Annotated in this window: 45 protein-coding genes; 20 read left to right on the forward strand and 25 right to left on the reverse strand. The window is 42.1% G+C overall.

All coding sequences use genetic code 11. The features are described from left to right. From WN50_RS04420 to WN50_RS04435, 3 genes are all read left to right on the forward strand, one after another. Positions 1-315: hypothetical protein (locus WN50_RS04420; RefSeq protein WP_049558054.1), on the forward strand; the 315-nt coding region annotated here is incomplete at its 5' end. A gap of 942 nt (positions 316-1,257) precedes the next feature. Continuing rightward, the gene (locus WN50_RS04430; protein ID WP_049558059.1) at positions 1,258-4,182 is read left to right on the forward strand and encodes a phage/plasmid primase, P4 family; all 2,925 of its coding nucleotides are present in this window, start codon (positions 1,258-1,260) and stop codon (positions 4,180-4,182) included. Next, the gene (locus WN50_RS04435; protein ID WP_046281885.1) at positions 4,179-5,411 is read left to right on the forward strand and encodes a site-specific integrase; all 1,233 of its coding nucleotides are present in this window, start codon (positions 4,179-4,181) and stop codon (positions 5,409-5,411) included. Before WN50_RS04430 ends, WN50_RS04435 begins: the two co-directional genes overlap by 4 nt. 100 nt (positions 5,412-5,511) lie before the next feature. Here WN50_RS04435 and WN50_RS04440 read toward each other — a convergent pair whose 3' ends face one another. Continuing rightward, positions 5,512-6,021, reverse strand: a complete 510-nt coding sequence (locus tag WN50_RS04440; protein WP_046281884.1) for a DUF2808 domain-containing protein — start codon at positions 6,019-6,021, stop codon at positions 5,512-5,514. 465 nt (positions 6,022-6,486) lie between these two features. Here WN50_RS04440 and WN50_RS04445 point away from each other — a divergent pair, with 465 nt between their 5' ends. The 6 genes from WN50_RS04445 to WN50_RS04470 all read left to right on the forward strand — a co-directional run bounded on the left by WN50_RS04445 (position 6,487) and on the right by WN50_RS04470 (position 13,164). Further along, positions 6,487-7,632: a Re/Si-specific NAD(P)(+) transhydrogenase subunit alpha gene (locus WN50_RS04445; protein ID WP_046281883.1), complete on the forward strand. Its 1,146-nt coding sequence runs from the start codon at positions 6,487-6,489 to the stop codon at positions 7,630-7,632. Positions 7,633-7,771: 139 nt separating this feature from the next. Further along, complete coding sequence (locus WN50_RS04450) at positions 7,772-8,068, forward strand: NAD(P) transhydrogenase subunit alpha part 2 (RefSeq protein WP_046281882.1); 297 nt, start codon at positions 7,772-7,774, stop codon at positions 8,066-8,068. Next, positions 8,065-9,474: an NAD(P)(+) transhydrogenase (Re/Si-specific) subunit beta gene (locus tag WN50_RS04455; RefSeq protein WP_046281881.1), complete on the forward strand. Its 1,410-nt coding sequence runs from the start codon at positions 8,065-8,067 to the stop codon at positions 9,472-9,474. Before WN50_RS04450 ends, WN50_RS04455 begins: the two co-directional genes overlap by 4 nt. 247 nt (positions 9,475-9,721) lie before the next feature. Next, positions 9,722-11,248, forward strand: a complete 1,527-nt coding sequence (locus WN50_RS04460) for a mCpol domain-containing protein (protein ID WP_046281880.1) — start codon at positions 9,722-9,724, stop codon at positions 11,246-11,248. A gap of 503 nt (positions 11,249-11,751) precedes the next feature. Beyond that, positions 11,752-12,711: an orange carotenoid-binding protein gene (locus WN50_RS04465; RefSeq protein WP_046281879.1), complete on the forward strand. Its 960-nt coding sequence runs from the start codon at positions 11,752-11,754 to the stop codon at positions 12,709-12,711. Between the two features lie 99 nt (positions 12,712-12,810). Beyond that, positions 12,811-13,164 (forward strand): hypothetical protein, encoded by a 354-nt coding sequence (locus WN50_RS04470; RefSeq protein ID WP_235440830.1) that lies wholly within the window; start codon positions 12,811-12,813, stop codon positions 13,162-13,164. Positions 13,165-13,306: 142 nt separating this feature from the next. On the opposite strand, the gene WN50_RS04475 is transcribed toward WN50_RS04470, so the two are convergent. Then, the gene (locus tag WN50_RS04475) at positions 13,307-13,522 is read right to left on the reverse strand and encodes a KGG domain-containing protein (RefSeq protein ID WP_046281878.1); all 216 of its coding nucleotides are present in this window, start codon (positions 13,520-13,522) and stop codon (positions 13,307-13,309) included. 436 nt (positions 13,523-13,958) lie between these two features. Between WN50_RS04475 and WN50_RS31305 the strand changes: the two genes are divergently transcribed. Next, the gene (locus WN50_RS31305; protein WP_046281887.1) at positions 13,959-14,354 is read left to right on the forward strand and encodes an SH3 domain-containing protein; all 396 of its coding nucleotides are present in this window, start codon (positions 13,959-13,961) and stop codon (positions 14,352-14,354) included. A 138-nt stretch (positions 14,355-14,492) separates the two neighbouring features. On the opposite strand, the gene WN50_RS04485 is transcribed toward WN50_RS31305, so the two are convergent. Together WN50_RS04485 and WN50_RS04490 are read right to left on the reverse strand one after the other, a co-directional pair. After that, positions 14,493-14,936 (reverse strand): type II toxin-antitoxin system VapC family toxin, encoded by a 444-nt coding sequence (locus WN50_RS04485; RefSeq protein ID WP_046281877.1) that lies wholly within the window; start codon positions 14,934-14,936, stop codon positions 14,493-14,495. Further along, a complete protein-coding gene (locus WN50_RS04490) occupies positions 14,936-15,178 on the reverse strand; it encodes a hypothetical protein (protein WP_046281876.1) in 243 nt (80 codons plus the stop codon). Before WN50_RS04490 ends, WN50_RS04485 begins: the two co-directional genes overlap by 1 nt. A gap of 288 nt (positions 15,179-15,466) precedes the next feature. Between WN50_RS04490 and WN50_RS04495 the strand changes: the two genes are divergently transcribed. Together WN50_RS04495 and WN50_RS04500 are read left to right on the forward strand one after the other, a co-directional pair. Next, positions 15,467-18,196 (forward strand): DNA methyltransferase, encoded by a 2,730-nt coding sequence (locus WN50_RS04495; RefSeq protein WP_046281875.1) that lies wholly within the window; start codon positions 15,467-15,469, stop codon positions 18,194-18,196. A 112-nt stretch (positions 18,197-18,308) separates the two neighbouring features. Further along, positions 18,309-18,545 carry a DUF2281 domain-containing protein gene (locus WN50_RS04500; RefSeq protein WP_046281874.1) on the forward strand — a complete coding sequence of 79 codons (237 nt, stop codon included), beginning with the start codon at positions 18,309-18,311 and terminating at the stop codon, positions 18,543-18,545. Between the two features lie 68 nt (positions 18,546-18,613). On the opposite strand, the gene WN50_RS04505 is transcribed toward WN50_RS04500, so the two are convergent. Continuing rightward, complete coding sequence (locus tag WN50_RS04505; RefSeq protein ID WP_046281873.1) at positions 18,614-19,225, reverse strand: Uma2 family endonuclease; 612 nt, start codon at positions 19,223-19,225, stop codon at positions 18,614-18,616. Between the two features lie 262 nt (positions 19,226-19,487). Here WN50_RS04505 and lpdA point away from each other — a divergent pair, with 262 nt between their 5' ends. The 4 genes from lpdA to WN50_RS04525 all read left to right on the forward strand — a co-directional run bounded on the left by lpdA (position 19,488) and on the right by WN50_RS04525 (position 23,668). Next, on the forward strand, positions 19,488-20,921 hold the full coding sequence (lpdA, locus tag WN50_RS04510) for a dihydrolipoyl dehydrogenase (RefSeq protein WP_046281872.1): 1,434 nt from the start codon (positions 19,488-19,490) through the stop codon (positions 20,919-20,921). 325 nt (positions 20,922-21,246) lie between these two features. Next, complete coding sequence (gene trpC / locus WN50_RS04515) at positions 21,247-22,134, forward strand: indole-3-glycerol phosphate synthase TrpC (RefSeq protein ID WP_046281871.1); 888 nt, start codon at positions 21,247-21,249, stop codon at positions 22,132-22,134. Positions 22,135-22,220: 86 nt separating this feature from the next. After that, positions 22,221-22,466: a DUF5340 domain-containing protein gene (locus tag WN50_RS04520; RefSeq protein ID WP_046281870.1), complete on the forward strand. Its 246-nt coding sequence runs from the start codon at positions 22,221-22,223 to the stop codon at positions 22,464-22,466. A 44-nt stretch (positions 22,467-22,510) separates the two neighbouring features. Beyond that, positions 22,511-23,668 (forward strand): pyridoxal-phosphate-dependent aminotransferase family protein, encoded by a 1,158-nt coding sequence (locus WN50_RS04525; RefSeq protein ID WP_046281869.1) that lies wholly within the window; start codon positions 22,511-22,513, stop codon positions 23,666-23,668. Between the two features lie 112 nt (positions 23,669-23,780). Here the strand turns inward: WN50_RS04525 and WN50_RS04530 are convergent, their stop codons facing one another. The 15 genes from WN50_RS04530 to gor form a co-directional block, all read right to left on the reverse strand. Continuing rightward, positions 23,781-23,999 (reverse strand): DUF2949 domain-containing protein, encoded by a 219-nt coding sequence (locus WN50_RS04530; protein WP_046281886.1) that lies wholly within the window; start codon positions 23,997-23,999, stop codon positions 23,781-23,783. A gap of 292 nt (positions 24,000-24,291) precedes the next feature. After that, positions 24,292-25,428, reverse strand: coding sequence for an RNA-guided endonuclease InsQ/TnpB family protein (locus WN50_RS04535; protein ID WP_049558064.1), 1,137 nt, complete (start codon positions 25,426-25,428; stop codon positions 24,292-24,294). A 470-nt stretch (positions 25,429-25,898) separates the two neighbouring features. Continuing rightward, positions 25,899-26,408 carry a DUF192 domain-containing protein gene (locus tag WN50_RS04540; RefSeq protein ID WP_046282239.1) on the reverse strand — a complete coding sequence of 170 codons (510 nt, stop codon included), beginning with the start codon at positions 26,406-26,408 and terminating at the stop codon, positions 25,899-25,901. A gap of 89 nt (positions 26,409-26,497) precedes the next feature. Beyond that, positions 26,498-27,193 (reverse strand): response regulator transcription factor NblR, encoded by a 696-nt coding sequence (gene nblR / locus WN50_RS04545; protein ID WP_046282242.1) that lies wholly within the window; start codon positions 27,191-27,193, stop codon positions 26,498-26,500. A gap of 79 nt (positions 27,194-27,272) precedes the next feature. Beyond that, complete coding sequence (locus WN50_RS04550; protein WP_046282240.1) at positions 27,273-28,190, reverse strand: NAD(+) kinase; 918 nt, start codon at positions 28,188-28,190, stop codon at positions 27,273-27,275. A 186-nt stretch (positions 28,191-28,376) separates the two neighbouring features. Continuing rightward, on the reverse strand, positions 28,377-29,357 hold the full coding sequence (locus WN50_RS04555; protein ID WP_046282241.1) for an NmrA family NAD(P)-binding protein: 981 nt from the start codon (positions 29,355-29,357) through the stop codon (positions 28,377-28,379). Positions 29,358-29,509: 152 nt separating this feature from the next. Next, complete coding sequence (locus WN50_RS04560) at positions 29,510-29,971, reverse strand: Spy/CpxP family protein refolding chaperone (protein WP_053221431.1); 462 nt, start codon at positions 29,969-29,971, stop codon at positions 29,510-29,512. Positions 29,972-30,175: 204 nt separating this feature from the next. Next, a complete protein-coding gene (locus tag WN50_RS04565) occupies positions 30,176-31,255 on the reverse strand; it encodes an RNA-guided endonuclease InsQ/TnpB family protein (protein ID WP_049558067.1) in 1,080 nt (359 codons plus the stop codon). Positions 31,256-31,324: 69 nt separating this feature from the next. After that, on the reverse strand, positions 31,325-31,693 hold the full coding sequence (locus tag WN50_RS04570) for a hypothetical protein (RefSeq protein WP_046276716.1): 369 nt from the start codon (positions 31,691-31,693) through the stop codon (positions 31,325-31,327). Next, on the reverse strand, positions 31,690-32,265 hold the full coding sequence (locus tag WN50_RS04575) for a sigma-70 family RNA polymerase sigma factor (protein ID WP_046276717.1): 576 nt from the start codon (positions 32,263-32,265) through the stop codon (positions 31,690-31,692). The genes WN50_RS04570 and WN50_RS04575 overlap by 4 nt, the downstream gene beginning before the upstream one ends. Positions 32,266-32,379: 114 nt before the next feature. Beyond that, positions 32,380-32,733, reverse strand: coding sequence for an RNA-guided endonuclease InsQ/TnpB family protein (locus WN50_RS37065; protein ID WP_323218370.1), 354 nt, complete (start codon positions 32,731-32,733; stop codon positions 32,380-32,382). A gap of 73 nt (positions 32,734-32,806) precedes the next feature. Beyond that, positions 32,807-33,592 (reverse strand): RNA-guided endonuclease InsQ/TnpB family protein, encoded by a 786-nt coding sequence (locus WN50_RS37070; RefSeq protein ID WP_342586734.1) that lies wholly within the window; start codon positions 33,590-33,592, stop codon positions 32,807-32,809. Between the two features lie 238 nt (positions 33,593-33,830). Next, positions 33,831-35,513 carry a sensor domain-containing diguanylate cyclase gene (locus WN50_RS04585; RefSeq protein ID WP_046276718.1) on the reverse strand — a complete coding sequence of 561 codons (1,683 nt, stop codon included), beginning with the start codon at positions 35,511-35,513 and terminating at the stop codon, positions 33,831-33,833. Between the two features lie 322 nt (positions 35,514-35,835). Further along, a complete protein-coding gene (locus WN50_RS04590; protein WP_053221432.1) occupies positions 35,836-37,191 on the reverse strand; it encodes a GH39 family glycosyl hydrolase in 1,356 nt (451 codons plus the stop codon). A 310-nt stretch (positions 37,192-37,501) separates the two neighbouring features. After that, a complete protein-coding gene (gene gor, locus WN50_RS04595) occupies positions 37,502-38,848 on the reverse strand; it encodes a glutathione-disulfide reductase (protein ID WP_046277123.1) in 1,347 nt (448 codons plus the stop codon). Positions 38,849-39,052: 204 nt separating this feature from the next. Here gor and WN50_RS04600 point away from each other — a divergent pair, with 204 nt between their 5' ends. After that, positions 39,053-39,436, forward strand: a complete 384-nt coding sequence (locus WN50_RS04600; protein ID WP_049558075.1) for a calcium-binding protein — start codon at positions 39,053-39,055, stop codon at positions 39,434-39,436. A 112-nt stretch (positions 39,437-39,548) separates the two neighbouring features. Further along, entirely contained in the window at positions 39,549-40,154 is a 606-nt protein-coding gene (locus WN50_RS04605; RefSeq protein ID WP_046277122.1) for a macro domain-containing protein, read from the forward strand. 3 nt (positions 40,155-40,157) lie between these two features. Here the strand turns inward: WN50_RS04605 and WN50_RS04610 are convergent, their stop codons facing one another. From WN50_RS04610 to WN50_RS04620, 3 genes are all read right to left on the reverse strand, one after another. Then, a complete protein-coding gene (locus WN50_RS04610; protein ID WP_046277121.1) occupies positions 40,158-40,721 on the reverse strand; it encodes a Uma2 family endonuclease in 564 nt (187 codons plus the stop codon). A 42-nt stretch (positions 40,722-40,763) separates the two neighbouring features. Continuing rightward, entirely contained in the window at positions 40,764-42,557 is a 1,794-nt protein-coding gene (locus WN50_RS04615) for an ABC transporter ATP-binding protein (RefSeq protein ID WP_046277120.1), read from the reverse strand. A gap of 156 nt (positions 42,558-42,713) precedes the next feature. Then, positions 42,714-43,322, reverse strand: a complete 609-nt coding sequence (locus WN50_RS04620; protein ID WP_049558079.1) for a hypothetical protein — start codon at positions 43,320-43,322, stop codon at positions 42,714-42,716. Between the two features lie 327 nt (positions 43,323-43,649). Between WN50_RS04620 and WN50_RS04625 the strand changes: the two genes are divergently transcribed. Both WN50_RS04625 and WN50_RS04630 read left to right on the forward strand, forming a co-directional pair. Further along, positions 43,650-44,606 (forward strand): DUF1517 domain-containing protein, encoded by a 957-nt coding sequence (locus WN50_RS04625; protein ID WP_046277119.1) that lies wholly within the window; start codon positions 43,650-43,652, stop codon positions 44,604-44,606. A 151-nt stretch (positions 44,607-44,757) separates the two neighbouring features. Continuing rightward, entirely contained in the window at positions 44,758-46,197 is a 1,440-nt protein-coding gene (locus WN50_RS04630; protein ID WP_046277118.1) for a mechanosensitive ion channel domain-containing protein, read from the forward strand. A 112-nt stretch (positions 46,198-46,309) separates the two neighbouring features. On the opposite strand, the gene glmU is transcribed toward WN50_RS04630, so the two are convergent. Both glmU and WN50_RS04640 read right to left on the reverse strand, forming a co-directional pair. Further along, positions 46,310-47,713, reverse strand: a complete 1,404-nt coding sequence (glmU, locus tag WN50_RS04635; protein ID WP_046277117.1) for a bifunctional UDP-N-acetylglucosamine diphosphorylase/glucosamine-1-phosphate N-acetyltransferase GlmU — start codon at positions 47,711-47,713, stop codon at positions 46,310-46,312. A gap of 353 nt (positions 47,714-48,066) precedes the next feature. Further along, the gene (locus WN50_RS04640; RefSeq protein WP_046277116.1) at positions 48,067-48,948 is read right to left on the reverse strand and encodes a tRNA (5-methylaminomethyl-2-thiouridine)(34)-methyltransferase MnmD; all 882 of its coding nucleotides are present in this window, start codon (positions 48,946-48,948) and stop codon (positions 48,067-48,069) included. Positions 48,949-49,467 lie beyond the last annotated feature (519 nt).

A 49,467-nucleotide genomic window follows, 5' to 3' on the forward strand; every position in this document is an offset into this window, starting at 1 on the left:
AAATTTGGGGAAACTGTTACTCACACGAAGAACTGCTCAAGCTCAACCCGATCGCAAACAATCTACCCCGCTCTAGGATGTACTATGACCGCCAAAATCCGACTAACTGCAACGGAACAAGAGATTGAGAACTGGAAGGCCTTCTTTGACCTCCTAGCCCGTGCCAATGTCATCCAATTGTTACAGGTCTCTGACAATTACAACGACTACAGAGGTCACAGCCAATATCAACGGGTTTACTTGGAAGCTGAGTTACTGGGTAATGTCAGTTCTGCTGAGGGGGTGATGCCGTTAGAGGGGAGAGAGGATGCTTAAGTCGTCAGTTGTCCAGAAGCTTTTCTTGAACTCATCAGCAGGTTAAACCAATGTTAATAATAGGTGTGTAACTTTTGTCCAATCTTGATCGAGATTGGTTGTGTACGTGAGAGTGTCGTGACAAGCCTGTGATGATCAGTTGTATAGAAGCTTTTCTTGAACTCCAACAGCAAGTTAGACCAATGCTCGTAACAGGTATGTAACTTGCGACGAAACCTGATTCGGATTTTGGCGAAAGCTGATTAACTCCCATGTGAATTTGATGAGAATGCTTTAAATTAGTTGCGTTGTTTGTTGACTTAAGACAATAGCTTTTGATATTGTATTTTGTTAACCAGCCTATTTTAGGCTCGACAACACGGGAAATATACCTAGAGAAAGGCAGTTGCAGACTGAGGCAAAAGCTGACCCCTACAACCCTAGATTCCATGCAAAGGTTGGTGGGGCGACAGATACCCGGAAGGAAACCATAAAAGGTTTTGATATGGCACCTTACAACTGTTTGCTTGTGTGAGTGGCAGAGTGTGGTCACGCAGGCGGAAGCTCTCTAAATCAAGTTTATCTGGGGCTTGACGACACATATCGGAGAGTGTGCTGAGTTGCCGTGCCTAAAACTGGCTGGTTTTACTTTGCAATGTCCACAAAATCAAATGGGTTCGGTCACAAAAAACAAACCGAACCCAAGAAATTCAAATGAAACATAACCAGAATTCAGATGAATTATAATTCAAAATCATTCCAAAGTAAAGACCTTTCTGACAAACACTGCCAATACAGACAGAGACTAGACCAACTGCTAGCGTCACCGTTGACGGGTTGGGATAGAATCTTCATCCGTGACTTAGACCGTCAGTGGAAAATCTGCAACAGAGACGGCAAAGTATTCAAGCTGTCTGCTAAACAATCTGTAAACTTACAACGCATAGAAAAGGAGGTATGCTAATGGTTGCCTCCTTGACAAGGCATTTAGAGGTCAATCAATTAGCTGAACTCAATCCCAAACATTACCGGGAGTTAGTTCAGAAACGAGGTTTGAACCCCGACTGGGTAGCCGTCAACTGTAAGAGCATTGATGCCAGAACAGCTACAGAGCATCTGGGATATAAAGCCTACTCAGATGGTATTCTGCTCAGTGGGAATGGTTATCAGGAACAGTTCAGACCTGATACAGCTTGGGCTTCTCAGGACAATAAGAAACCCAAATATAGAAGCAGTAAGGATGATGACGGGTATGACGCCATGTTACCCAAACATCCCGACAAAAAACGCTTCTGGGATGACTTAAAAGCGTTAAAGGTTGAATGCTATAAAATTGATGGCTATCCTTGCGTAGTGGTCACAGAAGGCTTTTTTAAAGCGATATCCTTGACCTCTCATGGTATCCCAACCATCGCCCTACTGGGTGTTGAGATGGGACTCACATCAGGCAAGAAAGACCGCGAGGGCAAGCGATGCCTAGTCCCTGAATTAAGATGCTTGGCAGACGCAGACTTTGGGTTTATCATTGCGTTTGATGCCGATTGCGCTAGGAAAAAAGCCGTAATTGACGCACAAATCAAACTCGCTCATCAACTCTCCCTATTTGGCGTTCCCGTCTACAGCATCACCGGATTGTGGAATGAGGCTGAGGGGAAAGGGATTGATGATTACATCCAAATGAACGGCTTTGAAGACTTCCAAAACAAAGTATTAAGAAACACTGAAACTATTGAGCAGTGGAAAGAGAAACATCTTGGTAGTTTAGAAAGACAACTTTCTAAAGACAGTAAAACCCCCACTCAAGTAAGCATTGCTAAAGAGATTGCAGAAGAGTATGAGAATAAATTAGCTTTCAACTGTGAAACCAAAATATGGATGAGATATGAAGCTCAAGATAAAGGCGTTTGGAGTCCTGAAGACGACCTCTATATCGAGTCAATTATCTCTCAACTATTGACCGGGAAAGGAGTTAAATTCAGAACTCATACCTACGTTAAGCAGGTAGTAGAAGCTCTAAGGGTTGACCCCAGAATCATCAAAAGGAAATGGATAGAACGCAGTCCTAACGAGGTTTTACCCCATCACAACGGAGTTCTAGAAATTACCACAAGGAAGTTTATTGAACACTCTCCCCTCAACTATTTAACTTGGACGCTTCCCCGTGATTATAACCCATTAGCCCAAGATTGGAGCAAAATTAACGCTTGGTTGGATGAGGCTTCACAAGGAAATCCAGTCATTAAAAACCTAATCATCTGTTTTGCAAATGCCGTCTTAAAAGGACGTTCTGATATACAGAAGATGATGCACCTGGTAGGTTTAGGCGGAAGCGGAAAAACAACTTGCGGCAACTTAATCACCGATTTAATTGGGATAAACAACGTTCTTGATATAGGGGCTGAAGAGTTTTGTACAAGAAATTTTCAAACCGTCAGAGCTTATCAGAAACGGTTGGTTTTGTTCTCAGATGAGCAAAGTTTACCTAAAAATACCACTAACATCCTGAAGCTGGTAGGCGGAAACCCCCTCACTGGAGAGAAGAAAGGGAAAGATGCTTTTGAGTTCATGTTTACCGGGATGGCAATGCTAGTGAGCGAACACCCGATCGCACAGGGAATCAAGGGTAACGGATGGAAGCGCCGGATTATCCCGATACCAATGAACTTAAAAGTTGCAGATAAGGATAGACGCGATCTTAGGGCAGAGTTTCAACCGGAGCTAGCCGCATTCACAAACTATCTTCTGAGCTTGGATGATAATTTTGTGACTCAGGTCTTAAGGGGAGTTGGCGATATTCCAGAATGTCAACTTCAGTTCTGGCAATCCCGGTTGAGGGAAGATTCTATTGCCGCTTGGCTCAATGACTGTGTGATTAGTGATACCTCTGCTAAGACTCCCGTTGGTAACGGAGAAAAGACAGGAACTCTGTACAGCTCTTATCGGGAGTATTGTCAGCGAGCGGGTTTAACTCCTAAATCTCTCCCCAGATTCTCTCCAGAATTATTAGAAGTTTGTCAGTCTGTCTTGGGTCTGGATGTAGAAAGAATCAAAACAAGACCAGAACCCTCTACACCAGGGCCAATAACCTGTATCTCTCGTATCCGACTAAGAATAGATGGGGTAGATGATGCAATTCTTACCCATGAACAAGACCTTACCAAGTCTGTGCGGGTTCAGAAAAAGCAGTCTGTGACCAATTTAGGGCTGTCTGAAACCCCTACTACACAAGGTCGTGCGGGGTGTGCGGGGTTGAATCAACATTTACCTAATTCAACTCCCACAGAAAAAAAATTACCTGACTCACCCCCCTCTGAGAAACCGACTGTAGAGGTTAGTCAGTCCATTGAACCCCAACCTAAACCCGCGATCGCAAAATACACCCTTGACCAGAAGAAGAAATGGCTCAAGAAAACTGTTAAAGAGGATCTAAATAAGGATGTCAAGTCGATTGTTTGGCTTGAGCATCCCAGTTATACAGGCGAAGCGACTCTTCTCGGACGGTCTTACCTTGATGATGTGCCTTGGAAAGTCAAACACCCGAATGGGGAATTGAACGTTAAGCCCGAGAATATTGAGATTTTTGAGGCGCTCTGTGGGGATATTCAACCCATACCTGATAAACCAAAACATACACAGCCTGAACTACTCCTTGAGCCTCAAACTGAAACACCTATACAAAGGGTTAAGCGGTTGGCTAAACAGCAAAAAATCAAGCTAACTGCTAATGATCAAACCTTCTCTCAAATCCTGAGCTTATTTGAGAAGTCAGCGATTGAAGAATTAACCGATGAGGAGTTAACAAGAATAGCTGACAAGTGGGAAGAGCAAATCGAGAGTGCTAAACGGAAACAAGAAAACAACCGCATCACTAAATATCTAGAAGAATGACCCGACGCAAACCGAATAACAAAGCCTGTCAGTCTCTCCGAGAGGTTGACAGCCAGATTAACAGTGCTATTTTGCAGTCAAACGAACGTCTTAAAGCATTCGGAAGTAAACTCACTGTTCTCAGGAGAAAAAACCGCTTGTATCTCAGAGGAACGTTACCCTGTAAACCCGGAGAAACAACACCAGAAGGAACAAAGCGTTATGAGATTTCTATAGCAACTGCTGACTTGAATGGGGTGAGAGTTGCAGAGGAAAAAGCATTAGAAATTACGACTCAGTTAAAGCTAAACACATTTGATTGGGAGATGTACGGAGTTAAGCCTAAAGCCAAGCCTCAACACAGAACAATGGGTGAGATTAAGGCTGACTTTGAGGAGAACTACTGGCGCGATCGGCCTCAGACTCGCAAGAAGCTGAGTACATTCAAAACCTCTTATCAGGCTTACTTTAAAAGAATGCCTGACTCAGACTGCTTTACGGATAAAAACATTGAAACTTGGATAAGGTCAACCTCGCCTGACAGTCGCACCAGAGCCAGTCTAATCAGGGTAATCAAAGCATTGGCCAAACAAGAGGGGATTGAGATAAAACCATACACCTGTAAGCCCGTCCCCGTCCCTAGAGTTTTGCCAACTGATACAGAGATAGAGATGACATTTGACTTGTTGTCGGATGATATCGCCTGGTCATTTGGAATGATCGCCACCTACGGTCTGAGAACTCAAGAAGTTTTCATAGGGATTGAGAAGCACCTTGATTTTTTTACCAGTCCCGACAATAAGCTTCACAAGTTCAGAGTAGAAGAGGATAACAAGACTGGAGAGCGAGAAGTTTACCCTTTATATTCTCACTGGGTTGAGCGGTTTGACTTGCTGAATCCTAGGCGCTTCCCCAGTAACGCCAGGAACTATGAGAGCAAGGTCAGTAAGTTAGGAAAAATACTGATCACTCATGGGTTCAAGAATGAAGCTTACAGTCTCAGGCATCGCTACGCCATCAGAGCGCATGAGTTGGGTGTCGCGATTGATGATGCAGCCAGATGGATGGGTCATTCTGTTCAGGAACACGTTAACAGCTATCAGAGATACATGGACGCCTCCACTAGCGACAAGATTTACAGAAAAGTCATCAACCACGAACAGGAGTTAAACGAGCTGGCCAAGTTGCGACTTGAAAATCAGTTTCTCAAAGACCGAGTAGCTGAACTAGAGGCACGGCTTGGAAGGTAAGCGGTTCACCACATAGTTCACCAACTCTTAGAACGCTTTCTTCTCAAACCCCTTTGTTATAGGGGTTTCATTCGTTGTGAGATATAGAGACTGTTGAACTCTAGTCAATACTCAAAACCCAAGTTCCCACATACCGCAATAGGGGAACATCTCCGGGGGTACGGATATTCGCATTGAAATGGTACATTCCCCCAAATGTGGGATTTCTGACATTTGACATGACAATCTCGATTTTATTGCCCGCCGGAATCGGTTCAGCCGGATAAATCTCGATAAAATGATTTTCAGCATCCCAAACGACTTCCTCTAGAGCGACAGATTCGCCTTGGATTCTCACTTCAATTTTATTCGGGTCAAATTTTCCTTTGTAATACTCGGGATAGGTAATCGAGATCAACGCTACAGCCAAGTTAAGTTTATTGGCAGGAATTCTAAGTTTATAGCGATCCCAGCGCCCAGCCCGACCGCTTTGCAGATAAAAATTCAGAAGATTTGCTTGTTCTGGCCCCCCAAACAAGGTAATTCCAGGGGTTCCTTGAGCCAAACTGGCAACCGGAAGGCTGGAAAACAAGACACTGGTGAGCGCAAGAGTCGAAAAAAAACGTCGCATAAACACTCCTGTAACAAACTGAAATTTTATTCACAAACGCTGAACGACATAAAAACAAGTTAAAGATACGAAATGCTTAGTCAAAATTGGGCTTAGGATGCAGAAAGATAAGTTATTGTGACACAACGGTAAGCGTGGTGTCGAGTTGTGTCCATCGGAGGTTGTGTTCAAGATTGGGCATGGAAAATTAAATAAGCTACAAGACCGAAGGGATCGGCGGCAGATCCGACTGCTGTTGATCAGTACCAGTAGACAGCTTTTACCGTAACAGTGAACAGTCACCCATAAATCGGTTAAAGGGCTAGCGGATTAGGGGTTTGGGGTTAGAGGTTGGTTACTTCCCCCCTTAATTCTAATCCCTCAGAAAAACGGCTCACTGAATGACAGGTAACGGGTACGGGTAATTGATGAATTCCCCCGACGCTCACTGGTGACTCTAAGTAAAGCATAAGGAGAGTTTATGACATGAAGATAGCGATCGCCAAAGAAATTCAGGTAGATGAACGTCGGGTTGCCCTAGTGCCAGAGGTAGCAGCCAGACTGGTTAAACAAGGAATCGAAGTCTGGATAGAAGCCGGAGCAGGTGAACGCGCCTTTTTCTCGGATGCCACTTATGAGGAAGTCGGTGTCAAAGTGATTGGTGATAGCGCCACCGTCTGGCGTGAAGCCGATATTGTGCTGAAAGTTGGCTATCTGGAAGAATTTGAAGTCGAAAAACTCCGTCAAGGCAGCATTATTATCGGATTCTTGAACCCCTTGGGCAATCCCGGCTTAGTTCAAAAGCTGGCTGATCGCCAGGTGACAGCCTTCAGCATGGAAATGATTCCTCGCACCAGCCGCGCTCAAAGCATGGATGCGCTGTCTTCCCAGGCGAACCTGGCGGGTTACAAATCGGTGTTGATTGCGGCTGCAACTTTACCGAAATATTTCCCGATGCTAACCACCGCAGCCGGCACCATTCGCCCTGCCAAAGTGTTAATTATGGGCGCAGGGGTAGCTGGGTTACAAGCGATCGCCACCGCTCGTCGTTTAGGGGCTGTGGTTGAGGCTTTTGACGTTCGTCCCGAAGTGAAAGAACAAGTCCAAAGCTTAGGGGCGAAATTTGTTGATGTCACCCTCGAAGAAGATACCGTAGCTGAAGGCGGCTATGCCAAAGAACTCTCTGAGAAGGCTAAACAACATACTCGTGAAGTTCTCACGACTCACGTTGCTGCTTCTGATGTCGTGATTACAACGGCTCAGGTTCCCGGCAAAAAAGCCCCTCTACTGGTGACAGAGGAAATGGTGACTCAGATGAAAGCTGGCTCTGTTGTGGTTGATTTAGCAGCCTCTCAGGGCGGGAACTGCGAATGTACCGAAGCGGGTAAAGACGTGCTGAAACATGGGGTGACAATTGTTGGCCCGATTAACTTACCGTCTTCGATGCCTGTTCACGCTTCTGAAGTTTACGCCAAGAACCTCTCAGCCCTCTTAAAACTGATGACAACTAAAGAAGGGGAACTCACCCTCAACTTTGAAGATGACATCATTAGCGGGGCTTGTATGGCTCACAACGGCGAGATTATTTGCCAACGGGTTAAAGATGCTTTAGGCGTGGCTGTGACTCAGTAGAAACAGTGACCAGTGACCAGTGACCAGTGACCAATGAAAAAAACTGATAACTGATAACTGATAACTGTTTCCCCAATACCTGACACCTAAAACCTGCGATCTTCGCGCAACTACTAACCGCTAATTCTCCAGATAGATTATGACAGCAGAAACTCTAATTTCCGCATTATTTGTGTTTGTCCTGGCAACCTTTGCTGGGTTTGAGGTGATTACTAAAGTTCCACCGACACTGCACACACCGCTCATGTCGGGTGCTAATGCTATTTCGGGTATTTCCGTTTTAGGGGCGTTAATTATCGCCGGAGAACGGGATTGGAACGTGACTGTAATTCTAGGTTTGATCGCTATTGTGCTGGCAACAATTAACGTCGTCGGCGGTTTCTTGGTAACAGATCGGATGCTGCAAATGTTCAAGAAAAAGGAGGCTAAAGCATGAGCGAGTTTTTGCCAACAGGTATAGAGTTAAGCTACCTAGTTGCTGTTACCCTATTTTTCTTTGGACTGAAGAAGTTGGGTTCACCTGCAACCGCCCGTAGTGGAAATGTTTGGGCTGCGGTAGGGATGTTTATCGCCATTGCTGCGACTCTACTGAATCAACAAGTCCTCAACTATGAAATGATCTTGTTGGGGATTTTCATCGGATCAGTCATTGGTGCGATCGCTGCCTATAAAATTGAAATGACCGCCATGCCTGAAATGGTGGGTTTGCTCAACGGTTTAGGGGGTGCTGCATCTTCCCTCGTTGCGGTGGGTGAATTTTGGCGGTTCTTATCGGCTTCCCAAACGCCTCCTCTACCCACAACCATTACGGCTATATTGGGCGTGTTAATTGGGGGTGTCACCTTTACGGGTTCTTTAATTGCCTTTGCCAAACTCAAAGGGATTATGAGCGGTTCTCCGATTCTTTTCCCCTTACAACAGCCTTTCAACGTAGCACTCTTGATCGCGTTTCTCGTTGGTAGTATCTACATCTGTTTAGTGCCGTTCAATTTGCCCGTATTTTTGGGTTTAGTGGCAATTTCCCTGGTTTTAGGGGTTTTGTTCGTTATTCCCATTGGTGGCGGCGATATGCCCGTTGTCATCTCTCTGTTAAACTCGTTTTCGGGTTTAGCGGCGAGTGCGGCTGGTTTTGTGGTGATGAATAACCTGCTGATTATTGCGGGTGCGTTGGTGGGTGCATCAGGTATTATCCTGACCATCATCATGTGTAAAGCCATGAACCGTCCTCTAACAAACGTTCTGTTTGCTGGATTTGGTACGGGTGAAACAGGCGGTGCTGCTGCTGCTGGTGGTGGGGCTACAGGCGATAAATCTATTCGCACCATTGATCCTGAAGAAGGGGCGATGATGTTGGGTTATGCTCGTTCTGTGGTGATTGTTCCCGGTTATGGGATGGCGGTTGCTCAAGCCCAACATTCGGTTAAAGAATTAGTCGATATGTTAGAAGGGTTGGGTGTTGATGTCAAGTATGCTATTCACCCTGTAGCTGGACGGATGCCAGGACACATGAACGTATTGTTAGCTGAGGCGAATGTTCCTTATCCTCAGTTATACGATATGGATGACATTAACCCTCAGTTTGAACAGACGGATGTGGCGTTAGTAATCGGGGCAAATGATGTGGTTAATCCCGCAGCACGGGAAGACTCAAAAAGCCCAATTTATGGAATGCCAATTCTAGAAGTTGATCGGGCAAAACACACCATTGTAATTAAGCGCAGTCTGAATACTGGCTTTGCTGGGGTTGACAATGATTTGTTTTACAAGGATAAAACCATGATGCTCTTTGGCAGTGCTAAAGATGCAGTTGCGAAGTTGGTTTCTGAAGTGAAACAACTCTAGTTTTCCGTTTAATTTCATTAACCTCACCCCAATTCACTGGCTTAGGAAAGCAGTATTTTCAACGGGGTGAGGTTTTTTCTACTACAATTGATTTTGAAGATGAGTCTGGTAAAATTGATGTAGCAGTTTTAAAAATTGCGGTCTTGTTTACAATCGAGACTGTCCTTGGTAGAAGATAAGTCCCTCTAACTTCAAAAATCAGGCTTCTAGCCTTGTTATTATCCCTCACAAGGTCAACCTAAAAAACATGAATAAACCTAGAGACTCATATAAACTGATCATGGGAGGTAATACAAATGTTCCTGCCATGATTAATTGCATCATTCGGTCGGCACTTCAATTACGGACTGACACAGGCAATGACAATTATACTTTTCGTCAAGTGCATATATTCCACACCGAACAGTCTCTGCAAAGCTTAATTACAGAAAAAAGGCCGTGGAAGGAAGCACTAGAAAAATATGGCTTATCCCCAACTAATCTTGTTCACCATGTCGCAAAACTAGAAGATTCTAGCGTTGAAAGATTTCGGGATATGGTGGAACAGTTGCGAACAATTGTAAACCCCAATGAAAATGTATATTACTACGTCGATTTAACGGGTGGAATCTCATCTTTGCAAGCAATATTGGCGGTTTTTTCTTATGTATTAGATATAGAAAATATCTACACTTTAGAAACCGTATTTGCTTCCGATGAGGAAACAAGAAAAATACAAAGAGGTATGTTTTATCACGAGTTAGAAGAAGAGATGAAGCAGGGGCGAGTTAAACTCAATTATAAAAAATTTCCACCCATAAGGGATTTCGACGATTTTGGAAAATTAAACTATACAGAAGTTCTTCGCCATCGGCGCAGTATATCATCTTTGATGGATCATCTATCCTCTAGTTTGAATGCACTAATTTCCACAGAAATAGATCTTAGTCATCTTCAAACATCTTTCATGTCTGGTATTAACTCACGATTACTTGGTGAGTCAAAAGGAGATTTTCACGAACATCAAAACGCTATTTACTCCTTTTCTCATAGTGTTGAAGAGATTACTAATATTATCATATTATCTCTGATGGGTAGCGAGACAAAAAATAGACCTTTAGGGAATAAGTTAGAGGAGCTTAGAAGTTATTTTTCTGACAAGCCAAAGTATTTTGTTAACGAGGATATTTTAAAGCATTTCACACACTTGATTGCAGAAGTGCGAAATAAAAATGCACACTCTAGTAATTTGTCAGAAAATAGCTTAACTATAGAAATACAATCTTATCTGGCTTCCTATCTCGCTTTCACATTTTTGAAGTTTACCATCAGAGTCTTATCTGACTTTGTAGATAATAGTGGAAATCTTTTAGACATTCAAATTATTGACCCATTAGTTGAAAATGCAAATCTAGAGTTTTATTTTGGTTTTGATGGAGATGCAACAGGGAAGTACCTGGAAATTGCTTTTGGAGATCTTCTTGAAGACGAAGAGGAAGTTTTGAGAAGGAGTAAGTCTATTACTGAGAGCATCAAACAAATGAGAAAGATTATTTGCGGTGAAACCAAGAATCCCAAGTCGGTGATCTTTGCAGAGGGAGATAATATTCTGTTTAAGTCAAAATACAATTCAGACTTGCTTAGAACTATTCAAAATAAATATACTGAAATAACAGGCTTAAGTAGTAGTATAGGCTATGGTAAAACCTTAAAAGAAGCTACTATTGCTTTGCGTCTTGCAAAAGCCAGAAAAGGAAACTCTGTGGTAGGGGTTGCTCTCAACAAGGAGATGTAGACAATGCAATTGATATAATAAATAAAGTGATTTGTGAAATGGCAATGACTACACTTCAGATTGAAAACCTACCCCACGACTTCAAAATCAGCCTTTCTGAGTTATTGTCCTGCGTAGAACTGGGAGAAGAGATCATTTTGGTGAAAATCTCACTAACTTTTTTCACCAATTGTTATTCACTATGTTACAGATATTCTGACAGGGGTTTTAACCCCTGATATTAATAGGGTAGAGACGTGTTTAAATGCGTCTTCAAGGCTGTTATTTTGATCACCTGAAGCCCAAACCCTAAAACTCGTTATTTTTTCGTTATTCACAAATCCAAATCAGTCACAAAGAAAGGCCAACGCATAGAGACGGATGGCCATAAAAAATGCTTAACCCCCAATTTGAATTCTTTATGTTTGGGTGTACCATATTCCGCTATTGTAAAGATGGGTTTGATCACACCTGCGATAACAAGCATTGAGTTAAACCTTTCGTAGACTTTGAAAAGGTAATTTATGCCATTTACAATCGATTCAGCCCGCAACATCTTTCCAAATACGTTAGCTGCTGATACCGTACCCGCTACCATTGCTCGATTTACTCAGCTAAATGCTGAAGACCAACTGGCTTTGATTTGGTTTGCTTATCTGGAAATGGGCAAAACCATTACTATTGCGGCACCTGGAGCTGCAAATATGCAGTTTGCAGAGCTTACCCTTAACGAAATTCGTAACTCTGGGCCACAAGAACAATCCCAGATCATGTGCGACTTGGCAAACCGTTCAGATACACCTATTGGCCGAACCTATGCGAGTTGGTCGCCCAATATTAAACTCGGTTTCTGGTATCAGCTTGGACAATGGATGGATCAGGGACTTGTGGCGCCGATTCCTGAAGGCTATCAGCTTTCTGCAAATGCGGCTGCGGTGTTACAAGCCATTCGCGATTTAGAGTCGGGTCAACAAATTACCGTTTTGCGGAATGCTGTTGTGGATATGGGGTTTGACACCAGCAAATTAGGCAGTTACACCCGTGTTGCTGAACCTGTTACTCCCCCGACAGATATGGCAAAACGAACTCAAGTCAAAATTGAAGGCGTTACCAATACCACTGTATTGGAATACATGAATAATTTGAATGCGAATGACTTCAATACGTTAATTGAGTTATTTGCACCGGATGGGGCGTTGCAGCCTCCTTTCCGCCGACCCATTGTAGGAAAAGAAGCGGTTCTGCGGTTTTTCCAAGAAGAATGTCAAAATCTGAAGTTAATTCCAGAGCGGGGCGTTTCTGAACCTGCCGACGATGGTTATACTCAAATCAAAGTAACAGGTAAAGTTCAAACTCCCTGGTTCGGTGCAGGTGTGGGTATGAATATTGCTTGGCGGTTTTTACTGAATGCTGAAAACAAAATTTTCTTCGTTGCAATTGATTTGTTGGCTTCTCCCAAAGAGCTATTAAACTTAGCTCGTTAGAAAAAAATTAGGCAAAAATACTGTTTAATTTGGGATGAGCGTCTGAGTACAAAGGGCGCTCTTTTATTTGGAGGTAAACCGTGTCATCGGTTAATATGGATGATTATACATATTTTAGGTTTGATGATACCCGTGAGTGACATTCAGTGGTCTACAGCCGAGAAAGAAATTGCTCGGGAGGCGTTTGAAAAAGCTTATCAGCGAGAAATTACGGCTTTAATCAAAGTGGTTCGAGAACAAGCAAGTGAGATTACACAGCTTGATGAGATTTGGCTTCTCCACGATTTTTTAAGTGGCAGAAGACATGATATTGATGGTAAGTATGATCACAGAGATTCTCTGTTGATTTTTACCTTTGCTCAGTTAGTAAAAGAGGGATGGTTGCATCTTGATGAACTGAAAGGTTTAGATGCTGAGAAGATTAGTAAGGTTTCTGTACTCACACGAATGTAAAGTGTTAAAGGGAGTTTTAGTTGAGGGATAGTACAGTTTTATTTAAAGCTTTTACTGTACATCCCTGCTAAACTCCCTTGTAGAGTTCAGAAAAACAATCCGTTAATCTTTGACTAAGTGAAATCGAAAATTACTTAATTAATTAATGGCTGTTTTCGCCTCCTTTTTTACCGATTTCCGACATGAATTCACGGTCTTGGCTGGTTGTTTCGCCGCCTTTCTTACCTGCTTCACGAGCTTCTTCTGAGGTAAATTCGTGAGCAGTTCCTTTTTCATGGGCTGCTTTACCGCCTTTACTAGCAATTTCCCGTTGCTTATCTTTATCCATTGAAGCAAATCCACGATCTTCAGTAGACATTAGCTTTTCTCCTTTTTTCAAAACAAATTCATTTCTCTATAAGGTATCAATTCAAAAACGTTACAGAGTCTATCTTGAGATGCAAGTTTTAAATTGAAGTTAACTTGACTTTGGATGGATTTCTGTTGATCATGTTACTGCTACTTTTACTGAACCAAGCTCAACAATAAAGTGTTAATAATCAAAAACCAAGTCTTTTAAAGAGAGTGGGTTATTTATTGCTAGGATAGCGGTGTGCGATCGCCATTTTAGTAAATCTCTAAAAATAGACAGAAGTTTAACTGTCCTATTCTGATTGTCTCAAAGATTCAGAACTTAGGAGGTGATAGGGGTTTAGAGTGTAGACAATTTAATTTTTGTCTATAAACCTCTCAATAAACAGATAGTTTAGGTGAAAACAGAATCAGTTCAATTGATTTCACCAGGAACCGTCACCATGAAATTACCCATTACATCTATTTTAAAACCACTAACATTCGCTGCGATCGCTAGTACATTCTTAGTCACTCCTGCTTTGGCTGAAACCTTCACCGCCGATCATTTTACTGTTGCAGTTAACGGTTCTACTCCGGTTTGTTCGTTTATTGTGACAAACCAAGTGAATAGTAAAGTTAATATTCGTAAAAACCCGGACTTAAAAAGTCCAGTCGTAAAACAACTGAAACGGGGTGATGTCGTTCGGGCTGTTTCTCGTCAAGGAAATTGGGTTAAAATTGTCGCGTTGGTTAATGGATTTCCGCCTAATGAAAAGTTAACTCCGTTTTCCGGGTGGGTGGATAATCGTTATATCAATGGGTGTTCAGAAGATCAATTTGATATGTGGCGACGATAATTAAACGTTAAAATTACAGATAGCGATCGCTCTATATATTTGGTGGGGCGATCGCATTTTTGTGTGGAGTTCAATAAAAAATCACGGGTAAGAGAGCAAACAAATATGAGATTTTCAATTCCTTTCCTCCAATGATGTTCAAACCCAAGATTCCAAATTGAAGGGTTGAACGGCTTGAATTCTCTGAAAGTCTTGATCTGCTGTCACTAGGGTAAGTTGATGCTGAACTGCAACGGCAGCGATCCACAGATCATTTTCGCCAATCCCCAATTGAGTGATGTTGGTTCTACGGCGTTGGCTTTTGTCTTTTGGGGCGTAGCGATCAAAGACTGCGGCTTTGAGTTTGCCGTAAATTTCGGCTGTCGTTTCATCAATTGGGTAAATATAGAGTCCCAACAAAAAGCGTTGAATTAGGGCAAGATTAGCCTCCCGTTGCTGCGATCGCGCCGCCATGTCAATTAATTCACCTTTAACAATTGTGCAGGTTGCGATGGGTTGATCACCAAGACTAGCAAGGTACTCTAAAACTTGGGTATTGCCTAGAATCGCGTAGCTACAATGGTTAGTGTCAAGGAGAAACATTAATCGAATGGATTGAGGCTGTAGTCAAATTGTACTTCTCCTTGTGAGTTTTTGATCGCTTCTAAACATTCTGGGAGGTCGTCTCCTGACCAAGTGCCAATTGTTTTGAGGTGAGTGAGAAAAGATTGAGCAGATGTGGTAGAAGGTTGCTTGGAGACAGATTTGACAAACGTGAGGACTTCGGCAAGGCGATCGCTCGGTAAATCTTCGATAGCTTGGATGAGTTGTTCTTTGAGAGTCATAGGATGTGTTAAAAATCTGATTTGTAGGCGATAGATTTTTACCATAATTATTACATTATTTTAACTTCAGCGATCGCTATCTGTTCAATCATTGAATTAAACTGCCTGGGTTGCGTAATCGATACAAATATTTGTATTAAGTGGAAGCCCTTTCTTGGTATAATTAAAAAGGAAAGCGTTATTAAACTGCCGAATAAATTACGACAATCAGCCAATAGCAATTATAAAAATAAACAAAAATTATTAGAATAATTGATGACAGTTTGGTGAATTACCGGAGTCAATTCAATGCCAGCAACGCCCGAAAGCCTTCAGTCTTTTGTTAATTATTGTCAGCAACACCTCAGAGGCGATGAAAAAAGTGAGGCTCAAATTTTTCTGACCAAGTTTTTTCAGGCGTTTGGACACCAAGGAACGAAAGAAGTCGGTGCAGAATTTGAAGACCGTTTAACGAAAGGAAGTGCAAAGGGAAAAACCGGATTTGCTGATTTGGTTTGGCGATCGCGTGCGGGTGTTTCTGGTGTTTTAATTGAGATGAAATCAAAGGGAGAAAACCTCAGCAAACACTACGCTCAACTCGAACGGTATTGGATGCGAATTGCTCCCAACAGACCCCGATATGCAATTCTTTGTAACTTTGATGAATTTTGGATTTTTGACTTTGAAAACCAAGTCGATGAACCCGTCGATCAAGTCCTCCTAGAACAGCTTCCCCAACGCATGGGAGCGTTTAGTTTCATGGAAATTGGCGGTCAGTCTCCCGTCTTTAAAAATAACCAAGTTGCTGTTACTGAACGCACCGCTAGAAGAATGGGGGAATTGTATCAACTGATCTATGAAAGAGCAAAGAAAACGGAATTTAGAGACTTTAACGAAGAACAACTTCAGCGATTTCTATTGCAATGTGTGATGGCGATGTTTTCAGAAGATCGGGGTTTACTTCCCCGTGATTTATTCGTCAGTTTGGTTCAAGATTGCAAAGATAAAAAAGGAAGTTCCTACGATATTTGGGGCGGTTTGTTTCAAGAGATGAATCGACCCGGAGTTACACCCGCAGGACGGTATAAAGGAGTTGATTATTTTAATGGCGGGTTGTTTTCTACTGTGCAAGCAATTGATTTAACTTCAGAAGAACTCGGCTTGTTGGATGCTTGCGCTCGTGATAATTGGAGTAATATTAGACCTTCTATTTTTGGTAATATTTTTGAAGGTGCGATTGACCCCGTAAAACGCCACGCTCACGGGATTCATTTTACCAGTGAAGTTGATATTCGTCAAATCGTTCGACCGACCATTAGCGATTATTGGGAAGACCGAATTAATGCGGCGAATACTATCGGAGAATTAAATACTTTGCAGATGGAATTGCAAGGATATCGGGTACTTGACCCCGCTTGCGGTTCGGGAAATTTTTTGTATGTGGCTTATCAAGAATTAAAACGGATTGAAAGGCTATTAATGGATAAAATCGCCGCACGAAAACGTTCAGAATCGAGTGTAGCGGCGATCAGTTTTGTGACTCCGATGCAATTTTTTGGAATGGATACAAATCCCTTTGCTGTGCAGTTGGCTAGAGTTACAATGATGATTGCTCGAAAAATTGCGATTGATAAATATGAACTCACCAATGAACCTGCTTTACCTTTGGATACATTAGATCAAAATATTGTCTGTCAAGATGCTTTATTTGGTCAGTGGGTGAAGGCGGATGCTGTAATTGGAAATCCTCCGTTTCTAGGGGGAAAACACCTGAGAATGACGCTAAGTGATGAATATATTGATCGGGTTTTTAACAAGTTTTCAGATGTGAAAGACTCGGTAGATTTTTGTGTGTATTGGTTTCGGTTAGCTCACGATCATATTAGTGAAACAGGTAGGGCGGGATTGGTTGGAACAAACTCGATTAGTCAAGGAAAAAGTCGCAAAGCTGCGTTAGAATACATTACCCAAAATGGCGGATATATTTACGAAGCGATTTCTACTCAACCTTGGTCTGGTGAAGCAAAAGTTCATGTTAGTTTGGTGAATTGGTGTAAGCAGCAACCCAAACATTATCATCTCGATAATCATCTCGTTCAACAGATTAATTCATCCCTACAATCTGTTATCGATGTTTCTCAAGCTGTACGTTTAAAGGCTAATCTCAATCAATGTTTTCAAGGTGTTATTCCTGTGGGTAAAGGGTTTATCATTACTGAACAACAAGCCGAACAGTGGATAAAATCGGATTCAAAAAATCAAGAGGTGATCAAGCTGTTTTCGATGGGAAGTAATCTCGCTAAAAATCCCCTGGGAAAACCGGAGCGCTGGATTATTGATTTTAATGATATGAGTTTGGAGGATGCAATTGAATACAAGCTTCCTTTTGAATGGGTCAAGGCTAATGTTAAGCCAGAACGAGATAAAAATCGTCGAGAAGTGACCCGATTAAATTGGTGGAAATATGGTGAAAAAAGACCTGCTATGAGGAAAGCTCTCGCTTCATTGTCTGGGTATTTTGCAGTTCCCAGAGTCTCAAAATGGGCTATCTTTATTCCAGCTTCATTAAATTGGCTTCCAGGTGATTTAAACATTATAGTAGCCTCAGATGATTTTTATATTTTGGGTGTACTTTTATCATCAGTTCATCGAGTTTGGGTGAACGCTCAAAGTTCAACACTCAAGGGTGATACTCGATACACTCACAATAGTTGTTTTGAAACCTTTCCCTTTCCCCAAAATCCCGATACTAAGTTAGTTCAACAAATTCGAGTTACAGCAACAGAACTGCATGAATATCGCAGTGAACAAATGCAAAAGAAACAATGGGGAATCACAAAACTTTATAACGCTTTTTTTAACGAACCCAGTAGCCAACTTTACCAACTTCATGCTCAACTGAGTAAGTTGGTCATGCAAGCCTACGGTTTTAATGAAAATGATGATATTTTAGAAAGATTATTAACACTAAACCAAGAACTTGCAGCCAAAGAAAAACAAGGTGAATCTATAGTTGGGCCTGGTCGTCCAGATGAATAAATTCCCCCCTTAATCGTGAAAGTCGATTTTCACCGAAATTAGATCGGTTTAGTTAAGGCGATCGCAGTCGTTTATCATAAAATAGGTATCCTTCCTTCTAGAGCCGATAACCATGTCTCATTTGAGTGAGAAAATTTTACAAACTGTAGAAGCATTACCACCCGAAGATCAGCAACAGGTTTTGGATTTTGTACAGTTTCTACAAGCCAAACGTCAGAAACTCAAAACTGCGGAACCTGAAATTGTTTCCCAATCATTTTTTGAGGTAGCCCAGGCTTCGATTGGAGCGGGGGAAGGCCCTGGAGATCTCTCAACGAATCCAGACTATATGCGGGGTTACGGTCAGTAATGCTCCAGCAAGTCATTGTTGATACGGGTGTTTTGGTGGCTTTGATTGATCGACGCGATCGCACTTGACTAGCTTCTAAAAATTTGTTCAACTGTTAACATGAGATTGGGGAAAGTCGGTGAAAATAAGCGATCGCCAAGTTTAAATTGCTGTAATTCGTATTCCCCATCAACCAATTGACAGATTGTAATCGTCGGTTGTTTGGGATTACCAATAAAGCGCCGACCACCCAATGCAGCATAGTCAACAATCCAGTATTCCGGGATACCCAAAGCTTCGTATTCTCCCAGCTTCATCCAGTAATCATCCCGCCAATTGCTAGAAACAACTTCTACAATAATTTTAATCGATTGACCTAAAGTAATTATAGAGCCACTTTCCCAGTCGGGTTCATCTATCAGTGCAGGTTCATCGAGAATAATTATATCCGGTTCATATCCAGAATTACCATCAATAGAACGGACAATGCACTCTTTTGGGATAAAATAGGGTAAGTTCGCCTGACGAATGGCAGTACCGAGATCGTAAGCTAAATTGCCAGACACTTTTGAATGTTTCCCCCTCGGTTTTGGCATCTCAATAATAACCCCACGATGTAATTCATAGCGCGATTCAGAAACGGATGGTAGCCACTCGATAAACTCATCAAAGGTAATCGGTTGTTGTAAGATTTGGATCATGGATTGACTTCCCTTACCTTGACTAATTACTGTACAATTATTATTACTCAGTTCGTCATTGTTGCTTCAGCCTGAGGTTGGGAGTACGTGCATTGCAACTACAAGCTTTTTTAATCACAACTTTAATTACAATGGGTTTGGGGCTTATGCCATCAGCGCCTACAGAATTGGGTAGAATTTCAACCTCAGACGAACTAAATCTTGTCTAGTGTCCCCTTTGTGGTTCACAATAAACAAAGAGGATCGCACCAGGAGAGGTAGAGTGAGTGATTTTGACTACGATTTAGTGATAATTGGCGCAGGGGTGGGTGGACACGGTGCCGCCCTCCACGCCGTTAGCTGTGGCTTGAAAACTGCTATTGTAGAAGTTGCAGAAATGGGCGGAACCTGCGTTAACCGAGGCTGTATCCCATCAAAAGCCTTGTTAGCTGCGGCAGGACGGGTGCGAGAGTTACGCAATACTCATCATCTACAAACGCTGGGAATTCAACTCGGACAGGTGAGTTTTGACCGAGAAACCATTGCGGGTCATGCGGAAAATATTGTCACGAAAATTCGCGGCGATATGACGAATAGCCTGAAACGCTTGGGAATTGATGTTATTCAAGGTTGGGGAAAAATAGTCGCCCCGCAAAAGGTCACAGTAGAAACGCCGAAAGGTGACAAAACAATTACGGCGAAAGATATTATTTTGGCGCCGGGTTCTATTCCGTTTGTTCCCCCTGGTATTGAAATTGATCATCAAACCGTTTTTACGAGTGATGATGCGCTGAAATTAGAATCATTACCTCAGTGGGTTGCGATTATTGGAAGTGGTTACATCGGTTTAGAATTTTCTGATGTTTATACGGCTTTAGGCTGTGAAATTACGATGATTGAAGCGTTGGATCAATTGATGCCAACCTTTGATCCAGATATTGCTAAATTAGCCCAACGGGTGTTAATTGCACCGCGAGATATTGAAACGCGGGTGGGTAAATTGGCGATCAAAGTAACGCCCGGTTCTCCAGTGGTGATTGAATTAGCCGATGCAAAAACCAAAGAAGTTGAAGAAGTGTTAGAAGTTGATGCTTGTTTGGTGGCAACGGGGCGAATTCCCTATAGTAAAAACTTGGGGTTAGAATCAGTTGGAGTGGAAACAGATCGACGCGGTTTTATTCCGGTTAATGATGATTTAGCCGTAACTTCTGGCGGTGAGGCGATCGCAAATTTATGGGCAATTGGTGATGTAACGGGTAAAATGATGTTAGCCCATACGGCATCTGCTCAGGGAATTGCGGTGGTAGAAACGATTTGTGGTCGTCATCGCCAAGTCGATTATCGGAGTATTCCAGCAGCAGCGTTTACCCATCCTGAGATTAGTTATGTGGGTTTAACTGAACCTGCTGCGAAGGAATTGGGTGAACAAGAAGGCTTTGAAATTGCTTCGGTGAAAACCTATTTTAAAGGTAATTCAAAGGCTATTGCTGAGGGAGAAACCGAAGGAATGGCTAAAGTTATTTACCGCAAAGATACAGGTGAAATTTTGGGGGTTCATATTTTTGGGTTCCACGCTGCGGATTTAATTCAAGAAGCAGCAAACGCTATTAGTAGCCGTGAGTCGGTGCAAACCTTAGCGTTTTCTGTGCATACTCATCCGACGCTTTCTGAGGTGTTAGATGAAGCCTACAAACGGGCTTTAAGTGCAACGCATTGAAGAAGGAGTCAGGAGACAGGAGTCAGGAGTCAGGAGTCAGAATCAGACGGAGGGGATTTATACCCCATAAGACTGTTAACGGAAATTATGAATGATGAATGATGAATGATGAATTGTAAGTTAATTTGGGAAAGTCAAAATATGTTTAACATTTGACATCCTTCAGTTCTTCTTTTTCATCATTTGTTAATTCTACATTCATAATGCCAGTTAATTTAATTTAACTCAAAGTTACCATTAGGCTGTAAAATATCGGGTGGGTTGAGAATAAATCAATCTTCTCAATCTACCTAGATAAACAATGGTAAATCACTAATTCCTAACAATGCAAATTCGTCGTCGTCCTCCTAACCCGTCTGTTGCGGTTGCTAGTTTATGTTATAAAATTGCAGTACCGGATGATCAACCGCAAAATATTCTCGAAGAAATTGTCTGGGAAAAAGAGAGAGAAGTTGATAGAAGACGGGAAGGTTTACCGTTATTGGAGTTGCGACGTCAGCTTGAAGGTTTACCCCAAACCAAGGATTTTCTCGCGGCGTTAAAAACCAGTCCAACTCAACCTGCTATTATTGCAGAGGTGAAAAAAGCGTCTCCGAGTAAAGGGATCATTCGGGAAGATTTTGATCCGGTGAATATTGCTCAAGCTTATCAAGAAAATGGTGCGAGTTGTATTTCGGTGTTAACGGATGAAAAGTTCTTTCAAGGGAGTTTTGAGAACTTAGGAAAAATTCGGGCTGCGGTTAATATTCCGTTGTTGTGTAAGGAGTTTGTGATTTATCCTTATCAAATTTATCTGGCTCGAATTTATGGGGCAGATGCGGTTTTATTAATTGCGGCGATATTATCTAACCAAGATTTACAATATTTTCTCAAAATTGTCAAGTCTTTGGGGATGACTCCCTTAATTGAAGTTCATACCCTTGATGAACTCGAACGGGTTTTGAGTTTAGATGGTGTGAATTTGATTGGGATTAATAATCGCAATTTACAGGACTTTTCAGTTGATCTAGACACAACTCGCCAACTGTTAGAAGCCAAACAAGAACAAATTCAATCCCAGGGAATTTTAGTGGTGAGTGAGTCGGGTTTGTATACTCCTGATGACCTCAACTTCGTAAAAAATGCCGGGGCGAATGGGGTTTTGATCGGGGAGTCGTTGGTTAAGCAACCCGATCCGGGAGAGGCCTTAAAGCAATTGATCGGTCATGGCTAGTCAAATGCGATCGCCATTTGGTAGTATAATAAGCTGGTCAGATGTTAGCTTTGAGGTTCCACTTTATCAGCTTCTAATCTGCCCACATGGAACCGATTCCTTTACCCTCTTACGTTCATTACGAGCTTCTGCTACAACTGCTAGAACGCAGAACCCGAGTTGCACTTTACCGCAATTCTCGCCAGTATGAACAGGTCAACCAGCTCATCATTACCCTTCGCAAAGCGCTCGCCCTCCAAAAGCAATTAGAGCAAAGCTGTCTACACGCGAATTTGCCCGTTGAGTCACGTTGGTCTTTAAATGAGATTAACCCAGAGTCGAATCTGGGCTAATTCCCTGATAATCAATTCATAGACATAAACACAGGATTGAAGCGATGGATGACAAATTAATGCTGATGATTCCGGGGCCGACTCCCGTTCCTGAACAAGCCCTTCTCGCCCTCGCTAAACACCCCATCGGACACCGTAGCGGGGAATTTAGCAAGATCATGGCAGAGGTGACGGAAAACCTTAAGTGGTTACATCAAACTCAAAATGATCTGCTGATCTTGACGGCTAGTGGTACCGGGGCGATGGAAGCCGGAATCATTAACTTCTTGAGTCGCGGCGATCGCGTTTTATGTGGAAGTAATGGTAAATTTGGCGAACGTTGGGCTGAAGTTGCTCAAGCCTACGGGTTGCAAGTTGATGTGATTTCCGCCGAATGGGGTAAACCCCTTGATCCAGAGAAGTTCCGCGAACAGTTAGAAGCCGATACCGAAAAAGACATCCGGGCGGTGATTCTCACCCACAGCGAAACCTCAACCGGAGTCCTCAACGATCTCGAAACGATTAACCGTTATGTTAAGGCTCACGGGGAAGCGTTGATGATTGTTGATGCGGTTACCAGCTTAGGGGCGGTTAATATTCCCATCGATGAATGGGGGATTGATGTCGTCGCCAGTGGTTCTCAAAAAGCCTACATGATTCCGCCCGGGTTAGCTTTTGTGGCGGTGAGTCCGAAGGCTTGGGAAGCTTATAAAACGTCGGATTTGCCTCGTTACTATTTAGATTTGGGGGCTTACCGCAAAAATGCCGCGAAAAATACGACCCCGTTTACCCCTCCAGTCAACTTGTTCTTTGCCTTGCAGGTAACATTGAACATGATGAAAGCTGAAGGTTTAGAATCGATTTTTGCTCGTCATCACCGCTTAATGGCAGCCAGTCGAGCGGCGATGAAAGCGTTGAATTTGCCCTTACTTGCCCCAGATGAAGCCGCAAGTCCAGCGATCACGGCGGTTAGTCCTCCTGAATCTCTAGACGCTGAACAAGTGCGTTCTGTAGTCAAGAAGAAGTTTGATATTATTCTCGCAGGCGGACAAGATCATCTCAAGGGTAAAATTTTCCGCATTGGTCACTTAGGATTTGTCAGCGATCGCGATATTCTGACTGCGGTTTCTTCGATCGAAGTTGCATTGCGAGAATTAGGTTATGAAGGCTTTACTCCTGGATCGGGAGTAGCGGCAGCAGCTCGAGTTTTAGCTGAATCTTAAGCCGAAAATTGACAGTCAGTGGTCGAAGATTATCGACAATTTTTGAGTGTTTGTATTAGACTTTATGGGTCTCGTTCTAATAGCACACCTCAGAAAAAGACCACTGACTTCATCAATAAGCTGTTTCTAACCAATCAAAGATTTTATCAAGTTGTTCCAAAGTTACCAGTCCATACTGCAACAGTGTCATTGACAGTGGATTAGGATCGCGGTATCTTTGTTTATCGTTAGACGTGTCTTGAGCTTTCTCCGCCATCGCGATCGAAGCGGGAGAAACCGATAACTCTTCTTGCAAAAATCGCACAAATCGAGAGTAGGTGTTGGGTGTCATTTGAGTATTCACCTCCCCTTTTACAGACACCATTATGTGACGTAGATAGTTGTTTAGAAAACAGCACTCAGCCAGTTTGTTTTCTGTCTACCCGTCACTTGAGATCTAAAAAATTAGACCTTATTGAGTTGAACATTCGGATTGTTTTTCGATCTACATTCACTGAGGATCGAATTCCGAACTATTTTTCACTCTTGCACTCCTCACAGATGGCTTTTACTGCAACTCAGGCAGTATAAAGATTAGAGCTAATGCTGCTATCGAAAACTGATATAACACGGTATAAACCGTATTAATGTTTCGTTCCTGCATCACCCCGGACTGTCAGCAGCACCCGGTCAGACAGGCATTTCACCAAGAAGCCCTCGGCATAATGTAATAAATTCAGACTCGCATTCAAATCACGGTCAACGCTTACACCGCAATTATTACAGTTAAAAACTCGTTCTTTCAGTGGCATTTCTTGAATGTGACCGCAACTTGAACAGGTTTTAGTTGACGGATAAAATCTGTCAGCAAAAACTACTCTTGAACCATACCACTCAGACTTATACTCAACTTGGCGGCGAATTTCAGAAAAAGCAGAATCAGCAATAGCACCTGCTAACTTATGATTCTTTAACATCCCAGAAACATTCAAGTCTTCTAACCCGATGACTGCGTGGTTTTTGCATAGCCATGAGGTGAGTTTGTGAATTGTATCTTTGCGAATGTTAGCCACTCTTTGATGTGTTTTTGCAAGTCTCAGTCTAGCTTTATTCCTGTTGTTAGAACCCTTCTGTTTTCTCGAGAGTTCGCGCTGAAGTTTGGCCAGATTTTTTTGAGCTTTTTTGTGGGCTGCTGGATTGACGAAAACAGTACCATCTGAACAGGTCGCCAATGCCTTAACCCCAACATCAACACCCAGATAAACTCTTGATTTAACAGTCTGTTCTGGCTCAAACTCATAGCCTACAGAGATATACCAACAATCAGCTACTCGACTAATTGTGACTCGCTTTGTGTTGATTTCAGGTAGGGGTTCATAAGTGTTAACCCATCCAATAAAAGGAAGTTTTAACCTCCTTCCTGACAACTTCATTACCTTACCGCAATTATCTAAAGTAAAGCTATCATTTTTACCTTTTTTCTTGAACTTAGGATGTTGGGCAGTGCCTTGAAAAAAGCGACTAAAAGCTTCTCCCAAGTGCATAAAGGCAAATTGATAAACTCTAGAACTTAGCGTTGACTGCCAGGGATAGTTTGGCTTAATGTGATTGGTGTAGAACTTTTTTAGCTTATTCGCAGAAGGTTTTAGTCCTTCTTTATAAGCCTCGTTCCACATCGCTAAGGCCCAATTCCAAACCCACCTAGAATATCCCGCGTGGGTCGCCATTAAGGTTCTTTGACGGTTGTTAAGTTTGAGTTGGGTTTGAAAGGCTCGTTGCATAGATCTATTATCTGATCTTACAGATAGTACCGTTTTGTACCATAAATCGTCTACTAAGTTACTTCTCTCCGTAGTTATAGGCTTAATCTTGATTAAATTTCGCTACTAACTACTACAACTGGTTTTTAAACCGATTAAATCCGTCCTTGGACAGAACTTAATGACTAGCTCCATCCAGTCATGAATGTTCAGTCGATCTCGACTTCATTCCAACTCGCAAACTGAAGCGAACAAAGATTTCGCTTTGTTTCGGCTAACTGGCTTGGATGCCTGTCGTGCGCCCAAGCTTTCACTCGTCTCTCACACCTTAATCAATAGGAGCCTACAGCTCAGATGAAGCCGGATAAATTTTAGACGCTAGAAATGATAGCCTAGCAGATTTCTCTGCAAATTTGTAGGCTCTATCATTAAGTTTTTATCAAATTTCCTTAATTTTTGTAAAGATTCTGTGAAAAAAATTTTTTCGGGATTTAGGGGTTCCCAGAGTTCAAAGACTCAATCTCAACCCGATCGCCGGGTTTCACCCCCAACTCTTGGGTTCGTCCGCCTCTTAATTCAATCACCTGATCTACCGGAACATTAGGGCCATAGGTCGGGCAGGGTTCAGCCGTACAAGGAGGCGCACTCACCTGAATCCCTTGAATAATTCCATTACGGATGAAAATCATATCTAGAGAAATTTTACAATTTTTCATCCAGAAACCGACAACCCGAGGCGGGGAAAAAGAAAACAGCATTCCTCGGTTGTCGGGTAAGGAAGTGCGGTACATCAGTCCCATTTGCTGTTGTTGGGGAGTGCGGGCGACTTCGAGTTGAATCACCTCACCTCCGAGAGTGGTTTGGGCGGTAACAGGTAGCATTTGACCTAAATTTTCGGTAGGTGGGGATGAAAGCGTCGTTGGCTGCTGAGAAAAGATAGTGCTGTTTAAAACAACAAAAAGTCCGATGGGGAGTAGAGACAGTGCTAAAAATTTGCTCATAGGAAATTGTTGAGAAACCTAATCACAGATCAGGCAAATACAGAGTTAGCAATCTTGTTGTTTATTTCCCCTGATTTGTTCCCAAAGAGTTAGGACTCTCGCAAAACATAACCCACGCCTCTAACGGTTTGAATCAGACGTTTTTCCCCTTCTTCTTCGATTTTGAGACGGAGATAACGAATATAAACTTCAATCACATTCGATTCCCCGAGAAAATCATACCCCCAAACATTTTCTAAAATTTGTTCACGAGTTAAAACTTCTCGGGGATGTTCCATTAAATATCGTAATAGATCAAATTCTTTCATGGTCAACTCAATCGCCCGACCATTGCGAAAGGCGCATCGAGTCGCTACATCTAAGACTAATTCACCAAAGCGTAGTTGATCGCTATTGTGATCAATCGGTTGCAAATACAGACGCACCAGTTGCAAAAACGATTCGGTGCGATAGGGTTTGAGGAAATAATCATCCGCTCCTGATTCTAAACAAGCGACACGATCTTCTACATTATCTCTTGCCATAAATACTAGCATCGGCGTGCGGTTTCCCTGATTTCTCAGATGACGACACAGCGTTAACCCCGACTCTCCGCCCAACATTCGATCCACGACAATCAAAGCGGGTTGAGTCTCTGTGGCTCGATGCAGGCCCAGGGTCACATTCGGAACCACAATCGGATAATAGCCCGATTCTTCCAAATCTAGGCTAACGTGTTGGGCTAAAAGTTCGTCGGATTCAACCACTAAAATTGAAGGATGATGCTCGGTGGCAACTATACTCATTGACAAATCCCCCATCGGAATATTACCCGTTTTAGCACGTTAGACGGGTTAATTGAACAATCAGAGATTTAGTTTTCCTTCAGGGCAACTCAACAGACGTAGGTTTGGCAATATGGGGCAGTCCCCAACCCAATTTTTCTCGCAAAACCTGGAAAAATTCCGGTAATTTTAGGCGAATAAAGTGAGCAGAATGAACCGAGCGCGTCACTCTAACGCGATAATCCGGTAAGACATAACATCCGCCGTTCCCATCAACCACCATCACCAAACGATTAGGACTGGCTGCATAAATGTTGACAGGTTCTTTTTCGGCATAAATTAAGGCTCTTGAGGCCAGAGAGTGGGGACAAATGGGCAGGAGTTGCAAGACTCCGACATCCGGTGTGACAACGGCGCCGCCAGCCGAGAGAGAATAGGCTGTAGAACCAGTTGGGGTAGAAATGATCACCCCATCTGCGGCAATATCAACAGGCGCGTGTCCGCCAATTTCCACCTCGAAATGGCACATACAGGTCATGGGTTCACGATGCAAGACCATCTCGTTTAAACACAATGCTTCCCAAAGTAACTGATCTTCTTGATAAACCTCGACACAGAGCATGGCCCGTTGTTCAACGGTATAATCTCCGGCCATCACTTGCTCAAGAACAGTCGGTAACTGATTAATATAAGTTTCGGTTAAAAATCCCATGTGACCTGTATTGACCGTCAGCATCGGAATTCCTTTAGGAGCAATTTGGCGAGAGGCCGATAACACAGTGCCATCTCCACCCAAAACAATCACAAACGCCATATCCTCATCGAAACCGGGAGGCACTAACTGATCGACGGGCTTATGACAGAGGGGACGGTTAAGCTCAGAATAGCCGAGCAAGCCTCCCACTCCAGTTGCAGTGTGAACTTGCCAGCCACAGGAAGTCAGCTTGTCTTTCAACTCGTCAGCGATGCGACAAGCCGCTGATTTGGCATCGTTATAAATAATCCCAGCTTTGGGCACGCGAATAACTTAACTCAGGTTTAAAAAATGCAATTCAACAGAAAGCTTTAAATCAGCTTTTGAACAGGTGCTTTACGGAATTTGGATAGATTGAATTCTATCATAGTTTCAGTTCGCCTTGATCAACATCTAACCCCAGCCAGACATGAGCAATGATCAAGACGACAACTGGCATGGGTTGAGCAATTATGTTTTTTTGAATGGAGTTCTTTTTTGTTTGCGTTTTTTCTGTTTTTCGCGCTCGTATTCGACTTCTTTGATCTTCTTGATAATTCGGCCGTAGTAATCTTGTAGATAGGCTTCTAAAGAAGTCATTTCTGCCGGATCAAAACCAAAAACGCTGTAGGTTTCTTCCATCGAAGCTTTCAGGGGTTGACCTGTGGCGGCTACTTCTGCAAAAGCCAACCGATCAGAGATGTTCAACGTCCACTGAAACCAACGGGTGATACTGCGTACCAACCTTAACATATTGGTGGGGGTGCGAGTCACCTTGGCTTCTTTGCCGGAGAGTCGTTCACAGAGGCGGATAATTTCATCGGCTGTCCAGGCGCGAGAACCGACAACGGGGAAGCTTTTGTTCTCGGTTTCCGCTACGGAGAGGGCGCGAACGACAAATTTAGCGATATCTTGGGTATCCATATAGGCGATCGGAGAACTGATGCCCGGAACCCAGGCAGATTGTCCTTCTAAAATGGGGATGGCATACTGACCAATGATTCCCTGTAAAAAGCCACAAGGTTTCAAAATCGTGTATTTTAAGCCCGACTCTGCTAAAAATAACTCGGTGCAGTATTTGATATCTAATAGCGGCACTTGTCTGTATTTTTCGGCATCCAAGAAGGAGACAAAGATATAGCGCTCAATCCCTGCGGCTTGGGTCGCTTGAATCAGTGAAAGTTTACCGTACCAGTCTACATCTTTGATGCTAAGAGAATCAGTGGGTCGGGCGGTGGCAGCATCAATGACAGCCGTGACTCCTTCGAGAGCGGCTTTGAGGGTTTCGGGTTTGCAGAGATCTCCGGGTACCAGTTCAGCGCCCCATTCTTTAAGAAAAGCAGCTCGACTGTAACTCCTGGCCAAGCAACGAACTTGATAGCCCTCATCGATAGCACGACGAGCCACCTGTCTCCCTAGAGTGCCAGTAGCACCCACGATTAAAATAGTCATGAATAAATCGGTATTAAACTTAAACTTGACTTAAGATCGTATCAGAAAATCTCTCATTTTTTAATAAAACTTCATAAATTTTTGATAAGCTGATGGGTAGCCCCCTAAAAAGCTCTATTGAGCTTGAAACAGAGGAAATGGCAGTTCCCGTGCTAGCGGGGACGGTTTCGCCGTCGTTGTTCCATGATCTCGGCAAACTGACGGCGCTGTTCGGGAGTCAGAACTTCTCGAATTTGCAGAATGATCTCAAACTGCAACTTGCTCATTTCCTGTTTGAGCTGGAGCAATTCATCATATTTTTGACGAATTTGGCTGGGGCTGGCGTTACTAGAGAGTAGGGCTTGTAATTGTTCTTGGGCAAGACGCAGTTGTTGTCGGCGTTGAGAGATTTTATCTTGATACTGAGCGCGAATTTCTTGCATTCTCTGCTTTTGTTCGGGTGTCGCATTTAATTGTTTCAGCAATTGCTCGGTATCATCATCAGATTCTCCGGCATAAACTTTTGCTTGCGCCTGAAGTTGAGATAATATTTTCTCAGACGTGGCAGCATCAGCAATCCCACTGTGAAAAGTTGGCAGGAAAAGCGTTAATAGTAAAATGCAAGATCTCAACATAAAATTTTAATTCTCTTTTTTAAAAATTTTAAGAGTTGACAAGGGAATAAGTCCCTGAGAAGAAAACCAGGGAAGGCAGAGTCAGTGAACCGTTTAGAGGCGGTATGTTCTGCTATCGAAAACTGATATAACACGGTATAAACCGTATTAATGTTTCGTTCGGTGCCTCACCCCGGACTGTCGGCAGCACCCGGTCAGACAGGCTCAAACCGAATAGCCTTCGGCGTAATACTTTAAGTTGAGGCTCGCATTCAAATCGCGATCAATTGATATGTCGCAAGCTTCACAGATGAAAACTCGTTCTTTCAGTGCTATTTTTTGAACGTGACCGCAACTTGAACAGGTCTTAGTTGACGGATAAAATCTGTCAGCAAAAACTACTACTGAGCCGTACCACTCAGATTTATACTCAACTTGGCGGCGAATTTCATAAAGAGCAGAATCAGCAATAGCACCCGCTAACTTATGATTCTTTAACATCCCAGAAACATTCAAGTCTTCTAACCCGATGACTGCGTGGTTTTTGCATAGCCATGAGGTCAATTTATGAATTGACACTTTTCGGATGTTAGCCACTCTTTGATGTGCTTTTGCCAGTTTCAGTCTAGCTTTATTCCTGTTATTTGAGCCCTTTTGTTTTCTCGAGAGTTCTCTTTGAAGTCGCGCTAATTTGTTCTTAGCCTTTTTGTATGCTCTGGGGTTTGCAAAAACCGTACCGTCTGAACAGGTCGCTAAGACCTTAACCCCAACATCAACACCCAGAGCAACTCTTGATTTAATGGTAGGTTCAGGCTCAAATTCATAAGCTACTGAAATATACCAAGAATCAGCTACTCGACTAATTGTGACTCGCTTTGTGTTGATTTCAGGTAGGGGTTCATAAGTGAATACCCATCCAATGAAGGGGAGCTTTAGCCTTGTACCCGCAAACCTCATTACCTTGCCACAATTATCGAGAGTAAAGCTATCATTTATTCCTTTTTTCTTGAACTTAGGATGTTTGGCAATGCCTTGAAAGAATCGGCTAAATGCTTCTCCCAAGTGCATGAAAGCAAATTGATAAACTCTAGAACTTAGCGTTGACTGCCAGGAGTATTGAGGTTTAATGTGATTGGTGTAGAACTTTTTTAGCTTATTCGTTGAAGGTTTTAAACCCTGTTTGTAAGCTTCATTCCACATCGCTAACGCCCAGTTCCAAACCCACCTAGAATATCCGGCGTGGGTCGCCATTAAAGTCTTCTGTTTGTTGTTCAGTTTTAACTTGGTATGATAGGCTCGTTGCATAGATCTATTATCTGCTCTTACGGAGAGTACCGTGTTGTACCATAAATCGTCTACTAAGTTACTGCTCTATTAATCTTTAGAGCTTTCTAGCATTGTGAACCAACTGGTTTCTTGCGTTTCTTCCATTGCACCCTCCCAGTTACTTTCAATAAAGCCTTCTAATTGGGATTGTTCACGGGTTGTTAATGATGGGGGATGAAGGATGCGATCGCCGATCCACAGTAGAGTCAAACTGGCAGCAATCAAAGAGGAAACCCATCCCAAAGCCTGAATTGTTGTTCGGGGACTGCTTTGATGTTGAGACTCTTTAAGCCGATCATCGGTGTCGAGAGTCGCCATAATTAGCTCTTCCAACTCAGGGGTTGCTTCCGGAGCAGTCGAACGATATTGCTTGAGAAAATTAATCAACGTTTGATCATTAGTTGGCAACTGACTCATAGGTTGACTCCTTCACTTTGCAAAAATTTCCGCAGAGCGGCTCTAGCATGGAACAGGCGAGACTTAACGGTTCCCAAGGGGATATTTAAAATTTCCGCAATTTCTTTTTGGGGAATTTCCTCAAGATCATGCAGAACGATCACGGTTCGATGTTCAAAGCTGAGATGAGCTAATCCGCGTTGCACTAAATCCTGATAGTGTAGAAGCATTAAATCAGGAGAATCGCTCGCACAGGAGAGAAGATCTTGAGCGTCTATTGAATCTACCGTTTTGGATGGTAAATTAAATGAATGATGTTTGGCTAACATTCGTCGTCGATCAGTTGCCACGTTCCAGGTAATTCGATAGAGCCAAGTCGAAAATGTTGCAGGTTGCTTCAGTTTCGGTAAACCTTTCCACACCCGCAAAAACACCTCTTGAACTAAATCATCAAGGGATGAGGAGCCGCAGAGTTGATATAAAGTTGATCGAACTTTTCCCTGGTATCGTTGGTAGAGATAGCGAAAGCACTGGCGATCGCCTTTCTGACACTGTTCTACCAAAAAGGCATCCGAGCAGTCATCCGTTAACATATCGGTGGTATCCTCAACGAACACCTGCGAAATCTCCTTTTCCCTTCCTGGTCTATATATTTTGACACACTCCCACCAGTAAACCCTTCGGATTCTACTGGGGGATTCTAAATCTCACGACTTAGATTTACTGCTTCTACGGCACTTATCTAGGCTGCTTCCAACCCCCGACAGTACGCCTACACAGTCAATTTCTTGAACCACGATCTGCCCAACCGCAGTAATACCTCGATTACAAATCACTTGTGCTGCTGCAACATCACGATTACATTCGTAGTTGCATTCAGGGCATTTATGTGTGCGTTCGGACAGGTTTTTCTTTCCTGTATGCGCCCCACAATGAGGACAAATTTGACTCGTATATCTGTAGTCAACCTTGTCAAAATAAACCCCTCGTTTCCAGCAAACCCAAGCCAATATATTGAAGAACTGACCGAACCCTGCGTCTAAAGTATGTTTTCTTAGCATTCCTTTTGCCCAGGCTCTAAAATCTAGATCTTCAACAAATATCATTCCTGCTTTGTCGCACAAATGATGCAGCTCATTTAAAGTGAAAGTCTTTTCGAGTATCTGATCTCTTTTGATGAAGTCTTGCTATCTTTTGGTTGAGCTTCTGTCGATTAGTTGAACCCAATTTCTTGAATTTAAGTCTACGTTGCAGTAATTTCAACTTGCTATGTAGTTGGTTTAAAAATTTCGGTCGTTCAATTAACTCACCATCAGAGGTTGCCAAGAACTTCTCAAGTCCAATGTCAATTCCTAGTGGATGCCCAGAAGCCGGGGTGTCTGGAATGCTTACAGGACTTTGCAAAGATAACATTGCAAAATACCCGCTAGCTTTTCTTACAACCCTCACCTGCTTAAGTTTAAATCCTTCCGGGATTGGGCGAGACAACCTCATCTTCACCCATCCGATTTGAGGAAGTTTTATCCAATTATTTGAAACGGGATTGCTCTTAAACTGAGGGAATACAAAAGACCGCATTCGATATTTGTTCTTAAAGCGAGGAAAACCATAACCCTGCTCTTTCATGTTGTTAAATGCTCTTTCTAACGTTTTGAGAACTTGTTGCAAAACTTGAGCATTGGTTTTCTTGAGTTCAAGGTTAGTTTTCTTCGCTTTTGTCAAGCTGGCGGCTTGTACGTTGTAATTCGGATACGGAGCATCCGATGGGATAATGTACTCTTGCTGCAATGAACAAAAGTTAACTGCACACTTCCTACTACTTATCCAGTCTTTCCGCTCCCTCAAGGCGTAATTCCACACCTTTCTACAGACCGCTAACATTTCTTCAATGATGGCAATCTGTTCTTGAGAGGGGATCAACTTAAATTCGTAGATTAGTGTTAGCATCCTAAAAATATAACACAATTCTATCTGACCACGCTATTCAGTTAGAACTGCGTACAGAGAAGGTTTCCTTCTTTGGTCGCAATTCATCTCGCCGTTAAGTCTTCGACTCTAACGGGAGTCCTCTTGCTCCATTTTAGATAGACTCACAGATGTTCTCAAAAGTTCATGGTTGATCTTTGTTATTTTTCCGAGAAACTGCTCTAAGTTAGAGTTACCCCAGTTTTTTCGAGAGTAAACATTTACACAGTTGAGAGGCTCCGTGATCAAGAGCTTGTTCTGCGGCTTCAAGGAGCTGTTCGGGAGAACTCGCAGGTTTGGGAATGGTGCTAGCGATACCAAAACTCATGGATAGATATTGTTTCTCACATCGAGATTCTGAAATCAACTTGATTTTCTCTACTTTAGTCTGAATGGTTTCTACCAGTTGTACGGCTTGGGTTGAATGGGCTTTGGGTAACAACACTGCAAACTCGGTTTCATCATAACGAGCAACGATATGATGGGGATTTTTCACGGCTGTATTGATAGCTTCAGCGACTTGTTTTATAAATTGTCCCGCCGAATGTTCACCATAGGTTTCTCGATAAAACTGATAGTAGTTTAGATCGCACAAAACCATAGACAAGGGTAAGGATTCTTGGCAGAGATGCTCCCATTTTTTGTAGAGATAGTCATTAAAGCTTTGACGGTTCAAGAGTTGAGTAAAGCTATCAACTCCTGATAAGTATTTTAATTTCTTCTTGGCTTCTTCGAGTTGTTGGTAGAGTGAGGCTTGATGGATGGCGATTGAGAGTTGATTGGCAAAACTATATATTAATTTTAAATCTGATTCTTGCCAACTATACCCGGGATTTTTCATCACCATACTGAGACTTCCCCAAATCTCTGACTGACTGTATAACGGCACAGGTAGCCAAGCTCCTGGACAATTTTGCATGAACTGCTCAATTTTGCGTTCGTCTATTTTTACTTCGGGGTTTGAGGTTGAACTTTCAGTCATATGAGCGGGAACTTTCAGAGGAATTGAGGATTGATCTCTCTCAAATTTCAAGATTTTTCGAGCATCAAATCGTAAAAGTTGTGGATGGTCTAATTTTTTTATCGGTTCTAAGTTTTGATCAGAATTTAACGCTAATTCTGCTTCGGGAGAACGGTATTCTGCTCGACTCAGCCAACATTGTTCATCGGAGAGATATTCAACGATTTGGACGGATAAAACGGCAAAAAGCCTCCCGATTTCTTCGACGGCGGCGGCAAAAACAATCTCTAAGTTAAAGGAAGATCGCATGACTTGCGTAAGTCGATTTAAGGCTTGTTCTCGTCGATTTTGTTGTTTAATGTCCTGTTCCATTTGTTTGCGATCGCTGATGTCAATTGCTCGACACAGATAGCCTTGAAATTGATTGTCTTGATCTCGTAGAACGTTTACTGATAATTTTACCCAAATGAATTGACTGTTTTTATGATAGAGTTTTATTTCGTATCTTTCTTCTTGACTGCTGAGATTTTTGTAGGAACAAAGTTGAGCAAAGGCTGGATGATCTTGATCTAAAAAGTTTCGGAGGGATTTATTGATCATTTCCTCTATTGTATATCCCAGCATTTCTGCCATCTTTGAGTTTAAAAAGGTAATTTTTTTGTCTGTATCTAAAATCAAAATTCCTTCCAGCCCAGTTTGCAAAAATTGCTCGGTAAATTGTTTGATATTATTCAAATCAAACACGGAAAAATTGGAATTTAATTCAACTTCTGTATAAGGTGTGATTCCTGAACAACCATAATGCTCTAAAAGGGGCATTTCTTGATGACACCGAACACAAAATCCGACCTTTTTATGATCACTAATATGAACCAATAGGGGTTCAGAACAGCACGGACACAAAAACTTATGCACAGCTCGAACTCACCTCCTTATATTTTTTGTTATTAAATAGAGGTTATAAGATTAAGGATACGTCAGTCACCGGAACTTATTTATAGTTTTTTACAATTCTTATGTAAATTTGTTGCAAAGCATACAGAAATTTAAAGATTTGAAGAATTATTTGAATATTTTTTAAATCGTTATAACTTTTGATGCTTTTTATAAACTTTTGATAAGTTTTAAATTTTTGGGTCTTAATGTGCATCCCTGGGAATAGAGATGCTGTTCAAAATCACAAAAATTAGTCCCAGTATATTGTCTTCAGGAATAATACTGGAAGATTAGACTTTTTTCAACTTATTGTAAGCAAGTAGCTTTCGTGCAGTTGAACGTTAGGAATGGTCAAGCGTACAATTTGATTATTAACCGTAATCTGCTCTTGTCTGACTTTCTCTAGTTGGGTAATGACTTTTTCTCCCGAGTCTGGTATTCTTTGGACGGCAAAGGTTAACGGTTTTCCCTCACGAGCAATATTAAGCTGTTGCAAATTTCTCAGCGTCAGAACAACGGTTGCTTTCCCAGGTGAGGCGCCTTGTTCAAAATAACCAAACAAAATTTGAGCTTGATTTTGTGCATTCGACTGACTGGCTAAGGCGACTACTCTCGGGTTACTCGACTCGCTTTTTACTCGTGAACTAAACCCATCGGCGTAGGCTTTATAAACCCACCAAGCGGCTCTGGGGGCGGACTGTTCGGGCGTGACTAAACCATCAAGGCTTTCATTAAAGCAGTTATTGCGTCCCCCTGCAACGGGTTCCCAACAGGCTTTACAAGCGCCGTCAACTCGACTTTGTTCGGTATAAGCCAGATATCCTAAAATCTCTGCGGGGCGATATTGAGCAATTGGCCCGACAATTTCATTGATATAAATTTTCTGAATTTTCAGGCTTTGATAGTTGGGGTTCTGCACAAATGAACGCCGCACTTCATTCACATGATCATTGATTCGAGTAATTTCTTGATCATTGAGTTCATGCCATGCAATAAAATTAACTTCTAGGTTATTATTTTTGCAATAATCTAAGAATTCTCTGAGAAAACCTTGATCATATTTGGCAATACTCGGCCCTCCAATCATTACATTTGGCCCGAGTTCTTGGCGAATCACAGTATAGGCGCGTTTGTAGGTTTCAAAAAACTGTGATCGGCTTCCTCGCCAAAAGGGATCTTTTAAGTCGGGTTCATTCCAAACATCCCAGATCATCTTTTTATCTTTGTGTTGTTGAGCAATTTTTCTAACGTGTTCTTCCCATTTACTGTAATCTTCATAGGGCCAACCACGTGGTTTTCCATAGCCCCAAGTATCACTTAATAGTAACTGAAATTGAGAACCTAATGCTGTAATTTTAGGATAATGATTGAGTGTTGATGTCCGCCAAAATTTCGGTTGTAAGGGACTTAACATATTATTGGGTGGCTTACTATCACCAATTCCATACAAAAAACCACTCATGGAATGAATCCCTGTTTGAGGTACACCAAAATCAATTGCAACGGTGGCTTGAGTTTGTCCGAATACAGGTGAATGTCCGATCAAAAACGTGAGTAAAGCAGAACTCACAAAAAACAACACAAAAAAGGTTTTTATAGGATTAAATTTTCCAGGTTTAAACCCGGAAAATAGACTTGAATTTTTGAATTGCTGCATCGTTAACAATATACTAATTTTGACTAGATTCTCTCTCTTGTGATCATTTTTAGGTTGAAAAAATGAATTAGATTCATTCTATCATAATATCTAAAAAAAGAATGCTACAGATCAATCTTCAGCTTATGTGGCAATCTTAGACGGGTTTATTTAGGGGTTGGTGGGAAGTATATATTTGTTCGGAACCTGCCCCTATAGCATTCCCTATCCATCATCTGTAGCCAACATTAAGCGATTTCATAGACAACCAGAAAAAAGGAGGAATGAAGACCGTTTTTTTCATTCTCTCCTTGGTAAATTTCAGTTAATTCTAACGCATCGTCACGAATTCTTCGCCACTGCTGGGGTGAATTCCCATCGTATTATCAAAGTCTTTTTTCGTTGCACCCATATTCACAGCGATCGCCACGCCTTGAATGAGTTCGGCTGCATCTTTACCGACCATATGCGCTCCTAAAACGCGATCAGTATTGCTTTCAACGACTAACTTCATAAACACTTTTTCGTCCGATCCAGTTAAACTATGAAACATGGGACGAAAACGGGCTTTATAGCATTTTATAGCCTCTCCAAATTTTTCTTTTGCTTGTTCTTCGGTCATGCCCACTGTTGCAGCTTCGGGCTGAGAAAAAACAGCCGTTGCAATATTTTCATGGCTAATTAATCGCGGTGTATGACCATATTCAGTATCCGCAAAAGCGCGACCTTCCGCAATCGCAACGGGGGTTAAATTCACCCGATCTGTGCAGTCTCCTACCGCATAAATATTCGGTTGAGAGGTTTGACTATCTGGAGTAACAGCGATCGCATTCGCATTGACTTCGACTCCGGCATTTTCTAACATTAATCCGCCTAAATTGGGTTGACGACCTGTTGCACAAAGGAGTTGATCAACGATTAACGGGTTTTCTGCTTGTTCACCTGTGAGGGTAATTTTCAAGCCTTCATCGGTTTTTTCAATTTTTTCAATGGTGGTATTGGTGTGAAAATTAACGCCATGTTTACTCATTCCTTCTTGAATATTGCTGCGGATATCTTGATCAAATCCATGCAAAATAAAATCTCGGCGAATAATTTGCGTCACCTGACTTCCTAAACCGTTTAAAATTCCAGCAAATTCTACTCCAATATAACCGCCACCCCAAACCGCAAATCGTTTCGGTTGTTCACTTAAAAGAAACATATCATCCGATGAAATACTGTGTTCAATTCCGGGAATATCGGGTTTAATTGGATGTCCTCCTGTTGCGATTAAAATTTTATCGGCGGTGACTTTGCGATCGCCCACTTCTAGGGTATGTGGATCAATAAATTTAGCATATCCTCGAATGAGTTCAACGCCTGCTTTTTCCAAAAAACTAATATGAAGTTCACTTAAACGTCGAACTTCTTTATCCACCACATCGACTAATTTTTTCCAATCAAAAGAGGGTTCGACCTCACTCCAACCATAGCCGACTGCATCTTTATAATAGTGGGAAAAATGAGACGCATAAACCATCAATTTTTTGGGGACACAACCGCGAATCACGCAGGTTCCGCCGACTAAATCATTTTCTGCGATCGCCACTTTTGCGCCATAGGAAGCCGCCCGTTTAGAAGAGGCTAACCCGCCTGAACCTGCACCAATTACAAACAGATCGTAGTCATAAGCCATAATAAAATCGCCTCTTGTAGAGAATTTTCTGAAGTCATTTCCTGGTGGTCAACTGAATTGTGCAGTTAACTCCTATTGTTTATTGTAATGAGTTAGGGGCTGCAATTTTCAATCGGTTGTTAAAGCATTCATCTTTTGCTAGGATCGGAACCAATACTCTCACAGTTTAGTTTAAGGCTCAACCCATATATTATAACTCGGATTATGGCACAAAACTTTGACCCTTCTACCCCAATTAACCCTGAAACAAGCCTTGCTGATCCTGTTGATGTTCAGGTGATTTCCGAACCTCTCAGTAACCCCAGCAACCGCTTTGGCTTTTTTCTGTTAACTTCCGACTCGGATATTGTCGAATTAACCAATGATGTCATTGAGAATTATCCTGGTGGAATATTCGCCCTAGCAGGTGATGATTATGTTCGCGGTTCAGAGAATGATGAGTTGATTTATGGGAATTCGGGTCAAGATGTTTTACTCGGAAAAGCGGGTAATGATACGATACGAGGCGGTCAAGATTTTGACGTGATTGCAGGTGGAGAAGGGAATGATCTCCTGCATGGAAACAAAGATAATGATCGACGTTTCTAATCAAGATTTAGCCTTCGGTTAAGTAGGAGCGCTGCGGTTGGCGCCCTCAAAGCTTCTCAATAGCAATCCCATCAATTAAAATAAAACTTTAAGTGAAAAGGAGGCCTAAAACTTGAAACTCATTTTAGTGGCACCCAACCCTGCTTTAACTGCGGCTTTTCGAGAACATTTCCACTATTTACCCGATGTGGAAATTATTAATAACTCGTTTGAAGCAGTATCGGAGTATGATTGTTTAGTGAGTCCAGCTAACTCTTTTGGGTTAATGGATGGTGGAATAGATGCAGCAATTATTAGTTTTTTTGGCAAAGAATTAATGATGCGAGTTCAAGAAAAGATTTTAACAGAATATCTCGGTGAACAACCAGTGGGAACCTGTTTAATTGTCGAAACTCAACATCCCAAACATCCTTTTTTAGCCCATACACCAACCATGCGAGTTCCGATGTCTATTACAGGAACAGATATTCCTTATACTGCAATGTGGGCGATGTTATTGGAAATTCGCCGTTATAATTTACATCACAAACGAAACATTAAATCTGTTCTTTGTCCGGGTTTAGGGACAGGAATCGGTAGAGTTCCCTATTCAGAAGCCGCCCGTCAAATGGCTTTAGCTTACGATCATTTTGTTTATCCACCGACTTCTATTAATAATTTTTTTGCAGCAGAAAGACAACTTCAAATTTGGGAAGGGGGAAAGCATCATAAAATGTAAGTTTCAATCTTCATCAAAGACAACAGGCCAAAGTTCTTCTATCACTAATTCCCATTCCGGGAGAAGTTCGGGGACCGTTAAAATATCACCATTTCCCAAGACAATGACAGGTTGATCGGGCTGATAAACTTCTACTTGATAAGTATCTGGGTCAATTATAATAGCAACTTGTACCCCTTGTTCGATATAGATTTGTATTTTATCTCGCAGTTTTTTTAGGCGATCGCTTTGAGATTTGACTTCAACAACGAGATCGGGAACGAGAGAAGCAAAATAGCGAATACTGCGAGGAAGGCGATCGCGTAAAACAAAAGAAACATCAGGCGCTTTCAAGTCACTATTCGGTAAAATAAAGCCCCCGGCTGAGTCAAAAACCCGCCCCAGACGCCGAGGTTTTACCCAATTGCGGAGTTGGCTAGCAAATTCTAGAGAAACTTCACTAGAGACGATATCTGATGGCCCCATAATTGTAATCTTACCTTCTTCGAGTTCGAGTTGATAGTCTAAGTCTGCTTCACTGAGAATTGACTGAATTTTTTCTACATCTTTGACCGTCATTTTAGTCATGCTAGATCACTCCAAATATGTTCTGATAATTTATTGTAACGGTTAACTTTGTAAAGCGTGCATGATCGCAAATAAACCTTGATGTTCTAATAACTGTTCGTGATTTCCCACTTCAATAATTTTCCCTTTTTCTAACACGACGATGCGATCAGCTTTGCGAATAGTTGAGAGGCGATGGGCGACAATAAATGTTGTTCTATTTTGAACTAACCGATCTAACGCTTCTTGAATTAACGACTCAGAAACCGTATCTAAAGAAGAGGTCGCTTCATCTAAAATTAACACACGCGGATCACGAATTAAAGCCCGTGCAATTGCGATTCGTTGGCGTTGTCCTCCTGAGAGTTTAACGCCATTTTCTCCAATTTGTGTTTCTAGTCCGTGAGGGAGATTTTGTATAAATTCATCGGCGTTTGATTCTATAACAACTTGTTTTAACCGTTGTTCACTGACGGTATCTTTACCATATAAAATATTTTCTCGGACGGTTCCTTCAAATAAAATTGTTTCCTGAGAAACCACCGATAAAAATTGGCGATAAGTTCTCAAGTCTAGGGAATTCATCTCTTTTCCATCCAGTTTAATTTGACCCGAAGTTGGGCGCAAAAACCCGATAATTAAGTTTAACAAGGTTGATTTTCCCGCACCCGATGGCCCAACAATGGCTATCGTTTCTCCGGGTTTAACCTGTAGAGAAAAATCGACAATTGCAGTTTGGTTTCGACTCTCGGGATAAACATAACAAACCGACTCAAAACAAAACTCTCCTTTTAGTCGTTTAACGGGTGTTTTTCCTTTATTTTGTTCAACATCAGGACATTCTAAAACTTCCCCAATACTTGACAACGCCTCAAACCCTTTTCCGATTTGGGGAAGGACTCCTAAAATCTGCACAACTGAACCTGTAATTGAGTCAAAATATCCCGTTAATAAGACGACATCTCCGACGGTAATTCCCCATTTTCCAGTATAGGCTAACCAAGCGGAGGCTAATAAGCAAACTAGGTTAAAAGATCGCAAACTCACCCAAGATGCAGCATTCGCTAAAGCGTTGATTAAATCGAGTTTAATACTGGCTTGTTTGAGGGTTTTTAAACGTTGTTCGGTGCGATAAATTTCCGCTTCTTCGGCACCATGAGCGCGAGTAATGGGAATCAGTTTCAGCATTTCAATTAAATAGGCTGAAGTGGTTTCCATCTGTTGACGAAAGACGGAGTTTCGAGAACGAATTGGCGTGCGAAAATATCGAATTAACGTAACAGCTACCGGAATGGTTCCCACGAAAAAAATCAAAAATCCAGGAGCGCGAATGGCGGTAATGATAATGGCAATTACAATCGTTAAAATGGATGAAGGGAGATACTGAAAAATCTGAGTTGTTAATAGGGCGACGGCTTCTACATCTCGCAGTAACTTGTTTTGAATCGCTCCTGAATTTCGTTGTTGATGAAAGCCAATTGAAAGATATTGCAGTTGACGAGTAATCGCCGATCTGAGGTTATATTCCATTGAATGAGTGGCGGTACTCAAGAAGCGAATATGAAGATAATGGGTGGGAGTATTTTGAAGAATTGAAAAGGCTAAAAAAGCTCCATTGAACCAGAGTTCTGATAAACTGTGAGTGCTTGGACTGGAGATAATATCAATAATATTGGCAATAATTAAGGGTCGAATCCATTCAGGACTGTGCTTAATCAGGTAAAATAGCATTGATAGCCCGATATAGCGTAGATCGTTTTGATAGAGGTAGAGTAAAGTTTTAAACGGGCGATCGCTACGATAGTCTGAAAAAAACTTATTCGGCAACGGTTGAGAAGATGCGGTAAAATCGTTCACGGGTACTCAAGTTTAGGATTAACGATGACTCTGTATTATTGTGACATTTTTAAAAAATTTTAACGGGTTTTCAGGCTGGTTGTTTATGAGTTGATCAACGCTATCCTTTTGTGATAAGATAAAGAGATAGAAATTAGAATAAGGCTTGTCGGCATTCTAATTGCTATTCGCCGCTTGACAGTCCCGTAACCACAAACCAATGGCTTGGGCGATCGCACTTTCGCTCGTTTCACCCGGAAGCGGATAAAATCCATATTGAGGGTAAGAACTCGACTTGGAAAACATCTTTTCTAACACCCAACCTGTCGGACTTCTTCGCAAAAATAACCAATGATATTGTTTGAATCTAATAATTTTATTGGGATAATGTTTTCGTTGCCAAGTTTGAAAATAAACCAGATAGGTTTCATCGGGATGATCTAAATTGACATTAAAAGGTAAAGCTTCAAGTTCATCTAACTGTGTAGCCAGTAAAATATAAATGTCTCGTTCTAATTGACGATTGGTACTCGCCCGTTGAATCACTCGATTGGTATAACTCGGTAAATCTGGTAACATTTTATCCAGTAACGCTTGTAAATCCGTCGGACAACTGGGTTGATTGACAGAATTCGGACGAATAATCGTTTTAGCAACCGTTAAAGCCTGAACTGAAAAATCGTTAACAGAATAGGTTATAATTAAGAAAATAGCAACAGTCAGAAAAAAGTAACGTTTAACTTTCTTGATTTTCTGAAGCTTAAAAAAATCTTGAATTGTTCTCAAAAAAGCAATCCTCCAGCTAGCCCGTTCGTAGTATATCTTTATCTGAGAATTGAGAATTAAGAATAAAAAAGCATCCGACTTTACAGACACGCTCTGAACATCTAGACTGACTCATCAATGCTATAGCAGTCGCAAAGTTGCAATTAGGACAGAACAATTCGTCAAACTAGAGTCTAGAAAGAGTTTGACTTCTGACTTCTGCTATAAATCCCCATTGGCGGAAATCCACCCATCCCAGGAGTTAAGCAGGAACCCAAGAAACGCTACAGTATTAGGTGAGGTCGGTTATCCGCTCTAGGTTAACCTGAAGTTAAAATAGAAAACTCTATGAAAAACGAGAAACGGCATTCACGAATTCAATCCATTTTGAAATCCTTAGTGGCTTTTGGGATAGTATTTACCTTGATCTTCTCTCAAGCCGATTTTGCACTCGCCGCCCGGAGTGGGGGACGCATTGGCGGAGGTTCCTTTAGAACACCTCGAACCTATGCTCCTGGCCCAACTCGAGCGCCCGGTGGCGGTTATGGTTATGGTGGTGGCTTTGGCTTCCCCTTCCTAATTCCCTTCTTTGGGTTTGGCGGCGGCTTTGGTGGATTATTTAGCATTTTCATCGTTATTGCGATCGCGAATTTCCTGGTTAGAAGCTTCCAGTCTGCTGCGGGGGGCGGCGAAGAAACAAGCTCTTACAGCCGTTCTGGAGTGTCTGTAGGGCGTGTACAGGTGGGTTTATTGGCGGAGGGTCGTAGCCTACAAGATGACCTCGATCGCATCGCTCAAGCGGCGGATACAGGCTCGGCACAAGGACGCGCCCAAGTGTTACAAGAAGCCACTTTAGCCCTGTTGCGTCACCCTGAATATTGGGCTTATGGGGCGGCTGAAACGACACAAACGGGAATGGAAGGGGCAGAGTCCAAGTTTAATCAGTGGGCGATCGCAGAACGCAGTAAGTTCACCGAAGAAACCCTGTCTAATTATAATAATCAGCTTTCCGGTATGACTGCACCTGCAATTTCATCCGGTGATACAGGTAACGGTGAAATTGTTCCCCAAGATCAAGCACCGGGAGAATATATCGTTGTCACCCTAGTTGTGGGAACATTAGGAAAGCTAGAATTACCAAAAGTGAATAGCGCTCAAGAATTGCGTCAAGCGATTAGTCGTTTGGGTTCTGTTGGCGGTGAACAACTGTTAGCGGTAGAAGTCTTATGGACTCCACAAGCGAAGGGAGATACACTCAGCACTGATGATATGTTGGCGAATTATCCCGATTTAGCACTCGTTTAATTCCTTGTTTAATTTAATCTACTAAAAAAACCCGGTTTCTTCAAGGAGCCGGGTTTTTGGTAAACCGGGTTTTTGGGAAACCGCTACTCACTAAGGTGTTTGACATTGGTAATGAATCCGTTTTAATTTTTAACGTTAGTCGGTTAAAAATATGTTGTTCGTAATCTTTGGGAAAATTTTAGCTGTCAACTTGTCTTTTCTGAGTGAACCTTTATTCAAGATTGGGAATAAACCCATCTCCAGTTTAGCCGTTGTCAACTTAACCGTTTCACTGATTTTTGCGCTTCTGATTTCTCGACTGTTCAAACAATTTCTCAAAACCAAAATCTTAACGAGATTAAAAATAGACGCCAGTAACCGAGAAATCATCTCAACAATTTTAGGTTATGGAGTTGGCGTTTTAGCCTGTATTTTAGCTTTACAAGTCAATGGAATTGATCTGGGTTCCTTAGCAATTTTAGCAGGCGGTTTAGGGATTGGGATTGGGTTTGGGTTACAAGATATTACGAAAAACTTTGTCAGTGGTTTAACGATTTTACTCGAACGTAAAGTTAAAGTCGGAGATTTTATCGAACTCGATGGAATGATTGGATATGTGAAAGAAATTTCCATTCGTTCCACTTTAATTGAAACCTTCGATCAATTTGATGTCGTTGTTCCCAATAGTCAATTGGTTGAAAAACGCTTAGTTAATATGAGTTTAGAAAGCTTCCGAGGACGCATCAAAATTCCAATTGGTGTCGCTTATGGGAGTGATCCGGTTCTGGTAACTGAAATTTTGTTAGACTGTGCGTACATGGAATCAACCGTTTTACATGATCCATCGCCAAAAGTTAAATTTATCGGATTTGGAGAAAATTCTTTAGACTTTGAACTTTGGGTTTATGTCAATCAAATTGATCAACAAGTTACCATTAAAAGTTCTATTTTTTACATTATAGAATATCAATTTCGTCAACATAAAATTTCGATTCCCTTCCCTCAACGAGATTTATGGGTCAAAAATTCAGAAACATTATCTCTACCTCAAAACCTTTCCACCCCTCCTCAATTATCTTCAGAAGAACCCCCTCAGCCGATCTTTTTAAAAGATATTTTAAAAAAGGTTTGTTATTTCAAAAACTGTAATGACTTCTATATTCGACAACTAATAGAACTCGGATATCGCAAACAGTTTCAAGCTTCAGAAGTGATCTTTCGAGAAGGAGAAACAGGGGAAGGATTTTATATTATCCTCTCAGGTTCTGTCGAAGCCTACCTAGAAAAAGTTGATCGACAAATTGATGTTCTCCGTACTAATAATTTTTTCGGGGAATTTTCTCTCATGTTAGGTATTCCTCAACCCGCCGGGATTCGAGCCTTAGAAGATACCTTGTTATTTGTCATTCCCAAACACAACTTTCAGACGTTTATCAAAGACAAACCCGATTTGGTCAATAGATTAGCAGAAGAACTCGCCAAACGTCAAGAAATTGTCGCCAATTGTCAGATTAAACTCAAAGAGTTAGGATTAATAGAAGAATCAGATCCTGATCAAAACCCAGTCGTTTGGATTCGGAAACGCATTCAAAAACTGTTTAATCCACACTAATAAAGACAAAAATCACCACAAAGACACGACAATTCTCTCTTGGTGTCTTTGTGTCTTTGTGGTTCTTCTTCTCTTCTGACTTGGGGCGCAAAAAATACACCCCTTCAAAATTTTACTCGGTTTTGGGTTGTTCTATTTTCTCAGCGTTCATCCGCCAACCCGGTTTCACAACTTGACGTTCCCGCGCAATAACTAAACAATCATCAGGAACATCTTCTGTAACCGTTGAACCCGCCGCAACAGTAACATCTTCCCCCAAAGTAATCGGTGCAACCAAAACAGTATTTGAACCTGTTTTTGTGCGATCGCCAATATGGGTTTGATGCTTATTTACCCCATCATAATTTGCGGTAATTGTTCCTGCGCCTATATTAACTTTATTGCCAACGGTGGCATCTCCCAGATAAGATAAATGAGAGACATTTGTGCGATCGCCAAGTTGGGTTTTCTTCAGTTCCACAAAATTACCAATGCGGCAATTTTCCCCAACGTTTGCATGACCTCGCAAATGAGAATAAGGGCCGATTCGAGTCCCATCTGCAACCACACTATCGGACACCACCGAAAACAAAACCGTTACATTTTTGCCAATTTGACTATTTTCAATTAAACTCCCTGGCCCAATTCTACTCCCCGTTTTAATCGTCGTATTTCCGCGTAGATGAGTTTGAGGTTCGATCACAACATCCGGTTCTAATTGTACAGTATCATCAATCGTAATACTCGCCGGATCAAGCAACGTTACACCCGATGCCATCCATTCATCTTTCACCCATTCTTGCAAGACTTGATAAGCCGTTGCGAGATTTTTTCGGTTATTAATTCCGAGAATTTCCCGAAAATCTTCCACATCTACCGCCATCACAGGGTTGAGGAAAAAAACGGCATCCGTGAGGTAATATTCTTTTTGCTCATTATTAGAGGTAAGCTGGGGAAGAACTTTTTCAAGTTGCGGCCAATTAAAACAATAAATCCCGGCATTAATCCGGTGATTTTTGCGTTGAGCATCCGTACAGTCTCGTTCCTCTACAATTTGATTCACGATATTTTGACTATCACAAAATACTCGTCCGTAACCTTTCGGGTGTGGTAAATGAGCGGTTAAAATTGTCGCTGCATTTCCATTTTGTTTGTGAATTTTCAGCAATTCTTCTAAGGTGTGAGGACGCAACAACGGAACATCCCCATTTAACACCAACAAATCACCCGAAAACCCTTTTAAATGCGGAAGTAACTGTTGAACAGCATGACCCGTTCCCAATTGTTCCTGTTGTTCGATAAACTCAAGAGGACAATCAGAAAACCAGTCCTCAGCACTTTGGCTTTCTCGTAAAGATTCTTGAACTAAATCGCCTCGATAACCAACAATAACAAGTCGTCGGTTCGGTTTAACTCCTACACAACTATCGAGAACTCGCTGAACTAGACTGCGATCGCCCAGTTGGTGTAAAACCTTGGGGAGATCAGATTTCATGCGGGTTCCCCGTCCGGCCGCTAAAATTGCTACTGCTACCATTAAAAAAAATTTGCGGTTTCAGTGTTCAAGTGGTTGACCTAATTACTTTAGGTCTTTAAACTATGATTTCATAAGATCAGCTAACTATTCATACTATTTAACAGAACTCAGGACGAGGGAAGTTCAGAAGTTGGGTTTGTTGTTGCGCTGTCTGAAGTCACAGGGGGCGGGTTTATCTAGGTTGTTTCTGGGAAAATATAGGTTTATTCGGAACCCGCCCGTACACGATGGCGTTTTTTCCATTGCCCCAAAAACCCGGTAACTCTTACGAAACCGGGTTTTTATTCCCCAATAGTTCCCCTGTCTGAAAGAGGGGGCGGGTTTATCTAGGTTGTTTCTGGGAAAATGTAGGTTTATTCGGAACCCGCCCGTACACGATGGCGTTTTTTCCATTGAGAGGTCGGTTCTAACGAGGAGGACTGTTGTTCTTGGTAACGGCGTTGTATAATACTCTCAGCGTTATCGTTTAACTCGGGATCTCGATAGGGAACAGCAGCGCGAGTTTGCAGATGTTCGAGTTCAGACGTTGATAACGGGGGTAACGCAGCAGCAGAGAACCCCGCAACAGTTCCCGGTGTGCGTCGTCCAACAGGAGAGGTTGAACCAATTGTTAATCCTGCGGCCAGTAACGCGCTTCTAACCGTAGCCGAACAGGAATAGGTAGCGAGTTTACCATCCGGTTTGAGACAGTGCGCTACAAGGCTTAAAAACTCGACTGTCCATAGTTGTGGACAAACCGGAGGCGAAAACGGATCGAGAAAAATAGCATCCGCTTTGAACCCTGAAGCACGAACTTGTTGTAGGGTCATTCGAGCATCTCCCAGTAACAGTTTAGCTTGCAGGCGATCGCTATTCAAAGAATGAGTTGTTGAAAATTGCGCTAATAATTCTACAATTTCAGCCGGATAACTCTCAAGAACCTGATGAGCGATCGCGCTTTTCGGAACGGTTTCATCGAGTTCTAGGGCAATTAATTCGATGTAACAATCGGGGTTAACCTCCCAAATTGCTGTTAATGCCGCAGCACTATTATAACCCAAACCATAGCAAATATCAAGTAAAAATAACGGAGAATGTTGAGCGCGTTGACGAAGATTTAACGGTTCAACAAATTTCAGTTCAGCCTCTTGTTTCGCCCCAAACTGACTATGAAAACACTCTCCAAATTCTGTCGAATAGAAGGTGTAAGAACCGTCTGCGGTGGGTTGCGGTGTGAATTGTTCTTGTTTCTCCATCAATCAACAATTTTGTAGGGGCGGGTTCCCCATTAATCTATATTTTCCCACAGATAACCGATATAAACCGTCCTCAACAATTACCAGATATTTGTAGGGGCGGGTTCCGAACCAATCTATGTCTTCCCACAGATAACCTATATAAACCCGCCCCCCTACATTAATCTATATTTTCCCATAGACAACCGATATAAACCCGCCCCCCTACATCAATGTCTATTTTCCCACAGACAACCGATATAAACCCGCCCTTAACAGTTACCAGTGTTGTAGGGGCGGGTTCCCCGTTGGTACAAGCCAAAAACCCGCTTTCTCAAAGAAACCGGGTTTTTTAGTCTCTACGGGTTCCCAGTTGCCAGGGATTAAAATCCCCGTCTAAAAAGTAAAGTCCTCTCAAGAGGACTATATCCTAATCTGGTTTAATTTATGATTGGGGGGCGGGTTTATTGAACTTATTTCTGAGAAACATAAATCTATTGAGAACCCGCCCCTACAGATCAACCCGTTGGGGTAGTCGGG

It is taken from the genome of Limnoraphis robusta CS-951, from assembly GCF_000972705.2.

Bases quoted from the DNA above. Each gene is read 5' to 3' on its own strand.
- WN50_RS04430 (WP_049558059.1), top strand. From the start codon at position 1,258: ATGGTTGCCTCCTTGACAAGGCATTTAGAGGTCAATCAATTAGCTGAA.
- WN50_RS04435 (WP_046281885.1), top strand. From the start codon at position 4,179: ATGACCCGACGCAAACCGAATAACAAAGCCTGTCAGTCTCTCCGAGAG.
- WN50_RS04440 (WP_046281884.1), bottom strand. From the start codon at position 6,021: ATGCGACGTTTTTTTTCGACTCTTGCGCTCACCAGTGTCTTGTTTTCC.
- WN50_RS04445 (WP_046281883.1), top strand. From the start codon at position 6,487: ATGAAGATAGCGATCGCCAAAGAAATTCAGGTAGATGAACGTCGGGTT.
- WN50_RS04450 (WP_046281882.1), top strand. From the start codon at position 7,772: ATGACAGCAGAAACTCTAATTTCCGCATTATTTGTGTTTGTCCTGGCA.
- WN50_RS04455 (WP_046281881.1), top strand. From the start codon at position 8,065: ATGAGCGAGTTTTTGCCAACAGGTATAGAGTTAAGCTACCTAGTTGCT.
- WN50_RS04460 (WP_046281880.1), top strand. From the start codon at position 9,722: ATGAATAAACCTAGAGACTCATATAAACTGATCATGGGAGGTAATACA.
- WN50_RS04465 (WP_046281879.1), top strand. From the start codon at position 11,752: ATGCCATTTACAATCGATTCAGCCCGCAACATCTTTCCAAATACGTTA.
- WN50_RS04470 (WP_235440830.1), top strand. From the start codon at position 12,811: ATGATTATACATATTTTAGGTTTGATGATACCCGTGAGTGACATTCAG.
- WN50_RS04475 (WP_046281878.1), bottom strand. From the start codon at position 13,522: ATGTCTACTGAAGATCGTGGATTTGCTTCAATGGATAAAGATAAGCAA.
- WN50_RS31305 (WP_046281887.1), top strand. From the start codon at position 13,959: ATGAAATTACCCATTACATCTATTTTAAAACCACTAACATTCGCTGCG.
- WN50_RS04485 (WP_046281877.1), bottom strand. From the start codon at position 14,936: ATGTTTCTCCTTGACACTAACCATTGTAGCTACGCGATTCTAGGCAAT.
- WN50_RS04490 (WP_046281876.1), bottom strand. From the start codon at position 15,178: ATGACTCTCAAAGAACAACTCATCCAAGCTATCGAAGATTTACCGAGC.
- WN50_RS04495 (WP_046281875.1), top strand. From the start codon at position 15,467: ATGCCAGCAACGCCCGAAAGCCTTCAGTCTTTTGTTAATTATTGTCAG.
- WN50_RS04500 (WP_046281874.1), top strand. From the start codon at position 18,309: ATGTCTCATTTGAGTGAGAAAATTTTACAAACTGTAGAAGCATTACCA.
- WN50_RS04505 (WP_046281873.1), bottom strand. From the start codon at position 19,225: ATGATCCAAATCTTACAACAACCGATTACCTTTGATGAGTTTATCGAG.
- trpC (WP_046281871.1), top strand. From the start codon at position 21,247: ATGCAAATTCGTCGTCGTCCTCCTAACCCGTCTGTTGCGGTTGCTAGT.
- WN50_RS04520 (WP_046281870.1), top strand. From the start codon at position 22,221: ATGGAACCGATTCCTTTACCCTCTTACGTTCATTACGAGCTTCTGCTA.
- WN50_RS04525 (WP_046281869.1), top strand. From the start codon at position 22,511: ATGGATGACAAATTAATGCTGATGATTCCGGGGCCGACTCCCGTTCCT.
- WN50_RS04530 (WP_046281886.1), bottom strand. From the start codon at position 23,999: ATGACACCCAACACCTACTCTCGATTTGTGCGATTTTTGCAAGAAGAG.
- WN50_RS04535 (WP_049558064.1), bottom strand. From the start codon at position 25,428: ATGCAACGAGCCTTTCAAACCCAACTCAAACTTAACAACCGTCAAAGA.
- WN50_RS04540 (WP_046282239.1), bottom strand. From the start codon at position 26,408: ATGAGCAAATTTTTAGCACTGTCTCTACTCCCCATCGGACTTTTTGTT.
- nblR (WP_046282242.1), bottom strand. From the start codon at position 27,193: ATGAGTATAGTTGCCACCGAGCATCATCCTTCAATTTTAGTGGTTGAA.
- WN50_RS04555 (WP_046282241.1), bottom strand. From the start codon at position 29,357: ATGACTATTTTAATCGTGGGTGCTACTGGCACTCTAGGGAGACAGGTG.
- WN50_RS04560 (WP_053221431.1), bottom strand. From the start codon at position 29,971: ATGTTGAGATCTTGCATTTTACTATTAACGCTTTTCCTGCCAACTTTT.
- WN50_RS04565 (WP_049558067.1), bottom strand. From the start codon at position 31,255: ATGCAACGAGCCTATCATACCAAGTTAAAACTGAACAACAAACAGAAG.
- WN50_RS04570 (WP_046276716.1), bottom strand. From the start codon at position 31,693: ATGAGTCAGTTGCCAACTAATGATCAAACGTTGATTAATTTTCTCAAG.
- WN50_RS04575 (WP_046276717.1), bottom strand. From the start codon at position 32,265: ATGTTAACGGATGACTGCTCGGATGCCTTTTTGGTAGAACAGTGTCAG.
- WN50_RS37065 (WP_323218370.1), bottom strand. From the start codon at position 32,733: ATGCTAAGAAAACATACTTTAGACGCAGGGTTCGGTCAGTTCTTCAAT.
- WN50_RS04590 (WP_053221432.1), bottom strand. From the start codon at position 37,191: ATGCAGCAATTCAAAAATTCAAGTCTATTTTCCGGGTTTAAACCTGGA.
- gor (WP_046277123.1), bottom strand. From the start codon at position 38,848: ATGGCTTATGACTACGATCTGTTTGTAATTGGTGCAGGTTCAGGCGGG.
- WN50_RS04600 (WP_049558075.1), top strand. From the start codon at position 39,053: ATGGCACAAAACTTTGACCCTTCTACCCCAATTAACCCTGAAACAAGC.
- WN50_RS04610 (WP_046277121.1), bottom strand. From the start codon at position 40,721: ATGACTAAAATGACGGTCAAAGATGTAGAAAAAATTCAGTCAATTCTC.
- WN50_RS04625 (WP_046277119.1), top strand. From the start codon at position 43,650: ATGAAAAACGAGAAACGGCATTCACGAATTCAATCCATTTTGAAATCC.
- WN50_RS04630 (WP_046277118.1), top strand. From the start codon at position 44,758: ATGTTGTTCGTAATCTTTGGGAAAATTTTAGCTGTCAACTTGTCTTTT.
- glmU (WP_046277117.1), bottom strand. From the start codon at position 47,713: ATGGTAGCAGTAGCAATTTTAGCGGCCGGACGGGGAACCCGCATGAAA.
- WN50_RS04640 (WP_046277116.1), bottom strand. From the start codon at position 48,948: ATGGAGAAACAAGAACAATTCACACCGCAACCCACCGCAGACGGTTCT.